Here is a 44,842-nt window from a genome sequence, read left to right as displayed (position 1 = left end):
CCAAAGCCAAAACCAAAACCAAACCAAACCAAAGCCAAACCAAACCAAAACCAAAACCAAAACCAAAACCACCAAAGCCGCCAAAACCACCAAAGCCAAAGCCAAAACCGAAAACATAGATACAAATATGCTTAAGTAGATAACAAAGTAAAAGATGATTAGCCTCAAGGCAACGGGGAATAAAAAAATAAGGAGGTTACTATGCGTAGAGGTATTGTTATCTACGTAGAGGATAAAGCGGACTTGTTGCTTCAATTTGGATGTCTCTACACATCCTATAAATATATTAATTCTAATGATACTGAATTGATCGTTTTTGGAACTGAAGAAGCACTAAAAAAGATTCCAAGCGATTGCATAAAATATAATTATGATCCCTTAACGGTACCAGCTGAATTTGCAAGTTATCCATTTATTAATTCTCTAAGTTGTTTAATAAGTGATGATGGGAATGACTTATATAAATATGATTTTATCCTACGTAGCGATGTTGATACATTTTTGACACCAGCTTGGAATCATTTTTATCCGGAGGAATACACTGTTGGGAAAGGTAGCTATGTATTTTCTGACAGTGTCCGGAATTCCGTTAAAAAAGTTTCTAACCGGTTAGGACTTAATCACTGTGGACTACATAATTTAGGGTCCACACACTACGGGAATCCGGAACAGGTACGCGAAGTTTCTAAATTAGCGGTATCTATTGCAGAATATATTCTTGTCGAAGAATTTAAGCATACCGAAGGATCATGGCCTGATTGGTACCGTGGTGTAACGTCCATGTATAGCAGTGAAATTGCACTTAATCATTTGGTACCAAATGTGAAAATAGCTCCCGAACAATTAGATTATGATAGTACTTCATCTTCTCATATACATTTACACCCACATATACATTGTTGGCATACAGATAGCATGTTTTCAAAGTTTCAATTTGCCCAAGGAAATTACGATCATCATGTAAAAAACCAGCTTAATATAGAACTTGTCAATGACTATTGTTTATATATGTCTCTGTTGTCAAAGAAAACAAACTGGAATGAATAAAAATCACTCCTTCAATGAAAGGAAAATAGCTTGAAAGTAACGAAAGATCCGTATGTATCTGTAATTATTCCTGTGAAAAATGAAGGTACACTTTTAAAAAACACTATTGAATCTTTAATTGCTGTTAATACGACTGTTTCGTTTGAAATCATAGTGGTTGATGATGGTTCAAATGATAATTGTTGTGAATTCATTATTAATAATGAATTCATAAAATTGACTACAACACCTGGAGTGGGATCGGCCCAAGCCAGAAATAATGGCGCGGAAATCGGATCCGGAAAATACCTAGTATTTTGTGATGCTCATCTATCTTTTGAGGATTATTGGTTGGAGAACTTATTGGAGCCTCTTATAAATGGGAAAGCAGATGCTGCTAACCCTGGAATTGCTGATTCAGTCGATCTTAACAATATAGGTTATGGATATACGTGGGACCATAAATTAGATCCTAAATGGAATAGTGAGAAACATGAACCATTTTATACACCACTCCTTGCCGGAGGGTGTTTAGCGGTTTCGAGGGAAATATTTTGTGATGTCGGTGGTTTTGAAAAAAATTTTAAAATTTGGGGGAGGGAAGATGAAGAATTTTCCTTAAAGCTGTGGTTATTTGGATATAGATGTATGGTGCAACCCAATGTCAAGATACTCCATTTCTTTCGACCTAATAATCCCCCATTTCAAATTACATGGGAAGATTTGAACTGGAATTTTTTACGGTTGGCCTATAGTCATTTCAATCAGGAGCGGATTAATAAGTGCAAGAGGTTAATTATATACTCGGATCCTTTAAAGATAGAAGATGAACTATTTGCGAGTGGCATCATGGAACAAAGAAATCATTATATGAAACGTAGGAAATTTGATGACAATTGGTTTATGGGAAAATTCAAAGTCCCATTTTAATAGAACTATTTTTTAGTATGATGTTAACCATTCCCTAGAAAAAATCCAGTAATAACGGGCTTCTAACTCCTGAATTACACTGAAAATGACCTTGGATAACAATTGAGTAGCATCTTTGGGAGTTAGGTTCTATTATTAGAGGTTTCCATGTGTTCTTTGAACTTATGGGAAGCCTCTATTTTGCATTTTATCAGCTAGTTAAAGTCTCCTTCATAGGGTGAGGTCAATGAATACTAATCGTTTAACAGTAGTACACCCTCGGAAAGTGGATATAAATTAGTACAGACATGCATTATCTACTTTTTCCTGCGATAGGTTATAGTATTCGGTGAAAAAAGAACGTAGAGAAAAAACTAATCACTCCTTTTCAGTAAAGTTATTTTACATCACATTCGCATTTTTAATATTCATGAATCGGGCTCATTTCTATAATTAGAAATGAGCCAATTTTCCCAAAATTTATTCATAATATTATTTTTTCATAAAAAATCAGTCCATTAACGAATGCTTTTGTTTTTTTTATAAAAAATGTTCGTGTTTTATTGACAGACAAAATTTCTGATGTTAATATGAGTTAGTAAAAATTAAATGTTATTTTCGTATAATATTGGGGATATGGCCCGAAAGTTTCTACCAAGCTACCGTAAATAGCTTGACTACGAGATTGTGTACATAAATATGGGATAAATCTATTCTTTTTTCCATTATTTACCCTCTTGAAGTCAAGCACCGGTGCAAACTCGGTGCTTTTTTTTTTTTACAAACAATACAACATGATGAACATAGGGGGAAATTTTAATGAAAAAAAGTACAAAGAAAATAGTAATGGTATTATTTATTGCTTTAATGACTGCTGTTATGGCAGCATGCGGAAACGACTCAACTAATGAAAATGAAGCTAAGTCTGGAGCAGGTGAAGAAGGATTAAAAATTGCCATTGTAACAAGCCCTTCAGGCGTCGATGATGGCAACTTCAATGAAGATAACTATAACGGTATTTTGAACTTTATTGATAAAAATCCAACAGCAACAGTAAAGGCTGTTAAAGAAGAAACTGGTGAACCTGCTGCGGCTGTACAAGCAGTTGCTGATATTGTGGCAGATTATGATGTAATTGTAACACCTGGGTTCCAATTTGCAGGAGTTTCTAGCATCGCTGTAGAAAATCCTGATAAAATCTTTATTTTAAATGACTCTGAGCCCGCGCCAGTAGATGACCAAACTGATTTTGATAATATCTATGCGATGAATTTCGCCGAACAAGAAAGTGGCTTCTTTGCAGGAATAGCTGCAGCGATTGAAACAAAGACAAACAAAGTAGCGGTTGTAAATGGGATTGCTTATCCTTCAAATGTAAACTATCAATTTGGCTTTGAATCCGGTGTAAATTATGCTAACAAGGTTTATGGAAAAAATGTTGAACTTGTCGAAGTATCTGGTTATGCAGGGACTGATGTAACGGGTGCTGATGTTGGTGGTAACTATGCAGGATCCTTTGCAGATGAAGCAACTGGTAAAGTAATCGGAAATGCGTTAATCAAACAGGGTGTAGATATCCTCTTCGTTGCTGCAGGAGGCACTGGCAATGGTGTGTTCACAGCAGTCAAGGAAGCTAAGGACGACGTAAAAGTAATTGGTGTGGATGTTGACCAATATGATGACGGAGTAAATGGTTCTGAAAATATCGTACTTACATCTGGTGTGAAATTCATGAGTATGAATATTGAGAAGGCACTAAATTCTGTTGTGGATGGCAGCTTTAAAGGCGGTAACGTAGTTCTTTATGCGGATACAGAATCAACTGGTTTTATAAAAGAAGAAGGTCGTCATCAACTATTAGAGGATACGCTAAGTAAAATGAACGAAGCGTACGAGTTAGTGAAAGATGGCACAATCGTACCTGCATCTAATTTTAATGAACATTCCCCAGAAAAGTTTCCAGGATTATAAGGTAAATTAAAACACAATAAAATTAGAAGTTTATCATATCCCTAATATTAGAGTGACTATTAGGGAATGATGAACTTCTATTATTTTTCCTATTATTGTGATGAAGGAGAGCGAAAGATGTCTGATTATATCGTAGAAATGAAACATATAACCAAACGTTTCCCTGGAATAGTAGCGAATGATGACGTATCCATTGGCATTAAAAAAGGAGAAATTTTTGCTTTACTTGGAGAAAATGGTGCAGGCAAATCAACATTGATGAGTATGCTGAGTGGATTGTACGAACCGGATGAAGGAGACATCTATATTCGGGGGGAGAAAGTTCAAATTAGTTCGCCTAACCATGCAGCAAACCTTAACATCGGAATGGTCCATCAGCATTTTAAGTTAGTCCCTGATTATACGATTACAGAGAATATTATTTTAGGAGTTGAGCCGATCAGCAAATTTGTCGGTCTCTTTCCATACGTAGATATTCGAAATGCCAATCGTAAAATTGAAGAACTGTCTAAGAACTTTGGCTTAGAAGTAGATCCTACGAAAAAAATAGCGGATCTTACTGTTTCCATGCAGCAACGGGTGGAAATTTTAAAGGTGCTTTATCGTGAAGCCGAAATCCTTATTTTTGATGAACCAACGGCAGTCTTAACGCCACAAGAAATCGATTTCCTGCTCGGTATTATCGAAGGTCTGCGAAACAGTGGAAAAACAATCATATTGATTACACATAAGTTAGAAGAAATTAAGAAAGTGGCCGATCGATGTGCGGTATTGAACAAAGGTAAATTAGTGGATGTGTTGGATGTAAAGACAACATCGGTGAATCATATGGCTCAATTAATGGTTGGTAGAGAGGTAAGTTTTAAATCAGAAAAAGTACCTGCGCAATTTAAAGAGGAAATATTGAAGGTAGAACATTTAACCGTGAAAAATGAGGATGGATTTGAAATAGTCAAAGACGTTTCCTTTACGATACACAGTGGCGAAATATTTGCGATTGCTGGTGTTGCAGATAATGGTCAAGTTGAAATAGCGGATGCCATTGCCGGATTAACAAAGGTTAGCGGAGGAAAAATATTCCTTGAAGGTAAAGACATTACGAACAACAGTATAAGGAAAAGAACTGAAACTGGAATCTCCTATATACCTGAAGATCGACAAAGCTTTGGTCTATTTTTGGATTTTGATTTATCAACGAATTTGGCATTAAAGCAGTACTATAAAAAGCCCTTTTCTAGTAGAGGAATCTTGAATAAACAGGAATTTGAGCAATTTGGTCACAAGTTGATTGATCAATTTGATATTCGAAGTGGACAAAGTATTAAGACGCAAGTTCGCTCGATGAGTGGCGGTAATCAGCAAAAAGCAATTATAGCTCGGGAAATCGATTTACAATCGCCACTCATGATTTTCGTTCAACCAACACGTGGAGTAGACATTGGTGCGATAGAAAATATTCATAACATGATGATTCAGCAGCGGGATCAAGGGAAAGCGATCTTACTGATTTCTTTGGAGTTAGACGAAATTATGAATGTAGCGGATACAATAGGAGTTATATATAATGGCCAACTTCAAAAAATTGCAAGCAGTGAATCATTAACGACGAATGAAGTCGGCGAATATATGATGGGGGCAAAGCATGAGTAAGAATAAAATGAAAAAAAGCTTAAGTTATCGTCTTTTTTGGCCAATACGTAATGAAAAATGGCAACAGATTACAATTCCAGTAGCCTCTATACTAATCAGTTTTATTGCAGCGGCTATTGTCATACTTTTACTGGGCAAAAATCCGTTACAAGCGTTTTACAACTTGTTCCAAGGGGCAGGCATCTTTCCTAAGTCTTCTTATGCGGGCTATAAGAGCATCCTGACTGATTTTTTAAGTTTGCTAAACGCCATGACGCCACTTGTATTTGCCAGCTTGGCGGTTGCTGTCGCTCTCAGAGCGGGTCTATTTAATATTGGAGTTTCTGGTCAAATGCTAGTCTCCGGTTTTTTAGCGACGATAATCGTTGGTTACAGTGGGTTAGATGCCATTATTGCAAAGCCGCTTGTGTTGTTGGTCGGAATTGTTGCTGGAGGTTTAATGGGTGGATTAGTGGGATGGTTAAAATATAGATTTAACATTCATGAAGTGGTATCTACGATTATGTTAAATTATATTGCCCAATATGTCATAAGCTTCTTTATTCAGATGTATTATATTGATCCGATTTCAAGACAATCCAAATATATTTCAGAAGCAGCAAGATTGACGTTAGTAAATGTCGAAATCGCAAACTTGAAGATGAATATTCCATTGGGCTTTATATTAGCCATCATTATCGCAATTTTCATCAAGTTTCTCATGGACAAAACAGTGGTTGGTTTTGAAATTAAAGCAGTTGGTTCCAATCGGAATGCAGCAAAATATACAGGAATAAATGTCGGAAGAAATACAGTTTTAGCCATGATTATTTCAGGAGGATTAGCTGGTCTTGCAGGCGTTACGTATTATTTAGGTTATTTTTCTTCCATACAACCAAAAGTATTATCTAGTATCGGTTTTGATTCCATTGCGGTGGCACTATTAGGTAACTCTCATCCGATCGGGATTATTTTTTCATCATTTTTAGTATCAATTATTGATCAGGGAAGTACGTATATGAGTTCGCAGGCTGGAATCAGACAAGAAATTGCTTCTGTGATCATCGGGTTAATCCTATTGTTTAGTGCATGTGGTGAGTACTTTAAACATAAAGTCAGCCGCTTGAAGGATAAAGAAGTGGATCGAAAGGACAGTGAATCATAATGGATACAGTAATTATTGATGGATTATCCTTTGCTCTGCCTCTTTTTATTATGGCAATAGGTGGAATATATAGTGAAAAGAGTGGTATCACCAATTTAGCACTTGAAGGATTTCAAGGTTTTGGGGCATTCGTTGGAGCGCTGTCAGCTGTATTAATAGCGAATGCTTTTGGCACAGATGTTCAAAATCTATTTTATGTGTCGTTACTATTTTCGATGATTGGTGGGATGAGTTTTTCCATTATTCATGCTGTACTGTGTATTAAGTTTAAGGCAAATCAAGTTATCAGTGGTGTTGTAATTAATATTTTGGCGTTAGCACTAACGGCTTTCTTAACAACACAAATAAATGCACTTGTATTTGGAGCGGCTTCGGACAAGTTTCAATTAGGTGTATCGGAGCGGTTTACGATTGAAGGTTTAGCCAATATACCAGTGATTGGTGCGGTATTTACGAATGTGTATCCGTTCCAAGTGATTATCATTGTGATTGCCATTTTTGCTTGGTATCTTTTATATAAAACAAAATTCGGTATGCGCCTAAGAGCGAGTGGGGAAAACCCTCATTCGGTTGATGCTGCGGGTGTAAATGTATTGAAAGTTAGGTTTTCTGCGGTTCTAATATCAGGTTTATTATCAGGTTTAGCTGGCATGTGTTTTGCCTATTCCATTTCAGCTAACTTTTCTTCAAATATTTATATGGGATATGGATTCTTAGCCATTGCTGCATTAATCTTTGGTAATTGGAGGATTCTCCCTACTTTAGCCGCTTGTCTTTTATTTGGTTTTGCAAAATCTGGGGGAACGTTTATTGCTCAGTCAATGGCATTACCAAGTAGTTTCACCGATTTATTCATGGTTTTACCATATGTATTAACATTATTGTTATTAATCTTTTTCTCTAAATCAAATCGCGCTCCGAGAGCATTAGGTGAAGTTTATGACAAAGGAAAAAGGTAAATAAATTAACTAAGTAGTTCCTACCGTGAAATTATTGACATTAGGTAAACACTACTATATCTATACCTGTCTGCCATAACTACCAACTCCATGTGGAGTAAGGTTAAAATTTGCTAACATTTTACTAACGCAATTAAATGAAAAACGATAAAATTCCATTAAAGATGGTACAATCCTCATTTTACCAAACCTTGATCTACCGCACTTTTGTCCCGCATTATGAAAGATATTACACACTTTCACCTTACGGGCGGCATGATGTAACACAACAAAAAAATAGGCTCTGTTAAAAGAAGGTAGTTGTATTTGACATTTTATAGTTCGCTTCAGGTGGACGCTTTTCACGGGCAAGGGGTGAGCCACTTCAACGCTGTCGCGTCACCGGGGTTTCATCCTGCTTGCTGTTCCCGCAGGAGTTGCCACCTTCCGCTCACTATATAAACTGCAAGGAACAACACTAATATATAACATAGCTCAAAAATAAAGCGTGAGGAACCTTGATACTAAAAGGTTTCCACGCTTTTTTCATACCCCTATTTAGTGGGGAAAGCGCAAGTATAAAGTTCACTTTGAATACCAATCGCATTCGCGACGGACTGCGGTTTCCCCCGCGTTCAAAAGTAGTCAAATGTTAAAGGTGCGTGGTGCTGTGGTTGAATTAAGTAGTGCCATAGATAAACCTGCCGTATAGATGATGTTTTAGTCGACTTGATCATCCACGGTTTATCTGTAGTTTTTTTATTTTTATGCTGTTGCGATTAATATGACAATGATTCTTTATTATTTTTTTGAATAAAATGAGATGTTTTATCTGGAGAACTCGTTATTATAGATGAAAGATAAAACGAGAATGCGCATGATCGTTTGAGTCAGTCAGGAGGTCAGTATGGAAGAATTGCAGTGGATACAAGAAGTGCGATCTGGCAATAAGCAAGCCTACGCACACATTATCAATAAATACAAAAATCAGTTGTATGGCACGATTGTCAGGATGACTAAAAATCCACAAGACGCACAGGACTTGGTACAGGAAGCATTTATCAAAGTTTACCGGCAGTTAGATAAATATGACGAAAAAGGCTCTTTTTCCAGCTGGCTGTACCGCGTAGCTATGAATCATTGCATGGATGAGTTTCGAAAGAAAAAATATCAAATGCAACAATCAGAAATCGGAGAAAATAACATTATAAATACAAACCATCCTGAAGTAATATTCTTAAAAAAAGAAAAGCAGCGACAGCTGGAGCGGTTAATTGCAACGCTGCCAAATGATGAAAGGCTGATTATTCTCTTACGCTATGTAAATGAATTAAGTTATGACGAAATAAGTGATTTGGTGGAAGTTCCTCTATCTACGGTTCGTAATAAGCTCCATCGAGCCAAGAAAAAATTGAGAGATAGGGTAAGACACGAAGGAGGTAATTTCAATGAATTGTCCTGCGATAGATAAACTTGAGAAATACGTTGATGACGTACTTACCGAACAAGAACATAGGGAACTTCACACTCATATAAATAACTGTGGTAATTGTAAACATGTGGTTAACTCACTAAAGTTGGAACAACAATTCCTAAAAGAAACCTTATCAACGCCCACGTTGCCTGACAATTTTGCAAGTCAGGTCCTTGAACAGCTTGAACCATTTGAACAAAAAGTAAGAAATAAGCGAACTCCATGGAGACAAATCATGCTGTTCGCAGCAAGTTTGGTGTTGGTGGTAGGTGTATCAACCACACTGAATGAAGGATTTGCTCAGTGGATTGGCGGTTTGTTTTCGACAAGCCAGGTGGACGAGGGTTTGAGAATGGCGACGGATGCCGGTTTATCGGAAAGAGTAAATATTGAAGCGAAGGATCAAGGAATTACGTTGAAAGTAGAAGATGTCATAACGGATTCGTCTCGAGTTGCGTTATCTTATCAAGTATTAAACGACAAGGGAAAACCACAAGATACGCAACTTGATTTTGCGGACTCCAATAATCAGGTTTATGCGACTAATCAAAAGGGAGAAAGGCTGGATTTGGCCACTAGTATAGGTTGGCAAGATAAAAGTGACTATGGACTAATCGAGTTTTCGATGGATGAACATGTAACGAACGAGGATTTCTTTATCAAGTTAGATGTAGTTGATTTATTGGGGAAAGAAGGAAATTGGGTGCTGGAGGTTCCAGTTAAGATTAGCGAGAATCGTAAATTAACCACTACCATTCCCTTAGATGATGCTAACACTAGTCTGCATGGAGTTACCGTTACGATGAAAGAATTCCGGTCAGCTCCTTCCTCAAATGAGATTGTGTATGAGACGGCATTGACAAACGATGAGCAAGCAACTGTAGAAGAAGAAATACAAAATCTTGAGAATAAATATGGAGAGGAGCTTATAAATTCCTACTCCTACTCCAATTATGGTGCAATCCTCCAATACCACATGGAAGATGACAACAGGAACGTGGTCTATCGAAATGATATGTTGATTACGGATGAATTGGACGATAATGGAGGATTCCTACAAGGTTCCGGGGAAGATTTAGAGAAGATTGGTCATACCGCATGGAATGATATGTTTGTCCCGAAAAAGAATGATAGCAAACTCACTTTTGTTTTAAACGGGGTTCTTAAAAGGGAAATTTCTGACTTCTCTATTCAATTTAAGCCAGAAGATTTAAAGAAAAAGCCTGTTTCTTTTGAATATGAAGGAAACTTCATGACAATTAAAAAAGCTAAAAAACAGAGTGAATTTTCATTGCGCAAATCAATCGTTCCGATTAAAAGGGAGTCTCTGTTCAAAATCGAAATAGAGGGTGGAAAAGAACCACTCTCTACCGAATTTGGTGCGTGGGTTTTGGAGGATGAGAAAGGGAACATATACGATACTAACTCCAGCGGATCCGTACTCAATGAAAAAGATGAGAATGGACGCAAGAAGACCACAATCGATCTTACGGTACTTGAAATGGATGAGATGCCTGAAGAACTTACGTTACATCTACTATCAGTGACGCGCTATTATAAACTCCAAGAACCATGGAAGGTACCGTTGTTTGAATAGTGTACGGTAATTAATATATAGAGACCATTGGACCTCCTTTGAAACCACGCCGTGGTTGAAGGAGGTCGAGTTGTTTCTCAGTGGATGTTTGGAAAATCAAATTTGACGACTAAATTAATTGAACTTAAATGGTCCTTGGGGGTATCCCCATATCGTTCTGTAAAGAAGGAAAACAGAGCAAGTTATAGAATAATAAGTATAAGTTAAGTATAAGTAGAAATATGAAAGTTAGGGTGATGAGATTGGGATTTCAAGTTGAGGTGATGGGAATGCTCAAGCAAGAACTAACCAACCGGATGAAGCAATTGCAAGAAAGGTTAATTACGAGCGAATACGACGCTTATATTATTACTGCAGAAGAAGACATCTGGTATTACACAAACATTACATACAAACCAGAGGAACGCCCCTTTTTCATCATTGTTGTCCCCAATCACACACCAACATTACTTGTACCAAAGCTTGAAGAATCCCACGTGCATAAAAGAATTATCGATTATAATATTGTTTCTTATTGGGAGTTTCCATCTTCAGAGGGCAGCAATTGGTATGATAAACTAAACCAGTTGATCCAAGGTTATTCACGAATAGGAATCGAGAGTAACGTGCGTGCAGACGTATATCATCTCATGCAAGCAAAGGAACTAGTTTTAGCGCAGTTAGTCGAAGCGCAACGTAAAGTGAAAAGCGTCTATGAAATTGAAAAAATTCGCATGAGTGCTAAAGTGTGCGATGAAGCAATGGAGGATATTTTTAATACGATTTATCGCGGTGCCAGTGTGTTAGAACCATTTACCTTGTCAAAAAAAGTACAAACCAACCTTATAAAAACAAAGCAATTTGATCCAATCACAACTTCATTGCTCACAGCAGTTTGGAATGCACCGGCAAGTGCAATGCCGCATAGTATTCCTGAGTTAGGTGATCGATTTGGGGATGGACCGAACGTTGCAATGGCCTATTATCGAATTAACGGATATTCAGCAGAGTGTGAACGGACGTTTTTTCTTGGACAACCGACCAAGGACGATGTGGAAATGTTCCAACATATGCAAAACGCACGAAATCGAGCGTTGAGTATGGTGCGAGCAGGTGTAAGGGCCGCAGACATCGATGCAGAGGCACGAGCTTATTTTGATCAGCATGGACTACTTAATCGTTTATTACATCGTACCGGGCATGGAGTCGGCTTGCGAAATCATGAAGGACCATATATTGCAGAAGGCAGCAACGAAATATTAGAGGAAAATATGGTGATTACGATTGAGCCAGGCATCTATATTGAGGGGGTAGGGGGTTATCGGCACTCCGATACCATCCGTGTAACCAAGGATGGCTATGAGCTGCTTACAACATTTCCTATTGATTTAGTAGATATGACGATCACCAAATCGAACAGATTGGCAAAACTAAAAGGAAAGTTTATGCAGAAGTATTTGAAGCTTTGATGTTAAGTTTAGCATGAGGTTTAATGAAAAATATATATCAGGTTAATGTATCAAATCGCGGTGATGCTTACCACACAAGACCTGATAACTTCTTTGTTTATGTTGAATAGTACTGTAGTATAGGTGAAACGAGTAATATGAAAATAAGAGGTGACCCTGATGGGTCAACTCTTATTTGTGGTAGGGATGATTATTATTGATGGATATGCTCGATATCTATTTAAATCATCTTACTGTCTTAAGAAGAACGTCCTTATTACTTGAAGTTATTGGTTCATCAGTCTGGTTATTTTATTCGCTCACAATTATCAACACATCAGAATTTCAAGTCACACTTAAACCTTGTATTTAGTATGATCGAAGTGTTGGTTATTGTATTATGGATAATAGAAAGACTGCCTCAATAAATATTAAGGAGAATTTCATGTCCTGGAGTAAATTGAAGCAAAATCTGGAGAGTTTTCTCTGTCCTGCATTATATGGAAGGGTTGAATACCGTGCAACCAGCTACCGTTATTTACCTGATAGAGCAGGACTTTGTTATATTGCGGTAGATAAAAAGAATGTGCTCAACATGAGTGATATAACTACCTTAATCAGATGGTATCAGACGGAGCAGGAAATTAAGAATGATTCAGATATCCAAATTCCTATCAACAACGAGGAAATCGAAGCATTAAGAAAAGAAACTAAGGGGACAGTTCCGGAGAATCGTCTACAAGTAATTGCAAGGGGAAGAAAATTATCAGAGTATGCAAAGGAGATTTTATCAGCGCAGTCATCATTAAGTAAATCGAATTTTATCGTTGTAGCTAATAAATTTTTATCCACTCCTATAGAGGAAAGCCTAGAGAGCAATGATATCCTATTAAATATTCTAGCTTTGGTTGACAGACGGGTTGGAAAAAAACGAATTATAAACATGACTGAGAAGATGAAGTTAAAGCATCCAGTTGTACAGTATTTTTATGAACTACGGCTAAGTACGTTATGATAATAAATAACTCATCACCTGAACATCACTTATTGCAAAAAAAATTAACGCCATGTAGATTTTAGTTTTATCCATGAGCTGGTTATCAGAAGAATGGAACCCTTTCCATCTCCTGAAAACCTTTCATTACTTATTGATTTCCTTCGTGTACAATCCAAGAGAATCTATACATTTGTTATTCAGTTTACTGAGCTAGGGTTTCTTGGTTTTTGGCGTCAATAATTGATAGCCTGTTTGACTGTTATTAGGATTGTAAATCCGGCCAGTATAGAAACAAAAAAAGCGATTCTGAATGTGAAAAGCGAGGAATTCATTGAATTTAAATCAGCAAATGGAAACTTGAGAACCATACCGACAGAAGCAGGGAAGAAGGCATGGGGTTAATTAACCAAGGCAAGCATGAGGAGGCATATAAATATTACGGAGAATGATTTAAGAGAGGGATGTTAGTTGGGTTGGGGATCTGATTAATGGGACGATCAGTGTAACTGAAGCGGCTGGCGGTATTCAACAGATCCTAACATGCCAGGAAGTAATTGAAGAAATTAATTTTTCAATAGGATAAATGCCATTAGGTCAAAGAATGCAGAAGTCATTAATGAAAGCTGTGTTTATTTTGATAAGGTTGGTTTTAAGTGGATTGAGAAATACGTATTCAAAGTAGATAGAAGGGACAGAATTCGAGAATCTGTCCCTTTTATTTTGAAGTCCAACTAACTTTATTAAAAATTTATTTCTTTCATTTAAATCGAATACTCTTCATGGTGGTTTTAAAGCGCCCTATGCAAGTTATTCTATGAATAGGATCTAAAAAAGTGCATGAAGTAGCAACATAAGAACCAAATACATGCGGCAGGGAGATATTCTTTTCCCCACCCGCATGATGCTTTTGCCGTTTCAGTTTTTAATCGAAACGTATGAGGTTTACCTCTTGGAAAAGACTGTATCACCTGAAACAGTAGCATTTCCTATCCTTCTCCCCCTCCAAATTTCATCTTCATATTCTTTCTCACGAAAATGAAACAAGTCCTCTAAGCCCTTTACATTATTAAATTCAAATATAAAATTCCCCTCCCAAGCTTACCGAATATCATTACAGTTGTTTTATTTACGACATATACTATAAAGCATTTTCCTTTAGTAATACATCATCGGAAGAACAACTAATTTATTTTGGTTTTTTTATGTACTAAAGAAATTTTTTTTGTTTGTTGGAGGACGTAGCGTTGTATTGTACCTAAAAACGTTTTGAATGGAGGTGGACTGATGTGGTTTTTAAAATCAATTTCAGATGATGTTCGATTTGCCCAATTAGAATTTCGCAAACATACAAAAGCGAAGAGGCTTGTTATAGGATCTTTTCTCGCCTGTATGGCTGCTGTACTTCAGGCAGCTGGTGGCTTTTTGCCAGGAATCGGATATTTTATCAGTCCATTTGCCACTTTACCCATTTTAATTGGTGCTATGTTTTCCCTTCAAATGGGAGTGATGTCTTATGTTCTTACTATCCTATTGCTATTCATTCTGTTTCCAAGTGAACTAGTCATTTTTCCTTTTACAACAGGGTTGTTGGGGATAGGTATAGGTGCAGCTTTTTCCTTTTTCAAGAAGAGATTGAGCATTATTTCAATTGGTGCCATTCTCTTAATGATAGGTATTATGAGTCTATTATATATTTTCCACTTTCCTTTACTTGGTCCAGCCGTATCCGATTCCTTTTCATTCATTACAGTAGGAAGTATTTTAATATTTTCTTTCCTGTATAACTGGTTATGGGTTGAGATTGCTTTATTCTTTTTTAAAAGATTTAAGACCGTTATATCTTAGTGACTCTCCAAATCACCCCAGTATTTGGAATGATATAGATTTTTATACTTGGTGGCTAAAAGATTCCGAAGTCAGTAATAAACATTTCATTTTGTTTGCCAAAGGTAACATCAATGGATCTTCCAAAGTCGCCTCCACCGATTGCCGACTATTGATTCTGGTTTGCCGCCGGTCATATCAGGAGCCTTATTGACAAATTCCGCAATAAATACTTCACGAACAGGATCAAATGAAGAGTCATAATTGAAATCGAGGCCCTTAATCGCCAAATTTGAGGCAAATGAAACAACCAGTTTAGACGGTTGCATAGGATGATGCTGGGCAAGAAAAAACAATGGCTGTGGTTTTCTAACTGGTTAAATGTGTGGATTTGTGTATGGAGACCGCCAATATAATCCCGTCCAACCATACCACATTGCTTATCTAAACCATTGAGACTCATCAGGAGAATTCTCGACAGCCCTGCTGTCGCGGAATAAACTTCTTCGATGACTGCGAGTTATCTTACAAGGACAAGCACCTAATATCCGTCCTATTATTAGAGAAGTACATATATTTCGGATGAAATCAAGGTGTTCGGCTTTAATTATCCGGAAAAATAAACAAAAAAGAGAGCCTGATTGCTCTCTTCTTTATTTGATATTTCGATTCAATTAAACTCAAGAAAGAGATTTATCTGGTAGAAAGCCGAATTTTGTAGTTATGAATCATGGAACAATTTCAAAAATAGTACCTTGGTTAAAATCAGTCACATTCATAGAACCATAAACCCCTAAATATAGTCTGGTTTGATCTAGGTTCGTTCCTAAATTAACATAATAAGCTGATTGAGACCCAAAATTATAATCGGTTTGAATAACACTGAAATCATTTGGTTTACCATCTGTTCTTACCTTGGTGTAAGCTAAAACCCCTCTACCCGGAGGTTGAGATTCCTCATCGCGGGCAAGATCGGTAAACACAACGCTTCCTGTTAAACCGGGGATTCCATTCCCCATATAGGCTTGCACTCCAGTAAGTGCAGTTCCTCCAAACTTATCAGGTCGGGGATCTTTATGAAAATAACTAGTTAGAGGCTGAAGGCGCCGCACTGAAGTTTTTACTGCTTCATTATAATAAGCAATTGTTTTCTCATCCAAAGTCGAATTTGCAGAGCAGCCCTTTATAACCGAAGTAGGAAAAGTACCTTCCCACCCTCGCCAGCCAAAGTTAATAAATCCTTCTTGTTCAGGTTCAGATGTCATTAAAGAATTTTGAATAAGCTGAGTAACCGGTATAGGTTTATAATGAACGAATGAAAAAATCGACTCTACCAAATCCTGTCCGACATTTCCCACATATTTAATATACTGATTATCAAACCTTTGAAATGAGATGCCAGGTATATTTCGAACTCCTTTGGCAATTACCGTAAGTGTTTCCTGAATAGGTGCGGGAAGTTCATTAAAACGTGTGACTACGGGTGGATTATAGATAAATGTATCCTTAACTACATCAATTTCAATTATTTTCCCGGCTATTTCCATATCGTTCTGACTTAAATTAAATGGATCATAGCCTGATCCACCATCTCCGGTTGTTAAAACAAGTTTTCCTGTTTCAGGTGAAAAATTTAAGCTATTGACACCGTTATGATTTAAAAATGGTCTTCTTAAGTTAAGTAATGTACGTCGTTTTTGAGGCTGACCATTCGATTGTAAAATCCATTCTTCAACTGTATCAATATGATCATAATGAGTTTCTCTATTTATCCACTTTTGGTTTAAAGTTCTGGGATCACACGGGTTAGGCTTAAAAGGTTCAGGAAGAGCACCTGGACCTTGTGTTCCAGCTACTGAGTAATGAAGATAAAATAGACCATTATAATAAAAATTGGGATGAAACGCTAGACCTAGCAATCCCCGTTCATCATATCCACCACCAGAAACACCTAGTTGTATAATTCGCGAGCGAATATCTAAAAAAGTACTTATAACTCCGTTTCCTATGTAAAAGATCTCTCCAACCTGGGTTGCAATAAATAATCTTTCAATTGAGTCACCTGGAAGTATAGTTGTTTTCAAAACAGTGGGTAAATTTATCTTATTTACAATGGGCCATAAACTAACCTTAACTTTTTCCAACAAACTTTACACTCCTTCTACCTGTTTTCCTTTTTAAGAATATGATTAGAACTGTTCTATTAGTACCTAATGAGGGGCAGGGGATCACAAGGCATTATGGGTATACCATCTGTTTAATATCGAAGCGTTCACCTTGTATTTTCTGCCATGACAATAAAAGAGTTACCACCCTCAAGGTATGTTTGAGCAGCCCTTAATTTAGTATCAAGAACATTTGGTCATAAAAAACTGCACCTCCATTGTTAGATGTGTCTAACAAATGGGGTGCAGTTCAAACCGGTCAACCGGATTTCCTTCATTATATTTCCATTAATCAAAATCCAATTTATAGTCGCTTGCTTTGATCATGTTCAATTTACGTGAGAATAGGTAGATTAGTGCAACATTCAGTATGATCGGGAGGAGCAGGAACGTCCCAAGCATGATCGAGATATTTTTTGCGGACCAACCGCCATCGGCCAATTGCATATAATTTAGGGGCCCGACCAATCCGGATAAACCAAACCCGGCACTGAAAGGTGTACCCTGGATATTCAGAAGCCCCGCCAGTGCACCAAGGACTGCAGCTGTAATCAGCATGGGAACAGCAATTTTAGGCTTCATCAAGAAGTTTTTCATCTGTATCTTCGGAGAGCCAAGGACATGTGCCAATGCAGTGCCCAGTGAATTTGCTTTATAGCTCGAAATGGCCAGGCCAACGCCGGCCGCTACAATTCCGAGATTCGCTGCTCCTGCACCGACACCTGAGAGCATGATGACAGTCGCGACACCGACAGTCGAGATGGGCAACAGAATGATTGTACAGAAAATCATTGCGATGATGGCACCCATCAGGATGGGTTGCAGCGTCGTGACGTTATCAATGGCAATACCGAGTATTCCTGTACTGTGTTTGACATATGGCAGCACGGAATAACCAATCATGCCGGGTACTAATATGCTTAATGTTGGCAATAACAGGATGGCATAAGCCTTTAACCGATCACCTAGCAATTGAACAAATAATACAGCAAGAGCTGCAGTGAATCCGATATTAATGACGATGCCAATTCCGTTCATGGTAATCAGACCGTCAGCTGTTTTCTGGATGACTCCGCTTCCGACCATGGAAGCAATCCCGATACTTGCCGTTTGGATAGGGGTGAGTTTGAAAGTGATGCCAACCATGACGCCTATCAAAACAGGCAGCAGGCTCATGATATAAACGGTTACGTCAAATACATGCTGCAGTGCTGGGAAATATGGGATCAATAATTTTAGGATTTCCCCTAATAGGGCATTGGGGATCAATGCCACAACAATCCCGATGCTCATGCCGTTCAATAGCTTGCCTAAAAATTCCTTCATGTCTCGTTGTCTCTCCCATCTAGTTGCTATAGTAGACAACTATAAGGAATTTTCAGAACAATATCAACAATTATTTTAGCGATTCAACGCATTGAAGTGCGGAGTTGTGAAAATAGTTGATTCGTCTTATAAAACAAAACAGGCATCCCTGCAGTTAAATGACTGCTGTGGATGCCTAATCAGTTCCTGCTTAAATGGATTTCATTCGCTTGAATGGGTTTGCCAGCAATGCTTTCTTTCCGAATATGTTCACGAGAAGTACACCCGAGATTGCAATCACTCCTCCTGCAATAGATAGAGGAGTAGGCAGTTCATGCAACCAGATCCAAGCCACTAAAATGGCAATGACCGGTTCGGCATAAAGCAGAGTGGAAACTGAGCTTGCATTGCCAATCGACAGTGCAACCGCCCACGTAATATATGCAATCGTAGCCGGGAAAATGCCAACGTAAACAGCCGAGAGATTCGCTCCGAGCGATGCGTTCTGGATGCTATCAAAAAGTCCGGGAGCGAAAATGAGAAACGGCAACGTGCCTGCCCATGTAAAATAAGCGGTCAGTTCAATCGGATTGTATTTTTTGAATAAAGGTTTCTGGTAGACAAAAAATATCGATGTTGCCAAGGCGGATATAAGAAATAGAAGGACTCCCGGGGATACGCCGGCTGACGGGTCTCCAGTGCCAAGTGAAATCAACAGGATTCCCGTAAAGCCAATCCCAAGCCCGATCCAACCCATCTGTCCGAGACGCTCTTTCAGCACGAGTACGGCAATGATGGTCGTGAAAATTGGCGTAGAGCCAATCAGCATCCCGGCAGTACCGGCAGAAACAGTCAACTGACCGAATGTGGCACAAATATGATAGACGCTAATGCCGATTACACCGAGCGATCCTATTTTCAAAATATCTTCTTTATGCGGCAGCTTGAACCTAAAACCAGGCAGCAAAGCAATCACGCAGAAAATCAACGAAGCGATCAGAAATCTAATTAATACCAAGTGCCCCGCAGAATAGCCACCTTTAAGGCTGAAGCTGATGGCGGCAAATGTGGACCCCCATATGATGACGCTTACCCCAGCGAGTAGTAAAGCTTTTGAATTCAATGATTTCTCCTCCATACTTGTACATCCAAATACTATATTTGGCGTACCCTTCCTATGATAGACCTTTCCGGTTGGAGGAAGCAATGGCTTATTGAAATGCAAATTCAATTTTTCAATCATCATTAGTGGCCCATAATTGATAAAAAATACCGAATTAAACCGAAACAAATACTGAATAGTCCTTAATATAATGGTGCACATCAAATGTGCTATTATTATTAGGTTGGAATCAAATGAAATTGATGAAGCTGTTGTGTAAATAGGGAATGTTAATGGAGGTTTATAGATGGATAATAATGATCTGTTAATTAGAGTCAGATATGCTCTGGATATAAAAAATAAAGATATGATCGAGATATTTAAACTGGGTGGCATTGAAGTAACTAAAGATGAACTGCTGAAGCTGCTGACTAAAACGAGTGAAGATGAAGATGCTTTCGCAGAGAATGAAGAGCAAATAAAATGTGATGATGTCATGTTGGAGTCATTCTTTAATGGCATGATTATTTTCAAAAGAGGCAAACAAGAACCAAAACCAGGTCAACCTGAAAGACCCGCATATTCGAATGAGAGAATGAACAATATCCTCTTAAAGAAATTGAAAATCGCACTGTCATTAACAAGTGAGGAAATGCTTGAAATATTAAAAGCGGCGAAATTCACTGTAACAAAAGGGGAATTAAACGCTTTATTACGAAAAGAAGGCCATAAGAATTATAAAGAGTGCGGAGATCAATTCGCTAGGAACTTCTTAAAAGGGCTAGCATTAACGTATAGAGTATAAAGGACAATCTCATAATAACTGCACCCCCATTCAATACACAAGAATTTAATATGTAGACCATCGGATATATTGGTCATAAATAAGTAGTAAAAGTATAGCCGCTTCTCACTAAGAGGAGTGGCTATTTTTAATTCATTCCTGCCATCTTGAAGACTGAGAAGTATACTAATACACCCAGTATATTGATAGATAAAATAATTGAACAAAAATGGATATGATAATATCACAGAAAGTATATTGATTATTAGGAATTATTTGGTAGAGTTAGAGTTGAGAATTTTCACACAAAGGAAGTGTTCATGATTAAAGCTATTATTTTTGATTTTGATGGAACATTAGCGAATACGTTGCCAATTTGTTTCGATGCTTTTCAGCATGTTTTCAAGGAGTTTGATAATACAGAACTTAATTCCGAAGAGATAAAATCAATGTTTGGACCATCTGAAACCGGTATTATTAGAGAAAATCTTTTGAATATAAACAAAGACGAAGCAATTGAACTGTACTACAAGATCTATTCAGAACACCATAATCGATTAGTAACAAGTAATAGTGATATTAATGATTTACTACAGTATCTGAAAGATACAGGAATTAAAATGGGCATTTTTACTGGCAAGGCGAGAAGAAGTTTGGATATATCTTTAAAAGCTTTACAGATGGAAGGGATGTTTGATGTCATCATTACAGGTGATGATGTGACTATGCCAAAACCTAATCCAGAGGGGTTAATAAAATCATTATCTCTTTTGGGAATTGATAATAGTGAGGCAATATTTGTGGGTGACAGTGATGCAGATATGTATGCGGGAATACAAGCGAATGTTTATACAATAGGAGTTCAGTGGCTACCAGATTTTCATTCTCTGGAATTTACGATTGAACCTAATACAATTGTAAAAAGTGTAAATGAGTTTATGGATGCTTTAAAAGTTGGAGTTTCAACATGAGTTATAAATGGTTGGAGTGGGCAAAAAGAATTCAAGCATTGTCTCAATCGGGATTAACCTTTTCAAAAGATGTTTACGATATGGAACGTTATGAGGAATTACGCAGTATTAGTGTGGAAATTATGGCAGAACACACTGAACTTGAAATGCAAAAAATTAAGGATTTGTTTACAAATGAAATCGGTTATCAAACTCCTAAAGTAGATGTTCGTGGAGTAGTTTTTAAAGATAATCAGATATTAATGGTAAGAGAAAATATTGACGGTAGATGGTCTTTACCGGGTGGGTTTTGTGATGTAGGTTTGTCGCCTTCTGAAAATATTGTTAAAGAAGTAAAAGAAGAATCTGGTTATGACGTAATTTCTACTAAGTTACTCGCTTTGATGGATAAAAATAAACATCCGCATCCTCCACAACCATATCATTATTATAAACTATTTATTCAATGTGAGATTATTGGTGGAAGTCCAACTGCTGGGATTGAGACGAATAGTATACAGTTTTTTTCTGCAACTAATTTGCCAACACTTTCTATTGATAGAAATACCGAGTCACAACTAATCACTCTTTTTGAATTCTTGGAGAATCCTACTAAAGAAACGATATTTGATTAAGTCGATCAATACTTTTGATAGAAATCTTTGAGTGATTGAGCCAGTAGGTTATCTTTCGCTAATCTACAACAGGAGGAGATGTTAGTGAGGAGAGCTGTATTTCTAGACCGTGACGGGACAATTGGAGGTACTGGAGGAGGAATACATCCATATGATTTTTCAATGTATGATTTCGCTCCTAAAGCTATAAAATCTCTTAATGAAATAGGTGTAAAAGTATTTCTTTTTACAAACCAAACTAGGGTAGGAAGAGGATATTTTACTGAAGATGAATTGTTAAAGGGATTTAAAATGATGGAGCAAGAACTAGCAATTCATTCAGCGTTTTTAGATGATATTTACTACTGTCCACATAAGCCTAACCACGGGTGTGAATGCCAAAAACCTAATATTGGATTATTATTAAAAGCAAAAGAGATACATAATTTAAAACTTGAAGAATGTTATGTTGTGGGTGATACGGGTGGTTCAGACATGTTAGCCGCAAATAAGGCCGGAACAAAAAAAGTATTAGTAAAAACAGGATGGGGGGAAAGTTCACTATCAAAGTATCGTGACCATTGGCAAGGCGTTGAAGCGGATTATATAGCGGATGATTTGGTAGATGCAGTGAACTGGATTTCAAATGATTTAAAAAAGAATGAATGAACTTGTTGATCTGCTTATCCTGTTTCCTCTAAGTTGGTTGTCATACATGAGTAATGAACTGCATATACTACTTTGACTGCGGAACTTAACCAGGTTGTCAGTCAAACGTCTAGGCTTATGCTTAGGCGTTTTTTGTCGTTTACACTTTATTTAATCTTCCATAAGACATGCACAATCTCCCTCTCACTACGATAGGCTATAGTATTCGTGGAAAATGAACGTAAAAAAAAGTGGATCTCTCCTTTTCTCGAATTAATAAATTGATAATGGAGGGTTTAACATACAAATTTTTTATACAGTTCGTTCTGGAGATACTCTGTTTAAGATAGCGAGACGCTGGGAGCTACCGGTGGAATCCCTTGTGGCTGCAAATAATTTGATACCGCCCTACACGATTTATGTAGGTCAACAGCTTTCCGTACCACCGGGAGTTGATGTCGTTCGTGTTAGACCTGGTGATACAGTCTATAAAATTGCTCAAACCTTTGGTGTCCCACAATCAGTTATTATCGAAGCAAACGGACTCCTTCCTCCTTATATTCTACATGTCGATCAACTGTTGAAAGTTCCTCCAGGTATCCCCTACTACGTGGTACGACCCGGAGACACACTGATTCAAATAGCGAGGCGCTTTAATGTAACGACAAATGGTGTGTGTAATCTCGAACTGATCAGAATGTTGAATCAGCTTCCATCGACTATTATACTCCCTGGTATGCAGTTGCTTATTCCTTATGCTCCTCCTGGTGGCCAGGGATTAATTGCGTATACAGCCAATGTAAACGGAGAGTATGATATATGGTTATATAACCTAGATGATGGTGAGGATGTACAACTTACAACCGCTTTGGGAGAATCATTTTCGATTCCATTTTGGTCTCCTGACAGTAATATGATCGCCTTTGTAGGTAAAAATCAAATTCTTTATGTCCTCCAATTATCTGATAGGACTATTATCCGTATTGACCAGTTTAGTGAAGGGTTAGGCGTTTATTTAAATTGGTCACCGGACAGCCAAAAACTCGTGTATGCAAAGCAGAATGACATCACTTTGTATCATATAAACACACATCAAGTCCAAAAAATTAACCAAGCGGGTGCGACTGATGTCCAGTGGTTTCCGAGCGGCACACAATTACTTTTTCAAGCATCCGACGCATCAGAGATTAGTCAGCTTTATCGCATTCAATCCAATGGGACTAATAAACAACAGATTACTCAAAATTCGGGAGGCCGTTATAACGATGTGCGTCTTTCCCCGGATGGAACCCATATACTCTATACATCTCCAGGTGCAAGCATCTCCATTATTTACATCTTAGAAATCTCCACTGGGAGTGTATTTGAAGTAAAGGGAGGACCGCTAGCTAAAAATTATTTCCCATTATGGTCCCCTGATTCATCGACCATTGCATACAGTGCCACAGCATTTGAAGATGTCGGCTATTTTTCTCAGATTAGAACCACAGGAAGACGAGGAGAGAACGACGTGACAAAAGCGATTTCAAATTGCTTTGCCACACCAGTTACATGGTCTCCAGATGGCAGGGAAATTGCCTATCTTTCGGATTGTGACAATGGAATGGCAAGTGAGATCTGGATGCTGGACTTATTTCATCCTGTGCCGATTCGATTACTAGAAAGAACACTCGTTACGTCTTTGCAATGGTCTCCTATACCAGTTACTCCTACTAAAGAAACCTATACCAGTGAAGTCTATCATGTTCAATTTCAATACCCTTCGCATTGGGAGAGGCTAACTGACGAGAGGTATGAAGGACCAGATGGTTTCTTTCAGATTTCTGCGATTTCCGGGGATGAACCGCTTAGTGAGATTTGCTACAATGAAGCATTTCACCAACTCTTACCATACGGTTCCGAACCTCGCGTCAGTCATACACAAATCCAACAACAAGAAGCATGTTTCATTTTCCCCTCAGAGGATCAACCGCCAGAAATGAGAGGTCAAGCCGCTTTGATTGTCCGGTATCCAGAACCAATAGAAATAGAAGGAACTACCTACAATTTCTTCATCTTGTGGGTTGATCAGGATCATCTGAATGAAATAAGTTCTACACTTATTTTTCTGTAATATATTTTTCAAAAGACAAAGTTCTTCATAATTTTTTGAAGGGAGTTATACGTCATGCAGCGGATTAAATTTATAATCAAGCAGTTCATGAAAGAACCTTTGTGGTTCAAAATCTTGATTTCTTCCACATTGCTGATTTCAATTATTTTTAGCAGTTCACTTTTTGCAGACAATGCCACTTATCAAGGTTTATCCAAATTGGCTGCAGCAATCTTTTTTTGTGCATATGGTTACAAACTGCGTAGAAATCGTTTGACTTCGGTAATCTTGTTTGCAGCTGCAATTATTTGCATTTATCTAGTCTGGTACAGTGTAAGCTTTGTTTTTTAGAAATGGCCTTTCATCGGTTAATAAAACTGGTGGAGGGCCATTCTTTTAAGTGCCATTACCTCTGTAGTTAGGAAGTGGCTTGATAACTACTACGTCTCAAGTCTGAGATGTAAACACTCCATAGGTCCATTTGATTGAATGACGTAGGGGATATAATAGATATAACGAGTTAACTGATAGTGATGGGCAGAAGGAGTAGGGCATATGGTTGAATATAGGGAAATGGTAGAACAAGAAGTACTTTTTTGGAAAATGAAGATAACAAGACAATCCGGACTCTTTAGCCGGGTATCCAAAACTGCACAAACAAGAATAAATGGGATGATCCCCGAGAAGTTTCATAAAGTGATGACGGAAAGTATTAAAAATATGGTGAAGGCATCGCTTGTTGGCTCAAATATAACGACGAAAAAACGATCATCTATCGAACTTAGTCTCTTTGAGCGAGACAAACTATTTAAGGAAAAGCTTTCTTCATTCAGAAGAACCGCTGTAATTGAAGGAGCGGGAACAGGGGCTGGAGGTATTCTGCTAGGTCTTGCTGACTTTCCATTGCTACTATCCATAAAAATGAAATTTTTGTTTGAAGCTGCAGCAGTTTATGGGTTCGATACAGATGATCCAGAAGAAAGACTGTTTATCTTGCATATATTCCTACTAGCCTTTTCAAGTGAAGAAAAAAGAAAAGAGACGATGTTGATTATTGAGAACTGGGAACAACGGAAACAGTTAATAGCTGATATGGATTGGCGGGATTTTCAACAGGAATATCGGGATACTATTGATTTAGTGAAAATGTTCCAAATGGTACCGGGAATAGGAGCGGTAGTTGGAGCGTTTGCCAATTATAATTTGCTCGACCAACTCGGAGAAACCGCAATGAATTCATATCGGATGCGTTTAATACAAACTTAATAAAAAGGGGCTGAAAAAAGATGTTTTATAAAAACAAAACGATTTTCTTATTATCACTTTTGCTAGTGGTAGCAGGTGGAATTCTACTTATTTTTACCGTTAGTAATGTTTTTGACAACAAGGAAACTAAAAAAGTCATTGAAGATTCTTCATTTACAAAGATAGACGTGTTGACAAACAATGCTGCAGTGGAAATTGTACCAACTAAAGATTCAGAAGCAACTGTAGAATATTCTGGGGCAAGCAAGAAGGCGAAATTCACTTTTGATGTAAATGTAAAAGGAGAAACACTTAACGTTCAACTTAAAGAGAAACGTCGATTCTTATTTTTGTTTGGATTCCATACGAAAGACTTAAAATTAACAGTTAGCATTCCAGAGAAACAATATGAAAGCATCCAAGTCGAAAGTGACAATGGGAGAATCACGGCAGAAAATATACAAGCAGATACACTTAAGTTAGAGACTGATAATGGGCAAATCCAAGTAAGAAACACAGAAACTGAAACGACAGATGTTGATACCGATAACGGCCAAATCATTTTTGAACATGTCAAAGGTGAAATTAAAGGCAGATCAGATAATGGGAGAATCTCTATGACCACAAAGAGCTTGAACCAACCAATCGATCTAGAAACAGACAATGGCAGCATCGAGATCAAAACGGACTCGGAACCAACAAATGCGACCATCGAAACGAAAATTGATAACGGCAAGGTTACCATATTTGGAAACGACAGCAAACGTGCCATTTACGGCAATGGAAAACATTTAATTAAGTTAGAGACAGATAATGGTCGAATCACGGTAACTAAATGAGTTCATTCAACTGAACCAAAATATTGTGTACACATAATACTACTTCTCATATAAATGGGAGGTAGTATTTTGGTTTTACTGAAACTACGAAACCAATTTGGAAAGACTCTGGAAAGTACGTATTAATCCATCCATGATCCGAATTATTGTAGGAAAAGGAGATGCAGGAGAGTTAATGGAAGACCTCGATCAAGCATTGCGGTAGAATAGAAACTTACACCTTCGAAGATACACGTATGAAACGGCTCCGTGGGTTTGTTTAGGTTCTAAATCTTGGCTTAATAAAGTTATCTCAGTGGTATTTGAAGGAATTAAACCATCTATGTAGAAATTAATGGTAGACAGTCTCGGGAGGGGAAAATTATATGGAACCGATTAAAGTTGGCGATATCTTTACGTTGATGGATGAGAATGATCAGGAACAGGAAATTGAAGTGCTAGGTACGTTGAGTATTGATGGAGCAGACTATGCGGCAGTTGGATTTACAGAGGAAATTATAGAAGAAACCGAAGAAGATATTGATGTCTTCTTTTTAAGAGTGGAAGATGACGAACAATTGTCCATTATCGAGAGTGACGAAGAATTCGATATGGTATCGGCTGCTTTTACAGAAGTCGGAGAAGATGAATAAAAGCTTTGGATTGTTTATCAATTCAATACAAAATAAAGACCTATCTTAAGTTCAATGAACTTAAGATAGGTCTTTATTTGTTTCAAAAGTTTATATGACTTTTTATTTACAGTTTTAGTGAGATACAGATTGACTACACATCATAATGGATGTAAGTTTAATAGACCGATTGCGAACTGTTCATTTTAGAACAGTTTACTAATGAAGGGGTTGTGGAATTCATTTGGATATCAATAATCAGAAATTAACACGTTCGATCCAGTTATTACGTTCTTTTTCGAACATACAGAAGAACATGATGCGATTCGTTCAAAAGTCAGCTTTGGAAAATGGATTGTCAGTTCCTCAATATACAATTATGATGACAATCATTCATCATAAGGAAATGACACAAAAAGTTGTGGGAGAGAAAACATTTCTTCCTAAAAGTACACTGAGTCAAGCAGTCGATGGTCTTGTTCGAGAAGGTTTGCTTGATCGCCAACAAGTGGAGGGAAACCGTCGGGAAATTCTGTTGTCTCTCAATGAAAAAGGGATGGAACGTATTAAGATGATTCATCTGCAGGAAGGCGGGATTCATCAAATTTTCCATTCCGTCGTAGAATCGTTGACTGAAAGCCAAGTTGAAGAACTGCTCGGTACACACCACCAAATTACTACATTTCTAGAGACATACATTTCAGAACAAGGGGAGGTTCAAAATGATTAAATTACTGAAAAACTTATCCGTTTATAAATGGATTGTCTTAGCCGTCATCGTTCTTGTTTTTATTCAATCAATGTCCGACCTCTTTTTGCCTACATTAATGGCAGACATTATAGACAAAGGCGTTGTGACTGGAGACACCCCGTATATATGGAAGATTGGTGCGGTCATGCTGTTAGTTTCAGCACTGGGTGCCATTGCATCCATTATTGCTAGCTATTATTCTGCCAAAGCAGCAATGGGGCTAGGTCGAGATATTCGCCGAAAAGTCTTTACGCATGTTGGGAAGTTTTCACTCCAAGAATTTGACGAAGTGGGAACAGCGTCACTGATCACCAGAACGACCAATGACATTACGCAAGTCCAACAAGTAGTCATCATGATGTTACGTATGGTTGTTAGTGCCCCGATTATGTTAGTCGGCGGACTCATTATGGCCGTATCGAAGGATGCAAAACTTTCACTTGTAATTGTTGCGACCATGCCAGTTTTGATTGGTTCAATCCTGCTAATCCTAAAAAAAGGGGTACCCCTTTTCCAAACCGTGCAAAAACGTTTGGACCGTTTGAATTTAGTGTTAAGAGAAAATCTTACAGGAATTCGCGTCATTCGTGCTTTTAACCGTGAACCCGAAGAAAAAATACGCCTTGAGAAAGCAAATAAAGAGTTAACAGATGTGTCAATCAAGGTAAATAAAGTCATGGCATTTATGATGCCGATCATGATGCTCGTTATGAACTTGACGGTCGTTGGGATTATTTGGTTTGGTGGCATCCGAATTAATAATGGAGCTATGCAAATCGGAGATTTAATGGCATTTATTCAATATGTCATGCAAATTATGTTTGCACTTGTGATGGCGTCGATGATGTTCATCATGATTCCACGTGCAGCTGTTTCTGCAAAACGGATTAACGAAGTGTTGGAAATGAAACCATCATTCGTTGATGAAGGGACAGAAAAAGCTGACATAGAACACGGTACGCTTGAATTTGAAAACGTCTCGTTCAGTTATCCAGGAGCTGAAGAACCTGCATTATCTGATATCAGTTTTTCTGCAAAAGCTGGTGAAATAACTGCCATTATTGGGGGAACAGGTTCAGGGAAATCAACACTTGTCAATTTGATTCCACGGTTTTATGACATTTCAAGTGGAACCATTCGCGTAAACGGCGTTGATATTCGAAAGGCTTCACAAGATGAAGTACGTTCGAAAATCGGTTTCGTCCCACAAAAAGCTGTCCTGTTTACAGGTACGATTGAGGACAATATTCGCTTTGGAAAACAAGATGCCACGCAAGCTGAAATGGAGCACGCAGCTACAATTGCACAAGCCGAAGATTTCATTGGCAAAATGACAGATGGTTATGCTGCAGAAGTTGAGCAAGGTGGCTCTAACTTATCGGGAGGCCAAAAACAACGATTGTCGATTGCCCGTGCACTTATAAGAAAACCTGATTTGTATATATTCGATGATAGCTTCTCCGCACTTGATTTCAAGACAGACGCTAAACTTCGAGCTGCATTGAAAGATGAAACAAAAAATGCAACCGTCTTGCTAGTAGCACAACGTGTCAGTACGGTCGTAGATGCAGACCGAATTATCGTATTAGATGAGGGGCGCATTGTTGGGATGGGCACACATCAAGAATTGCTTGATACGAATGCTGTATACCGTGAAATCGCACTATCACAGCTTTCAGAGGAGGAAATTGCATGAGCAAGATTAAAAAACCTCAAAGTGGCGGACAGGTAGGGCACGGTCCTGGTGGCGGTAACATGATGATGATGGGGCAAAAAGCCAAAGATTTTAAGGGAACGCTAAAACGTCTATTGATTTATTTGAAACCACGTCGCAATCAATTGATTGCCGTTTTCTTTGCAGCCATTTTAAGTACGGTTTTCATGATTGTTGGACCTAAACTCATGGGGAACGCCATTACCGAGTTATTTGAAGGAGCATACGGGAAATTCCAAGGAGTACCGGGAGCAGCCATTGACTTTGAAAAAATTGGCCAGATTCTGCTCGTACTTGCTGGACTGTATGTCTTAAGTAGCCTATTTAGCTACGTACAACAATATATTATGTCCAGTGTTGCACAAGAAACTGTGTATGATCTTCGAGAAGATGTGAATAAAAAGCTGGAGAAACTCCCGCTCAAATATTTTGATGGACGCTCTAACGGGGAAACCCTTAGCCGAATGACCAACGACATTGATACAATCGGCAGCACACTTCAACAAAGTTTGACGCAATTCATCACATCGATTGTAACGATTATTGGGATTATCATCATGATGCTTTCGATTAGTCCACTCCTGACGTTAATTGCAATTGTCAGCTTACCGTTGTCTATTTTTGCAATTGGGCCGATTTTGAAAAGGTCCCAAAAGCACTTTGCTGATCAACAGCGTACACTTGGGGAATTAAATGGTCACATTGAAGAAATGTATACGGGTCACCAAGTTGTAAAAGCATTTGGACATGAGAAAAAGTCAGGTGCCCAGTTTGATCAAGTTAATGAAGAATTGTATAAAGCAGGAAGCAAAGCACAGTTTATTTCAGGGATCATCATGCCGATGATGTTCTTTATCGGCAATATAAGTTATGTGTTGATTAGTGTTGTCGGCGGGATTTTAGTCACACAACGTGCCATTTCAATCGGTGATATTCAAGCATTCATCACCTATTCGAAACAATTCACCCAGCCAATCACACAAACCGCTAACATTGCGAACATTATCCAATCAACGGTCGCAGCTGCTGAGCGTGTATTTGAATTGCTTGATGAAGGGGAAGAAACGAAAGACATTACGACAGAAAGTTTAACGCGTGCACAAGGTGCTGTCACTTTTGAACATGTGGACTTCGGATATACTGAAGACTTGTTGATTCAAGATATGAACATCGATGTTTTACCTGGTCAGACGGTGGCAATCGTTGGGCCTACGGGTGCTGGGAAAACGACAATGATCAATCTATTGATGAGATTTTACGAATTGAATGGTGGAAAGATCAAGATTGATGGTCGAGATACACGGAATATGTCTCGAAGCGATCTCCGAAATAGTTTTGGCATGGTCCTTCAAGACACATGGCTCTTTAAAGGAACCATTAAAGATAATATCGCCTATGGAAAAAACGGAGCAACTGATGAAGAAGTTTTTGCAGCCGCTGACACCGCACATGCGGATCATTTCATACGGACACTGCCAGACGGGTATGAAACTGTGTTAAATGAAGAAGCTTCGAACATCTCACAAGGGCAAAAGCAACTTCTGACAATCGCTCGAGCGGTATTGGCAGATCCTCCAATTATGATATTGGATGAAGCAACGTCAAGTGTCGACACGCGAACTGAAGTCTTTATCCAAAAAGCCATGAACCTACTGATGGAGGGACGAACTAGTTTTGTCATTGCCCATCGTCTTTCAACAATTAAAGATGCTGATTTGATTTTGGTGATGGACCAAGGGAAAGTGATTGAACAAGGAACACATGAGGAACTGTTAGAGAAAAATGGTTTCTACGCAGACCTCTATAACAGTCAGTTTTCAGAAAAAGTAGCAGGATAAATAGGAAGAGACTCATTTCATCATCGAAATGAGTCTCTTTATTAAAAGAGAAGTATAATATTTTGGACTACCCGAACTCAGTGTTCATGGAAGTTCTTTATCGAAATGAGCATAGAATGTAGGAAACGCTGTGTAGGAATCGCAAAACGATTTTTACTCCCTACATTTTCATATATCTAATTAATACAAGTCGATCAGAAGCTCTAGTTCTTGCTATTAGTTGGAGGTTTATAACAATTTTCATAGAATTATTAGGATGGGTTCTGATAAAACATCCAGGTATATAACTTTTAACAAAATGTATATGGATTATCAACCTTGGCTATCTCTCATATACTCAAGTATTTTTGTTAGTCCATTTGTAGCTGCTGTTATATATCTTTATAATATCTTAAGCTAATTGAGCTTAAGAAGACCTATTCTTGTGTGATTTGTTATATTAGAGTACTGGTTAGTATACAAAAAAATAGATTCAACAAGAGGTGTAACACATGATGAAGTTAGTATCGTGGAATGTAAATGGCATAAGAGCATGTGTGAAAAAAGGGTTTCTGGAGTATTTTCAACAAGTGAATGCAGATATATTTTGCTTGCAGGAGACGAAGTTACAAGCCGGACAAATCGAATTACAACTTGAAGGATACCATCAATATTGGAACTATGCTTTGAAAAAAGGGTACTCTGGGACAGCTGTATTTACCAAGATAAAGCCACTCTCGGTCAGGTATGGCATAGGGGAATTGAACGAAGAGGCCGAGGGTAGAATTCTGACATTGGAATATGATCAGTTTTATTTAGTGAACATCTATACACCAAATGCAAAGAGAGATTTAACAAGACTTTCTTATCGCTTAGAATGGGAAGATGAAATCAGAACGTATTTACAGCAATTAGATCAAGTGAAACCGGTGATTATGTGTGGCGATTTAAATGTGGCACATGAAGAGATCGATTTAAAAAATGCGAAATCTAACCGAGGGAATTCGGGGTTTACAATAGAGGAACGAGGCAAGATGACAGCGTTACTAGAGGAAGGATTTATCGATACGTTTCGATATTTTTATCCAGAGCAAGAAGGAGCATATACATGGTGGTCTTACATGAATAAGGTGAGGGAGCGTAATATCGGATGGAGAATCGATTATTTCATTACATCCACTCGAGTGGCCGAATGTTTGAAGGATGCTTATATACATCCCAAAACTTTGGGGAGCGACCATTGCCCAATTATTTTAGAAATTGACTGTTGATAAAAAGTCTACAATTCTAAAACATCGCTATATGGCCTTCTAATAGTTAAGGTGAGGCCACTTAAAAAGTCCCTCCAACCTAAACTAGCGATTCATTCCTCGATAGGAAAGGCTCGTTATTATTTGTATACACTGGACGGAAATATATGGTATCAATATGCCCAGGCAGAATCAGCTTAGGCGACTTTCAAGTGGTAGCCGGAGCGAGAAGACTGGCAGTGATTTTCTGCCTGGCTTCTCGAGGGAGGCATCCACAAAGCGCCGAAGCGTGTATGATAGGGAATACTTAATCCGGTCATAATGTTGAACCTTTCAGTTTCCTCCCTTTCTGTTTCGAAAGGCTTTTTAAGTGCCAACCTATCTAAATCGTTTCAAGACTAACTTTTTTGTGTATAATGTGGAACCTACAAAGCCTGCTAAATAGGCGACTAGTAAAACAAATAGTAATGTGAAACTAAAGACAAAATGACTACTATACAACTCACTGAGTACAATAAAGAGGGCTGCACAAATCCCCCCCATATTCGGAGAGTATTTTTTGTAATAATGCATAACAACAAGACCGCCAATAAATGCAATCACAAAGAAATTGATTTTAACGAGTAAAGCAAAGGAAATAGTGGGAAGTAATTTCATTTCAATGAACATTAAAAACTGAAGAACGATAAATTGAACCACTAGCGAGATTAAGATGACACCTAGCCAATCAAATTTTTTCCCTTTCACATGCAACAACCTCCTTATATTCGAAGTGTATGCATAGCAATGTCTAAAAAGAATGCGGAAGTTATACATCTATATATAGAAGGAAAAGAATGCTACATAATTGTCCAGTGTACTGGTATATGAGTTCTTTTTTATTTTAACAATAGAAATTACCCAGTAATCGTAGAATATCGAGTATAATGAAGTTAAGGTAAGAATAATCATTTCTTTAGAGTAAGGAGGATTTCACATGACTGAAAACAATGAGCCAAACCAAGTAGAAGAACCAAAAAAGAAAATGACTTTAAAAGAAGCGATGCAACAGCAGCTTGAAGCGAAGAAAAACCAATCAGCTAGCAACAATGCAAAAGGAAATTCAACGCAGTCTGCAAAAAAAATGCAAAGTCAACAAACGAAAAAAGTTAGTAACACACGAAGAAAAATGGGCACCTAATGTTGAAACGCAAACCAATTCTCATATTGGTTTGCGTTTTTGTTAAGAGAGAAAAAAACAGGGTATATAGTGTATACTAAACACAATGATGAACGTGGAAGAAGGGGTATTTATGTCGTCAAAATACGCGGATGATAGTCTTGCGTTACATACAGACTTATATCAAATAAATATGTCGGAAGCTTACTGGGCAGATGGGATACACAACCGTAAAGCAGTATTTGAGTTGTTTTTCCGCAACTTGCCTTTTGGAAATGGCTATGCGATTTTTGCTGGCCTTGAACGTGTACTTGACTTTCTTCGTGATTTTCATCTTTCTGATAGCGATCTTGCCTATTTGCAGGACGAGTTAGGCTATAAAGAAGACTTCATCAACTATTTACGCGATGTGAGATTTACGGGTGACGTCTATTCAATGGTAGAAGGTGAGCTTGTTTTTGCAAATGAGCCAATTATGAGAATTGAAGCTCCACTTGTCGAGGCACAACTTATTGAAACGGCACTTTTAAATATCGTCAATTACCAAACCTTAATTGCGACGAAAGCTAGCCGAATCAAACAAATTGTGAAATCCGATGTCGTGATGGAATTTGGGACCCGTCGTGCACAAGAGATGGATGCGGCGATTTGGGGTACCCGTGCGACCATTATTGGCGGACTGGATGCGACGAGTAATGTGCGAGCTGGAAAAAAATTCGGCATTCCCGTAGCTGGTACTCATGCCCATTCACTCGTTCAAGCCTACAAAAGTGAATATGAAGCTTTTCATGCGTATGCAAAACGTCATAAAGACTGTGTGTTCCTTGTCGATACGTATAATACCCTGAAAATTGGTGTTCCTACTGCGATTCAAGTCGCAAAAGAACTGGGAGATAAAAATAACTTCGTTGGCATTCGTTTAGATAGTGGTGATATTTCCTTCCTTTCGAAAGAAGCCCGTCGAATGCTTGATGAAGCTGGATTTCCAGATGCTAAAATCGTCGTATCCAATGATTTAGATGAATATACGATTTTGAACTTAAAAGCACAAGGTGCGAAAGTGGATATGTGGGGAATTGGCACTAAGTTAATCACTGCATATGATCAACCAGCATTAGGTGCCGTGTACAAAATTGTTTCCATTGAAAATGACGAAGGCGTGATGGAAGACACAATCAAAATTTCTTCCACAACTGAAAAGGTGACCACACCAGGTCGCAAAAGGCTATATCGTATTATTGACCGTGAAAATGGGAAAGCAGAAGGCGATTATATCACCATGTATGATGAAGATCCTACACATGAAAAACGCTTGAAAATGTTCCATCCAGTCCATACATTCGTTTCGAAATTTGTAACAAACTTTGAAGCAAAAGATCTCCATACAAAAGTAATTGAAAATGGAGAAATCATTTATAAGAATCCAACTTTATTCGAAATGAAAGATTATGCGACAGCGAATTTGGAATTGCTATGGGATGAATACAAACGCTCATTAAATCCAGAAGAATATCCAGTGGATTTAAGCCAAAAATGTTGGGATAACAAAATGCGAAACATCCAGGAAGTACAAGAAATGGTTGACCGCATGCATTACTCTTAAGGAGGCACGCTGATGATAAACTTACAACAAGCAATTATTGAAGAATTACAAGTCAAACCGACGATTGATCCTCAAGAAGAAATTCGGACTTCAATTAATTTTATGAAAAACTATTTGAAGAAACATCCTTTCTTAAAGGGATTAGTTCTTGGGATTTCCGGTGGCCAAGATTCTACACTCGCAGGTAAACTAGCTCAAATGGCAGTGGATGAATTAAATGATGAAGCGGGAGCACAAACCTATTCTTTCAATGCAGTTCGTTTACCTTATGGTCTCCAGTTCGATGAAGAGGATTGCCAAGATGCGCTGGATTTCATCCAACCAACCAAAGTCTATACAGTAAATATTAAAGACGCAGTCGATGCTAGCAAACGTGCACTTGACGCTTCTGGCATTACGCTATCTGATTTTGCTAAAGGGAATGAAAAAGCACGTGAGCGAATGAAAGTACAGTATTCAATCGCCGCTATGCATCATGCGGTTGTCCTTGGAACGGATCATGCAGCAGAAGCAATCACCGGTTTCTATACAAAGTATGGGGATGGTGGAGCTGATTTAGTGCCTCTTTTCCGTTTAAACAAACGACAAGGGAAACAAATGTTGAAGGTGCTTGGATGCCCCGAACACTTGTATACAAAGGTTCCGACTGCAGATTTAGAAGAAAATCGACCAGCATTGCCGGATGAAGTGGCTCTTGGTGTTCCCTATGAGCAGATCGATGACTATTTAGAAGGAAAAGAAATTCCTTCTGAGTCACGGGAAAAAATCGAAGGATATTATTTACGTTCACAGCATAAACGTCATATGCCCATTACCATCTTTGATGAATTTTGGAAATAACAAACAACACACATGGCTATCGCTATGTGTGTTTTCTTATTTTCAAAGAGTTGTTTAATCGGTAAAATTTAGGTAAACTAATGATATAAAGTGCAAATTTTCTAACAAATAAAATAAAGTATGTAGGGCAATTGGAGGAAAAGAGATATGAAAAATCAAGAGAAAATCCTTTCGATTATAGATAACATTGAGCGTGTAATGATTGGGAAGCGTGATATTGCAGAATTGAGTGTGGTTGCACTCATCGCTCAGGGACATGTTTTGCTTGAAGACGTTCCGGGCGTAGGAAAAACTATGATGGTACGTGCGTTAGCCAAATCGGTCGGTGCACAGTTCAAACGGATTCAGTTCACTCCGGATTTATTGCCATCCGATGTTATTGGTGTTTCTATATATAACCCAAAAGAAATGGAATTCCAGTTCAGACCCGGTCCGATTATGGGGAATATTGTATTAGCTGATGAAATTAACAGAACGTCTCCTAAAACACAATCGGCACTTCTCGAAGGGATGGAAGAAGCCACCGTCACAATTGATGGCGAAACGATGATTATTCCTAAACCATTTTTCGTTATGGCAACTCAAAACCCAATTGAATATGAGGGAACCTACCCACTTCCAGAAGCACAATTAGATCGTTTCTTATTAAAACTTCGAATGGGATATCCTACACATGCCGAGGAAATTGAAGTATTAAAACGTGCTGAAAGATCCGCACCAATTGAAGACTTAACTGCGGTTATTTCACTCGAAGACTTACTCCACTTACAAAAAGAAGTTAAAGAAATCATCGTTGATGATACAATCAAAAATTATATTGTTGATTTAGCAAACCGTACTAGAAAAGATTCATATGTTTATTTAGGTGTAAGTCCGCGGGGATCTTTAGCTTTGATGAAAGCGTCACAAGCTTTGGCTATGTTAAGAGGGAGAGACTATGTTACACCAGATGATGTGCAATATTTAGCACCATTTGTTTTTAGTCATCGGATGATGTTACGTTCAGAGGCACGGTACGATGGGATTACTCCTGAAGAAATCGTTGAACGTATTTTAGCAAAAACCAATGTCCCGATTAAGAGACTTGTAAAACAATGAAGAAATTAAAAGAATCGTGGGCATTGGGAGGTAGACTCCTTTTTGTCATTCTTCTATTAATCTCAGCTTTTACATTTGCCATGTTTCAAGGGGGCTTTGTTAGTTGGTTTATTTTCTATACCATTCTCCCATTTACGTTGTATTCCATCGCATTTTTCTTTAGTCCGATTTCAAAAATCGAAGTGGAACGTTATATTCAAACGGCTCAAATACGTAAAGGCGGAAAATTTATCGTTACGATAAAAATAAAGAGACCATCTCGCTATCCCATGCTCTATTTAGTTGTAAATGAAATCACACAAAGTGCTCCACTTATGCGTCATGCCGGGCACCAATTAAAAACAATCAAAATGGTTGGGTTCAAACAGACCATTGAATGGACATATGAAATTGATCATATGCCGCGTGGTGAACATAAATTGGACGGAGTTGAAATTACCGTCAGTGACTTTTTTGGATGGGTGAAAAAATCCCGTATCATCCCTTTGAAGCATACGGTCATTGTCTACCCGAATATCACGGAGATGATTTATATGCCAATTGAAACTCGATACGATCAAGGTGCCGCGGCTTCTCCGTTTACGATTGTTAAAGATACGACAATGGCGACTGGAGTCCGAGACTATCAACCAGGAGATCGTGTGTCATGGATTCACTGGAAATCATTTGCCCGTACACAGACTTTACGAACAAAAGAGTTTGAGGACCGACAATCACAAGATTTATTTATTCTAGTTGATCGGAAAGATTCGAATCATTTTGAAGAACAGATTGAATTGACCGCATCGGTGTTACATGCGGTCGTACGTAATCAAGCAAGTGCAGCACTCCTATCTTTAGGAGCGAGCCGTTTTTACTTGCCGGCTGTCCAAAGTGAGGATCATTTGCAACGGACGATGTTCCATTTGGCGAAAGTGGAAGCTGATTTAAAACAACCAATCGAGAAAATATTACCGAAGGACCCAGCGATGTCGAGTGCTACGTCGATTCTCCTCATCACTGGAGATTTAACATCAGGTATGATTGAAGCCATTCCAAAAGCAGCAAAAAACCTGCGTAAGTGTACATGCTTTGTCGTAGTGAAAAAAGGCGAAAAGTTATCGAAACAAGCAATTACAATTCATCAACTTGCACGTTCTAGAGGGATGACAATTCACGTGCTGTCCCAAGATCACTTCGCAAATGCCTTTACGGAGGTGGGTCGTTCATGAAGATCAGTCTAAGAAATAAATGGTTACAAGCTATTTTTTATGTACTCGTGTTCTTCTTATTGCGTGAATGGCTGATCCCAGTTGTAGAGTTAACAGATACGAACTATTTGTCTATATTCCTGGCTTTTATTGTGCTGTGTTTTGTCTTTAGTTTTTTATCGATTCCTTGGTGGCTTTCAGGACTAGGGAAACTCGTATATATCTTTTGGGTTCTAATTTTTATTTATACAGATCAGGTATTTTTCTCACCTGAAGGATTTTCATTCTTAATAAAAGATGTTTTTATTAATCTGGAGGCACTCATGAGTCGGGATTTATCTGTCGTTACAGATTCATTCCGAACAGTATTGTTCTTTTTGTTATTGTGGATGACTGCCTATTTAATTCATCATTGGATAAGTGTCCGATTAAATATCTTCTTATTTTTCTTCATGACCGTCATATTCATGGCCGTCCTGGATACATTTAGTCCGTACGATGCCGATGGTGCGATTCTTCGTGTCATGCTAGTCGGCTTACTTCTTTCTGGCTTATTGAAAGTAGCTAAAATCTTTGAAAGCAATCACATATCCATGGGGCAGGGGAAATATACAAATTTGATTGTGCCGCTCATTGTACTTGTCGGGTTTAGTGGTGCAATGGGATATTTACTTCCGAAAGCAGCTCCAGTGTGGGCTGATCCAGTTCCTTTTATCCAATCATTTGCTGATGGGGCAGGTGGGGGACAAGGCAGTGCAAAAGGAGTCGGAAGGATTGGATACGGTGAAGATGATTCTAATCTAGGGGGGGCATACCTCCCTGATTCTACTGTTGTGTTTGAAGCAACTGTAAAAACACCGCAGTACTGGAAGATTGAAACGAAAGATACGTACACATCAAAAGGATGGGAACAATCTGTTGGTTCCAATGAAATTCGAAATTACACAGTTGGTGATCAGATCGATACCGGAATCGCAGTCGGTCCGGTTGAAGACCACGATGTTGCTTCTTTTACGTTTTTGTTGCAATATCCTTTCCTTATGTATCCATATGGATCGATCGCAGCGGAAGCACCGGTTGGAACGACTTTCTCCATTTCTAACAATACGCAAAAAATTGAGACGTTCCAGCAGAATGATAAGGTGGAATTGAAAGAATACAGTATCTCCTTCAGTGAGCCGTCATACAGTTTAACTGCTTTGCGTGCGACGACTACGGAATCTCTGGCGCAATTGACACCAGAGTTCGATCGCTACTTACAATTACCAGAAGGATTACCAGAGCGTGTTCGAGAACTTGCATATTCAATTACAGAAGATAAAACTAGTTTGTATGAGAAAGCTCGAGCACTAGAAAGCTATTTCCCTAGAAACGGATTTATTTACGATCAGACTAATGTATCTATTCCCAAGTCGAGTCAAGACTATGTAGACCAATTTTTATTTGAAACAAAACGTGGGTATTGTGATAATTTCTCCACATCCATGGTTGTCATGCTTCGTTCATTAGATATTCCTGCCCGTTGGGTAAAGGGATTTGCTGAAGGGGAAGCAATGCGAAATGATAATGGTGACAGAGTGTATCAAATCACCAATAACAATGCACACTCTTGGGTAGAAGCTTACTTACCAGGAATCGGATGGATGCCATTTGAACCTACAATTGGCTTCAGTGGAACAGGAAACATTGATTTTGATTTAGAATCAGATTCAACCGAAACACCAGCAGTACCACTTGCACCAAAGAAACCGGAAAAACCGAAAGCTGCTGTTGCTTCAGACAGCAAATCGATTTCCGAAAGATTCACGGAGATGATGGAAGATGTGGCGGATTGGGTTTCCGAAAATCGTGTACAAATCATCTTTGGAAGTATAGCTTTGATTGCCCTTGGCTTAATCCTGTACAGAATTAGAAAAAGGTGGATGCCCAAACTATTAGTTCCATATTATCGTTTGCGGAAAGAAAATTGGCAATCGTTTGAAACGAGCTATCACCATTTGTTACATCAACTTTCCTTGTTTGGTATTAAACGCGGAGAAGGACAGACACTCCAATCCTATGCAAAATATGTAGATGGTTTCTTTGGTACGAAAGATATGAAAACGTTAACATCTGCATACGAAAAAGGTTTCTACGGCAGGGAAATAAAGTCTCATGAATGGGTGCAATTAAGGGAAAGTTGGGAAAATTTAATCAATCGGACAAGCGGTTGATTTTACGATAAACAACCTGTAGAATTGAGGAAAATTATACAGACCGGTTTGCCCTCATATATGTCCGATGATACGGTTCGGATGTCTCTACCAAGTTGCCGAAAATGACTTGACTATGAAGGCGGGTGCACACATGTCTATTTATGGGCATTTGTTTGCATTCGCTTTTTTCATGTAGAGAGCAAAAGAACGCGTAGAAAGGTTTTCTTTCCTACGCGTTTTTTTATTAAGGGCGTCGGAAATCCAATTGAAGAGGTGGACACATTGTCAGCAACCCCCATGTTGAAAGAGCAAGAAAAAATCGTCGTACTTGATTTCGGTAGTCAATACAATCAGTTAATTACTCGTCGAATTCGTGAATTTGGTGTCTATAGTGAATTGCACCCACACACAGTATCGGCTGAAGATTTAACAGCAATGAATGCAACAGGTATCATCTTTTCTGGTGGGCCAAATTCAGTCTACGATGAAAATGCATTTCGCGTAGATCCATCTATATTTGAATTGAATTTACCGATATTAGGTATTTGCTACGGTATGCAATTAATGGCTATGCATTTTGGCGGCAAAGTCGAAAAGGCATCCCATAGAGAATATGGAAAAGCGGAAGTTACCGTTATTAAAGACAGTACTTTATTCAAAGATATACCAACTGAGCAAGTTGTCTGGATGAGTCATGGTGACCATGTAACGGCTGCACCTGAAGGATTTGAAGTAATCGCAACTAGTCCGTCATGCTCGATTGCGGCAATGGCTGACGAGTCACGTGGTTTATATGCCGTTCAATTCCACCCAGAAGTACGCCATTCTGTTCACGGGATTGAATTATTACGTCAATTTGTCTTTGGTGTATGTAAAGCTAAAGGCGATTGGTCAATGGAAAGCTTCATTGAACTTGAAATCGAAAAGATCCGCCAAGAAGTTGGCGATAAAAAAGTATTATGTGCACTAAGTGGTGGAGTGGATTCATCTGTCGTGGCGGTATTGATTCACAAAGCAATTGGCGATCAGCTTACATGTGTCTTCGTAGACCATGGTTTACTTCGCAAAGGTGAAGCTGAAGGCGTAATGAAGACATTTGCTGACGGATTCAATATGAACGTAATCAAAATTGACGCTAAAGAACGTTTTATGAACAAGTTAGCTGGCGTATCAGATCCAGAAACAAAACGTAAAATTATTGGTAATGAGTTCATTTATGTATTTGACGATGAAGCGTCTAAACTAGAAGGTATGGATTTCCTTGCACAAGGAACTCTTTATACTGATATCATCGAAAGTGGTACGGCTACAGCACAAACTATTAAGTCTCACCACAATGTAGGTGGATTGCCTGAAGATATGCAGTTTAAATTGATCGAACCACTAAATACATTGTTTAAAGACGAAGTGCGTGCACTTGGAACTGAACTAGGTATGCCGGATGAAATCGTGTGGCGTCAACCATTCCCAGGTCCTGGTCTTGGCATTCGAGTATTAGGTGCAATCACTGAAGAAAAACTTGAAATCGTTCGTGAATCTGACGCGATCTTGCGAGATGAAGTTACTAAAGCGGGTCTAGAGCGAGATATTTGGCAATACTTCACCGTCCTTCCTGATATTCGCAGCGTCGGTGTAATGGGAGATGCGCGTACCTATGATTACGCTATTGGCATCCGTGCAGTTACCTCGATCGACGGAATGACTTCTGACTGGGCACGTATCCCTTGGGACGTTTTGGAAAAAATCAGCGTCCGAATCGTCAATGAAGTTCCTAACATTAATCGTGTATTGTATGACATTACGAGTAAACCACCTGCAACAATTGAGTGGGAATAGGCATTTAAACTAAAAAATTCGTTTAATACGAACTATATTCGTTTATTTTTCAATAATGTTCGTAAATAGGGTTGATTTCATTGTCTATAAAATGTTATAGTACATATGAAATTAAATACTGTCGTCGTATAATGTCGGGAATATGGCCCGAAAGTTTCTACCGAGTTACCGTAAATGACTCGACTACGATTTAGTGAGGCGGACCGTTCCGTCTTACTTATCTCTTATTAACGATTGTTGATAAGAAAATCGGAGGCATGCGACGTTTTGTTGCATGCTTTTTTCTATATAAACTAATAAAAACTCGAATTCTACTAACAAGTGGAATGAGAGAGTAGTTTAATATAGAAGAAACAACGTGTACACGACAACACGGAGGAAAAACATGAAAAAGTATTTTCAATTTGAAGAACTAGGAACGAACTATCGTCGCGAAATCATTGGCGGGTTAACAACCTTCTTGGCGATGGCATACATTCTTGTAGTCAATCCACTGACTTTATCGCTTGATTCTGTTAAGGACTTTCCTGATGAACTGAGAATGAATTACGGTTCTATATTTATGGCAACAGCTTTGGCTGCGGCAATTGGTTGTTTTCTAATGGGAATATTAGCGAAGTATCCGATTGCGCTTGCCCCAGGCATGGGTCTTAACGCATTTTTTGCCTATACGGTTATCTTGAATTTAGGAATCCCGTGGCAAACGGCTTTAACAGGTGTATTAGTTTCAGGTATTATTTTTATTCTTCTCTCATTATCAGGTATTCGTGAAACGATAATTAACGCAATTCCAACTGAATTGAAATATGCAATTGGTGCTGGAATCGGCTTATACATTACTTTTATAGGTTTTCAAAATGCCGGTATAATTGTTAACAATCCAGCTACAATGGTTGGTTTAGGAGATTTAAGAAATAGTTCCACACTACTTGCAATTTTCGGCTTGGTGGTTACAGTTATTTTAATTGTTCGCGGTATTAATGGCGGAATATTCTTTGGGATGCTGGCAGCGGCCGTAGTTGGAATGATTTTTAGTGTAGTAGAGATACCGAGTGCTATTATTGGGAATGTTCCAAGTATAGCCCCTACATTCGGTGTTGCATTGGAACCGATTTTCAACAATCCGGGATCATTAATGACGGTAGATTTCCTTGTAGTAGTTTTGACTTTCTTATTCGTTGCTTTCTTTGACACGGCTGGCACGTTGGTGGCAGTGGCAAATCAGGCTGGATTAATTAAAGACGATAAACTTCCCCGAGCAGGAAAAGCACTTTTTGCTGATGCATCGGCAACAGTAGTTGGAGCGGTGTTAGGTACATCAACAACGACGTCTTATATTGAATCTAGTTCAGGTGTTGCAGCTGGAGCTCGTTCGGGCTTTGCTGCTGTAGTTACTGGCGTATTATTCTTAGTATCTATTTTATTCTTCCCTCTATTAGAAGTAATTACTAGTGCTGTTACTGCTCCCGCATTAATAATAGTAGGAGTTCTGATGGTTTCAGCATTAGGTAAAATTGATTGGACGAAGTTTGAAATAGCGGTGCCTGCATTCTTGACTATGATTGCGATGCCTCTGGGTTATAGTATTGCCACTGGGATAGCGTTTGGATTCATTTTCTACCCAATCACGATGGTCGTGTCTGGAAAAGGGAAACAAGTTCATCCAATTATGTATGGATTGTTTGTAATCTTTATTCTTTATTTTGCATTCTTAACTTAAGTCTGAGAAGAGTTTCTTGTAAGTAGAGAAGCTCTTCTTTTTCTTTATGTAAATAGTAGATTCATATGTTTCAGTTTTGTAATGATAATGTAACTTGTATTAATTGAACTTTCTGATATTATTAAGATTATAAGATTTTCATTATAGCGTTGACTTCTACTAGTCAGACTGATATATTATTAAAGTTGTCGATTTGAACGCAATAACGAAATTGATTAAGCAAAACATTTTATTGACATGACAATGAATAATTGTTACGATATGAAAGTCGCTAATTTAATCGCAACGAAGTAAATAGTAATGGCAAAACTTTTTGTTGACACAACAATGAGGATTTGCTAAGATATAAGAGTTGCT

Annotated in this window: 38 protein-coding genes and 3 riboswitches; of the genes, 33 read left to right on the top strand and 5 right to left on the bottom strand. The window is 38.3% G+C overall.

The genetic code is table 11. The annotated features are described in order from the left end of the window. Positions 1 to 201: 201 nt before the first annotated feature. The 12 genes from GY23_RS17365 to GY23_RS17310 all read left to right on the top strand — a co-directional run bounded on the left by GY23_RS17365 (position 202) and on the right by GY23_RS17310 (position 14,978). Entirely contained in the window at positions 202 to 1,047 is an 846-nt protein-coding gene (locus tag GY23_RS17365; protein ID WP_075620447.1) for a DUF7164 domain-containing protein, read from the top strand. Between the two features lie 30 nt (positions 1,048 to 1,077). Continuing rightward, positions 1,078 to 1,956 (top strand): glycosyltransferase, encoded by an 879-nt coding sequence (locus GY23_RS17360; protein WP_075620446.1) that lies wholly within the window; start codon positions 1,078 to 1,080, stop codon positions 1,954 to 1,956. A gap of 577 nt (positions 1,957 to 2,533) precedes the next feature. After that, positions 2,534 to 2,635: riboswitch (purine riboswitch) on the top strand. A gap of 119 nt (positions 2,636 to 2,754) precedes the next feature. Next, positions 2,755 to 3,906 carry a BMP family lipoprotein gene (locus GY23_RS17355; RefSeq protein WP_075620445.1) on the top strand — a complete coding sequence of 384 codons (1,152 nt, stop codon included), beginning with the start codon at positions 2,755 to 2,757 and terminating at the stop codon, positions 3,904 to 3,906. Positions 3,907 to 4,023: 117 nt separating this feature from the next. Beyond that, positions 4,024 to 5,556, top strand: coding sequence for an ABC transporter ATP-binding protein (locus tag GY23_RS17350; protein WP_075620444.1), 1,533 nt, complete (start codon positions 4,024 to 4,026; stop codon positions 5,554 to 5,556). After that, entirely contained in the window at positions 5,549 to 6,700 is a 1,152-nt protein-coding gene (locus GY23_RS17345) for an ABC transporter permease (protein ID WP_075620443.1), read from the top strand. Before GY23_RS17350 ends, GY23_RS17345 begins: the two co-directional genes overlap by 8 nt. Continuing rightward, positions 6,700 to 7,659: an ABC transporter permease gene (locus tag GY23_RS17340; RefSeq protein ID WP_075620442.1), complete on the top strand. Its 960-nt coding sequence runs from the start codon at positions 6,700 to 6,702 to the stop codon at positions 7,657 to 7,659. The genes GY23_RS17345 and GY23_RS17340 overlap by 1 nt, the downstream gene beginning before the upstream one ends. Before the next feature lie 886 nt (positions 7,660 to 8,545). Continuing rightward, complete coding sequence (locus GY23_RS17335) at positions 8,546 to 9,109, top strand: RNA polymerase sigma factor (RefSeq protein ID WP_075620441.1); 564 nt, start codon at positions 8,546 to 8,548, stop codon at positions 9,107 to 9,109. After that, positions 9,087 to 10,709 carry a DUF4179 domain-containing protein gene (locus GY23_RS17330; protein WP_075620440.1) on the top strand — a complete coding sequence of 541 codons (1,623 nt, stop codon included), beginning with the start codon at positions 9,087 to 9,089 and terminating at the stop codon, positions 10,707 to 10,709. The genes GY23_RS17335 and GY23_RS17330 overlap by 23 nt, the downstream gene beginning before the upstream one ends. 242 nt (positions 10,710 to 10,951) lie before the next feature. Then, complete coding sequence (locus tag GY23_RS17325; RefSeq protein WP_211270702.1) at positions 10,952 to 12,157, top strand: M24 family metallopeptidase; 1,206 nt, start codon at positions 10,952 to 10,954, stop codon at positions 12,155 to 12,157. Between the two features lie 424 nt (positions 12,158 to 12,581). Continuing rightward, entirely contained in the window at positions 12,582 to 13,151 is a 570-nt protein-coding gene (locus GY23_RS17320) for an SF0329 family protein (RefSeq protein ID WP_075620439.1), read from the top strand. 234 nt (positions 13,152 to 13,385) lie between these two features. Further along, positions 13,386 to 13,535, top strand: coding sequence for a hypothetical protein (locus tag GY23_RS18890; RefSeq protein WP_245827695.1), 150 nt, complete (start codon positions 13,386 to 13,388; stop codon positions 13,533 to 13,535). A gap of 882 nt (positions 13,536 to 14,417) precedes the next feature. Beyond that, the gene (locus GY23_RS17310) at positions 14,418 to 14,978 is read left to right on the top strand and encodes a YybS family protein (protein ID WP_075620438.1); all 561 of its coding nucleotides are present in this window, start codon (positions 14,418 to 14,420) and stop codon (positions 14,976 to 14,978) included. A gap of 110 nt (positions 14,979 to 15,088) precedes the next feature. Here the strand turns inward: GY23_RS17310 and GY23_RS18385 are convergent, their stop codons facing one another. The 4 genes from GY23_RS18385 to GY23_RS17295 all read right to left on the bottom strand — a co-directional run bounded on the left by GY23_RS18385 (position 15,089) and on the right by GY23_RS17295 (position 19,565). Next, entirely contained in the window at positions 15,089 to 15,286 is a 198-nt protein-coding gene (locus tag GY23_RS18385; protein WP_161487626.1) for a hypothetical protein, read from the bottom strand. Positions 15,287 to 15,685: 399 nt separating this feature from the next. Next, positions 15,686 to 17,101, bottom strand: a complete 1,416-nt coding sequence (locus GY23_RS17305; protein ID WP_075620450.1) for a PQQ-dependent sugar dehydrogenase — start codon at positions 17,099 to 17,101, stop codon at positions 15,686 to 15,688. Positions 17,102 to 17,410: 309 nt separating this feature from the next. Beyond that, on the bottom strand, positions 17,411 to 18,448 hold the full coding sequence (locus tag GY23_RS17300) for a PTS sugar transporter subunit IIC (RefSeq protein ID WP_075620437.1): 1,038 nt from the start codon (positions 18,446 to 18,448) through the stop codon (positions 17,411 to 17,413). A gap of 190 nt (positions 18,449 to 18,638) precedes the next feature. After that, positions 18,639 to 19,565 (bottom strand): DMT family transporter, encoded by a 927-nt coding sequence (locus tag GY23_RS17295; protein WP_245827694.1) that lies wholly within the window; start codon positions 19,563 to 19,565, stop codon positions 18,639 to 18,641. 271 nt (positions 19,566 to 19,836) lie between these two features. Between GY23_RS17295 and GY23_RS17290 the strand changes: the two genes are divergently transcribed. From GY23_RS17290 to GY23_RS17230, 13 genes are all read left to right on the top strand, one after another. Beyond that, entirely contained in the window at positions 19,837 to 20,334 is a 498-nt protein-coding gene (locus GY23_RS17290) for a YehS family protein (protein ID WP_075620435.1), read from the top strand. A 299-nt stretch (positions 20,335 to 20,633) separates the two neighbouring features. Further along, positions 20,634 to 21,284, top strand: coding sequence for an HAD family hydrolase (locus GY23_RS17285; RefSeq protein ID WP_075620434.1), 651 nt, complete (start codon positions 20,634 to 20,636; stop codon positions 21,282 to 21,284). Next, a complete protein-coding gene (locus GY23_RS17280) occupies positions 21,281 to 21,898 on the top strand; it encodes an NUDIX hydrolase (RefSeq protein ID WP_075620433.1) in 618 nt (205 codons plus the stop codon). Before GY23_RS17285 ends, GY23_RS17280 begins: the two co-directional genes overlap by 4 nt. Before the next feature lie 84 nt (positions 21,899 to 21,982). After that, positions 21,983 to 22,546, top strand: coding sequence for an HAD-IIIA family hydrolase (locus tag GY23_RS17275; RefSeq protein WP_425435005.1), 564 nt, complete (start codon positions 21,983 to 21,985; stop codon positions 22,544 to 22,546). 361 nt (positions 22,547 to 22,907) lie between these two features. After that, complete coding sequence (locus tag GY23_RS17270; RefSeq protein ID WP_425435004.1) at positions 22,908 to 24,638, top strand: LysM peptidoglycan-binding domain-containing protein; 1,731 nt, start codon at positions 22,908 to 22,910, stop codon at positions 24,636 to 24,638. Positions 24,639 to 24,692: 54 nt separating this feature from the next. Continuing rightward, entirely contained in the window at positions 24,693 to 24,968 is a 276-nt protein-coding gene (locus GY23_RS17265) for a hypothetical protein (RefSeq protein WP_075620430.1), read from the top strand. Between the two features lie 204 nt (positions 24,969 to 25,172). Next, positions 25,173 to 25,883, top strand: coding sequence for an EcsC family protein (locus GY23_RS17260; protein WP_075620429.1), 711 nt, complete (start codon positions 25,173 to 25,175; stop codon positions 25,881 to 25,883). Positions 25,884 to 25,903: 20 nt separating this feature from the next. Next, the gene (locus GY23_RS17255) at positions 25,904 to 26,701 is read left to right on the top strand and encodes a DUF4097 family beta strand repeat-containing protein (protein ID WP_075620428.1); all 798 of its coding nucleotides are present in this window, start codon (positions 25,904 to 25,906) and stop codon (positions 26,699 to 26,701) included. Between the two features lie 365 nt (positions 26,702 to 27,066). Continuing rightward, a complete protein-coding gene (locus GY23_RS17250) occupies positions 27,067 to 27,333 on the top strand; it encodes a DUF1292 domain-containing protein (RefSeq protein WP_075620427.1) in 267 nt (88 codons plus the stop codon). A 295-nt stretch (positions 27,334 to 27,628) separates the two neighbouring features. Further along, entirely contained in the window at positions 27,629 to 28,042 is a 414-nt protein-coding gene (locus tag GY23_RS17245; protein ID WP_342742428.1) for a MarR family winged helix-turn-helix transcriptional regulator, read from the top strand. Beyond that, positions 28,035 to 29,759, top strand: coding sequence for an ABC transporter ATP-binding protein (locus tag GY23_RS17240; RefSeq protein WP_075620425.1), 1,725 nt, complete (start codon positions 28,035 to 28,037; stop codon positions 29,757 to 29,759). The genes GY23_RS17245 and GY23_RS17240 overlap by 8 nt, the downstream gene beginning before the upstream one ends. After that, entirely contained in the window at positions 29,756 to 31,615 is a 1,860-nt protein-coding gene (locus GY23_RS17235) for an ABC transporter ATP-binding protein (RefSeq protein ID WP_075620424.1), read from the top strand. Before GY23_RS17240 ends, GY23_RS17235 begins: the two co-directional genes overlap by 4 nt. Positions 31,616 to 32,109: 494 nt before the next feature. Next, complete coding sequence (locus tag GY23_RS17230; RefSeq protein WP_075620449.1) at positions 32,110 to 32,865, top strand: exodeoxyribonuclease III; 756 nt, start codon at positions 32,110 to 32,112, stop codon at positions 32,863 to 32,865. A 357-nt stretch (positions 32,866 to 33,222) separates the two neighbouring features. Here the strand turns inward: GY23_RS17230 and GY23_RS17225 are convergent, their stop codons facing one another. Continuing rightward, positions 33,223 to 33,591: a hypothetical protein gene (locus tag GY23_RS17225; protein WP_075620423.1), complete on the bottom strand. Its 369-nt coding sequence runs from the start codon at positions 33,589 to 33,591 to the stop codon at positions 33,223 to 33,225. Positions 33,592 to 33,820: 229 nt separating this feature from the next. On the opposite strand from GY23_RS17225, the gene GY23_RS17220 reads away from it, so the two are divergent. The 8 genes from GY23_RS17220 to GY23_RS17185 all read left to right on the top strand — a co-directional run bounded on the left by GY23_RS17220 (position 33,821) and on the right by GY23_RS17185 (position 44,485). Next, positions 33,821 to 34,024 (top strand): hypothetical protein, encoded by a 204-nt coding sequence (locus tag GY23_RS17220; RefSeq protein ID WP_075620422.1) that lies wholly within the window; start codon positions 33,821 to 33,823, stop codon positions 34,022 to 34,024. 112 nt (positions 34,025 to 34,136) lie between these two features. Then, a complete protein-coding gene (locus tag GY23_RS17215; RefSeq protein ID WP_075620421.1) occupies positions 34,137 to 35,606 on the top strand; it encodes a nicotinate phosphoribosyltransferase in 1,470 nt (489 codons plus the stop codon). A gap of 15 nt (positions 35,607 to 35,621) precedes the next feature. Next, entirely contained in the window at positions 35,622 to 36,446 is an 825-nt protein-coding gene (gene nadE, locus GY23_RS17210; RefSeq protein WP_211270703.1) for an ammonia-dependent NAD(+) synthetase, read from the top strand. 147 nt (positions 36,447 to 36,593) lie between these two features. Further along, positions 36,594 to 37,544, top strand: coding sequence for an AAA family ATPase (locus GY23_RS17205; RefSeq protein WP_075620419.1), 951 nt, complete (start codon positions 36,594 to 36,596; stop codon positions 37,542 to 37,544). Beyond that, positions 37,541 to 38,755, top strand: a complete 1,215-nt coding sequence (locus tag GY23_RS17200; protein WP_075620418.1) for a DUF58 domain-containing protein — start codon at positions 37,541 to 37,543, stop codon at positions 38,753 to 38,755. The genes GY23_RS17205 and GY23_RS17200 overlap by 4 nt, the downstream gene beginning before the upstream one ends. Next, the gene (locus GY23_RS17195; protein ID WP_075620417.1) at positions 38,752 to 40,947 is read left to right on the top strand and encodes a DUF4129 domain-containing transglutaminase family protein; all 2,196 of its coding nucleotides are present in this window, start codon (positions 38,752 to 38,754) and stop codon (positions 40,945 to 40,947) included. The genes GY23_RS17200 and GY23_RS17195 overlap by 4 nt, the downstream gene beginning before the upstream one ends. A gap of 34 nt (positions 40,948 to 40,981) precedes the next feature. Then, positions 40,982 to 41,083: riboswitch (purine riboswitch) on the top strand. 143 nt (positions 41,084 to 41,226) lie between these two features. Beyond that, positions 41,227 to 42,765, top strand: a complete 1,539-nt coding sequence (gene guaA, locus GY23_RS17190; RefSeq protein ID WP_075620448.1) for a glutamine-hydrolyzing GMP synthase — start codon at positions 41,227 to 41,229, stop codon at positions 42,763 to 42,765. A gap of 104 nt (positions 42,766 to 42,869) precedes the next feature. Next, positions 42,870 to 42,971, top strand: a riboswitch (purine riboswitch). 179 nt (positions 42,972 to 43,150) lie between these two features. Continuing rightward, positions 43,151 to 44,485 carry an NCS2 family permease gene (locus tag GY23_RS17185; RefSeq protein ID WP_075620416.1) on the top strand — a complete coding sequence of 445 codons (1,335 nt, stop codon included), beginning with the start codon at positions 43,151 to 43,153 and terminating at the stop codon, positions 44,483 to 44,485. Positions 44,486 to 44,842 lie beyond the last annotated feature (357 nt).

This window comes from Paenisporosarcina indica, from assembly GCF_001939075.1.
In the GTDB taxonomy this organism is placed as follows: Bacteria; Bacillota; Bacilli; order Bacillales_A; family Planococcaceae; genus Paenisporosarcina; species Paenisporosarcina indica.
Note: the sequence above shows the minus strand (reverse complement) of the source record. Positions and strands in the feature narration are given on the sequence as shown.

Coding starts and splice junctions, on each gene's coding strand:
- GY23_RS17195 (WP_075620417.1), top strand. CDS start 38,752: ATGAAGATCAGTCTAAGAAATAAATGGTTACAAGCTATTTTTTATGTA.
- GY23_RS17220 (WP_075620422.1), top strand. CDS start 33,821: ATGACTGAAAACAATGAGCCAAACCAAGTAGAAGAACCAAAAAAGAAA.
- GY23_RS17245 (WP_342742428.1), top strand. CDS start 27,629: ATGATGCGATTCGTTCAAAAGTCAGCTTTGGAAAATGGATTGTCAGTT.
- GY23_RS17185 (WP_075620416.1), top strand. CDS start 43,151: ATGAAAAAGTATTTTCAATTTGAAGAACTAGGAACGAACTATCGTCGC.
- GY23_RS17355 (WP_075620445.1), top strand. CDS start 2,755: ATGAAAAAAAGTACAAAGAAAATAGTAATGGTATTATTTATTGCTTTA.
- GY23_RS17350 (WP_075620444.1), top strand. CDS start 4,024: ATGTCTGATTATATCGTAGAAATGAAACATATAACCAAACGTTTCCCT.
- GY23_RS17255 (WP_075620428.1), top strand. CDS start 25,904: ATGTTTTATAAAAACAAAACGATTTTCTTATTATCACTTTTGCTAGTG.
- GY23_RS17340 (WP_075620442.1), top strand. CDS start 6,700: ATGGATACAGTAATTATTGATGGATTATCCTTTGCTCTGCCTCTTTTT.
- GY23_RS17235 (WP_075620424.1), top strand. CDS start 29,756: ATGAGCAAGATTAAAAAACCTCAAAGTGGCGGACAGGTAGGGCACGGT.
- GY23_RS17265 (WP_075620430.1), top strand. CDS start 24,693: ATGCAGCGGATTAAATTTATAATCAAGCAGTTCATGAAAGAACCTTTG.
- GY23_RS17295 (WP_245827694.1), bottom strand. CDS start 19,565: ATGGAGGAGAAATCATTGAATTCAAAAGCTTTACTACTCGCTGGGGTA.
- GY23_RS17200 (WP_075620418.1), top strand. CDS start 37,541: ATGAAGAAATTAAAAGAATCGTGGGCATTGGGAGGTAGACTCCTTTTT.
- guaA (WP_075620448.1), top strand. CDS start 41,227: ATGTTGAAAGAGCAAGAAAAAATCGTCGTACTTGATTTCGGTAGTCAA.
- GY23_RS17300 (WP_075620437.1), bottom strand. CDS start 18,448: ATGAAGGAATTTTTAGGCAAGCTATTGAACGGCATGAGCATCGGGATT.
- GY23_RS17320 (WP_075620439.1), top strand. CDS start 12,582: ATGTCCTGGAGTAAATTGAAGCAAAATCTGGAGAGTTTTCTCTGTCCT.
- GY23_RS17290 (WP_075620435.1), top strand. CDS start 19,837: ATGGATAATAATGATCTGTTAATTAGAGTCAGATATGCTCTGGATATA.
- GY23_RS17365 (WP_075620447.1), top strand. CDS start 202: ATGCGTAGAGGTATTGTTATCTACGTAGAGGATAAAGCGGACTTGTTG.
- GY23_RS17205 (WP_075620419.1), top strand. CDS start 36,594: ATGAAAAATCAAGAGAAAATCCTTTCGATTATAGATAACATTGAGCGT.
- GY23_RS17215 (WP_075620421.1), top strand. CDS start 34,137: ATGTCGTCAAAATACGCGGATGATAGTCTTGCGTTACATACAGACTTA.
- GY23_RS17240 (WP_075620425.1), top strand. CDS start 28,035: ATGATTAAATTACTGAAAAACTTATCCGTTTATAAATGGATTGTCTTA.
- GY23_RS18385 (WP_161487626.1), bottom strand. CDS start 15,286: ATGCAACCGTCTAAACTGGTTGTTTCATTTGCCTCAAATTTGGCGATT.
- GY23_RS17310 (WP_075620438.1), top strand. CDS start 14,418: ATGTGGTTTTTAAAATCAATTTCAGATGATGTTCGATTTGCCCAATTA.
- GY23_RS17330 (WP_075620440.1), top strand. CDS start 9,087: ATGAATTGTCCTGCGATAGATAAACTTGAGAAATACGTTGATGACGTA.
- GY23_RS17280 (WP_075620433.1), top strand. CDS start 21,281: ATGAGTTATAAATGGTTGGAGTGGGCAAAAAGAATTCAAGCATTGTCT.
- GY23_RS17260 (WP_075620429.1), top strand. CDS start 25,173: ATGGTTGAATATAGGGAAATGGTAGAACAAGAAGTACTTTTTTGGAAA.
- GY23_RS17250 (WP_075620427.1), top strand. CDS start 27,067: ATGGAACCGATTAAAGTTGGCGATATCTTTACGTTGATGGATGAGAAT.
- GY23_RS17335 (WP_075620441.1), top strand. CDS start 8,546: ATGGAAGAATTGCAGTGGATACAAGAAGTGCGATCTGGCAATAAGCAA.
- GY23_RS17285 (WP_075620434.1), top strand. CDS start 20,634: ATGATTAAAGCTATTATTTTTGATTTTGATGGAACATTAGCGAATACG.
- GY23_RS17230 (WP_075620449.1), top strand. CDS start 32,110: ATGAAGTTAGTATCGTGGAATGTAAATGGCATAAGAGCATGTGTGAAA.
- GY23_RS17345 (WP_075620443.1), top strand. CDS start 5,549: ATGAGTAAGAATAAAATGAAAAAAAGCTTAAGTTATCGTCTTTTTTGG.